The sequence below is a fragment of the Marinobacterium rhizophilum DSM 18822 genome (assembly GCF_000378045.1).
GTDB classification, from domain to species: Bacteria; Pseudomonadota; Gammaproteobacteria; order Pseudomonadales; family Balneatricaceae; genus Marinobacterium_A; species Marinobacterium_A rhizophilum.
The window spans coordinates 344,614-400,643 of sequence record NZ_KB899089.1 but is presented as its reverse complement, the minus strand read 5'-3'; the positions used below and the strand labels follow the sequence as shown (position 1 = coordinate 400,643).

Annotated in this window: 56 protein-coding genes (2 of these 56 only partly in view); 21 read left to right on the top strand and 35 right to left on the bottom strand. The window is 59.7% G+C overall.

Annotated features, from left to right (window positions below):
* The 8 genes from tatB to F451_RS0101820 form a co-directional block, all read right to left on the bottom strand.
* Positions 1-328, bottom strand: partial view of a Sec-independent protein translocase protein TatB gene (gene tatB, locus F451_RS24480; protein WP_020679648.1) — the 5' portion only. 35 nt of this gene lie to the left of the window's left edge; the window shows 328 of its 363 coding nt (coding positions 1-328); its start codon is at positions 326-328; the stop codon falls past the left edge of the window.
* A 17-nt stretch (positions 329-345) separates the two neighbouring features.
* Complete coding sequence (tatA, locus tag F451_RS0101850) at positions 346-606, bottom strand: twin-arginine translocase TatA/TatE family subunit (protein ID WP_020679647.1); 261 nt, start codon at positions 604-606, stop codon at positions 346-348.
* A gap of 15 nt (positions 607-621) precedes the next feature.
* Positions 622-957, bottom strand: a complete 336-nt coding sequence (locus F451_RS0101845; RefSeq protein WP_020679646.1) for a histidine triad nucleotide-binding protein — start codon at positions 955-957, stop codon at positions 622-624.
* Positions 958-960: 3 nt separating this feature from the next.
* A complete protein-coding gene (locus F451_RS0101840; RefSeq protein ID WP_020679645.1) occupies positions 961-1,293 on the bottom strand; it encodes a phosphoribosyl-ATP diphosphatase in 333 nt (110 codons plus the stop codon).
* Entirely contained in the window at positions 1,286-1,696 is a 411-nt protein-coding gene (gene hisI / locus F451_RS0101835) for a phosphoribosyl-AMP cyclohydrolase (protein ID WP_020679644.1), read from the bottom strand. The genes F451_RS0101840 and hisI overlap by 8 nt, the downstream gene beginning before the upstream one ends.
* A gap of 84 nt (positions 1,697-1,780) precedes the next feature.
* Positions 1,781-3,412, bottom strand: a complete 1,632-nt coding sequence (ubiB, locus tag F451_RS0101830; protein WP_026291433.1) for a ubiquinone biosynthesis regulatory protein kinase UbiB — start codon at positions 3,410-3,412, stop codon at positions 1,781-1,783.
* A gap of 181 nt (positions 3,413-3,593) precedes the next feature.
* Positions 3,594-4,226, bottom strand: a complete 633-nt coding sequence (locus F451_RS0101825; protein ID WP_020679642.1) for a thiol:disulfide interchange protein DsbA/DsbL — start codon at positions 4,224-4,226, stop codon at positions 3,594-3,596.
* Between the two features lie 149 nt (positions 4,227-4,375).
* Positions 4,376-4,978 (bottom strand): c-type cytochrome, encoded by a 603-nt coding sequence (locus F451_RS0101820; RefSeq protein ID WP_020679641.1) that lies wholly within the window; start codon positions 4,976-4,978, stop codon positions 4,376-4,378.
* Between the two features lie 198 nt (positions 4,979-5,176).
* On the opposite strand from F451_RS0101820, the gene yihA reads away from it, so the two are divergent.
* On the top strand, positions 5,177-5,854 hold the full coding sequence (yihA, locus tag F451_RS0101815) for a ribosome biogenesis GTP-binding protein YihA/YsxC (protein ID WP_020679640.1): 678 nt from the start codon (positions 5,177-5,179) through the stop codon (positions 5,852-5,854).
* 248 nt (positions 5,855-6,102) lie between these two features.
* Here the strand turns inward: yihA and polA are convergent, their stop codons facing one another.
* Positions 6,103-8,862, bottom strand: coding sequence for a DNA polymerase I (gene polA / locus F451_RS0101805; protein ID WP_026291432.1), 2,760 nt, complete (start codon positions 8,860-8,862; stop codon positions 6,103-6,105).
* 90 nt (positions 8,863-8,952) lie between these two features.
* Between polA and F451_RS0101800 the strand changes: the two genes are divergently transcribed.
* The 3 genes from F451_RS0101800 (at position 8,953) to uvrD (ending at position 12,569) form a co-directional block, all read left to right on the top strand.
* Entirely contained in the window at positions 8,953-9,234 is a 282-nt protein-coding gene (locus tag F451_RS0101800) for a DUF2782 domain-containing protein (RefSeq protein ID WP_240476423.1), read from the top strand.
* Between the two features lie 4 nt (positions 9,235-9,238).
* Positions 9,239-10,216 (top strand): homoserine kinase, encoded by a 978-nt coding sequence (locus F451_RS0101795; protein ID WP_020679636.1) that lies wholly within the window; start codon positions 9,239-9,241, stop codon positions 10,214-10,216.
* Between the two features lie 133 nt (positions 10,217-10,349).
* Entirely contained in the window at positions 10,350-12,569 is a 2,220-nt protein-coding gene (gene uvrD, locus F451_RS0101790; protein ID WP_020679635.1) for a DNA helicase II, read from the top strand.
* Between the two features lie 43 nt (positions 12,570-12,612).
* On the opposite strand, the gene F451_RS0101785 is transcribed toward uvrD, so the two are convergent.
* Both F451_RS0101785 and F451_RS0101780 read right to left on the bottom strand, forming a co-directional pair.
* The gene (locus tag F451_RS0101785) at positions 12,613-13,461 is read right to left on the bottom strand and encodes a class I SAM-dependent methyltransferase (RefSeq protein ID WP_026291430.1); all 849 of its coding nucleotides are present in this window, start codon (positions 13,459-13,461) and stop codon (positions 12,613-12,615) included.
* Between the two features lie 109 nt (positions 13,462-13,570).
* Positions 13,571-13,969 carry an acyl-CoA thioesterase gene (locus F451_RS0101780; protein WP_020679633.1) on the bottom strand — a complete coding sequence of 133 codons (399 nt, stop codon included), beginning with the start codon at positions 13,967-13,969 and terminating at the stop codon, positions 13,571-13,573.
* A 212-nt stretch (positions 13,970-14,181) separates the two neighbouring features.
* Between F451_RS0101780 and F451_RS0101775 the strand changes: the two genes are divergently transcribed.
* From F451_RS0101775 to phoU, 5 genes are all read left to right on the top strand, one after another.
* Complete coding sequence (locus tag F451_RS0101775; RefSeq protein WP_020679632.1) at positions 14,182-15,153, top strand: PstS family phosphate ABC transporter substrate-binding protein; 972 nt, start codon at positions 14,182-14,184, stop codon at positions 15,151-15,153.
* Positions 15,154-15,335: 182 nt separating this feature from the next.
* Positions 15,336-17,612 (top strand): ABC transporter permease subunit, encoded by a 2,277-nt coding sequence (locus F451_RS0101770; RefSeq protein WP_020679631.1) that lies wholly within the window; start codon positions 15,336-15,338, stop codon positions 17,610-17,612.
* 23 nt (positions 17,613-17,635) lie between these two features.
* Complete coding sequence (gene pstA / locus F451_RS0101765) at positions 17,636-19,324, top strand: phosphate ABC transporter permease PstA (protein WP_020679630.1); 1,689 nt, start codon at positions 17,636-17,638, stop codon at positions 19,322-19,324.
* A 38-nt stretch (positions 19,325-19,362) separates the two neighbouring features.
* On the top strand, positions 19,363-20,196 hold the full coding sequence (gene pstB, locus F451_RS0101760) for a phosphate ABC transporter ATP-binding protein PstB (protein WP_026291429.1): 834 nt from the start codon (positions 19,363-19,365) through the stop codon (positions 20,194-20,196).
* Between the two features lie 57 nt (positions 20,197-20,253).
* Positions 20,254-21,006: a phosphate signaling complex protein PhoU gene (gene phoU, locus F451_RS0101755; RefSeq protein ID WP_020679628.1), complete on the top strand. Its 753-nt coding sequence runs from the start codon at positions 20,254-20,256 to the stop codon at positions 21,004-21,006.
* A 73-nt stretch (positions 21,007-21,079) separates the two neighbouring features.
* Here phoU and F451_RS0101750 read toward each other — a convergent pair whose 3' ends face one another.
* Positions 21,080-21,658: a DUF1415 domain-containing protein gene (locus F451_RS0101750; RefSeq protein WP_040879331.1), complete on the bottom strand. Its 579-nt coding sequence runs from the start codon at positions 21,656-21,658 to the stop codon at positions 21,080-21,082.
* A 127-nt stretch (positions 21,659-21,785) separates the two neighbouring features.
* On the opposite strand from F451_RS0101750, the gene F451_RS0101745 reads away from it, so the two are divergent.
* The 4 genes from F451_RS0101745 (at position 21,786) to phoR (ending at position 25,437) form a co-directional block, all read left to right on the top strand.
* Positions 21,786-22,349: a chorismate--pyruvate lyase family protein gene (locus tag F451_RS0101745; RefSeq protein ID WP_020679626.1), complete on the top strand. Its 564-nt coding sequence runs from the start codon at positions 21,786-21,788 to the stop codon at positions 22,347-22,349.
* Between the two features lie 6 nt (positions 22,350-22,355).
* Positions 22,356-23,249 (top strand): 4-hydroxybenzoate octaprenyltransferase, encoded by an 894-nt coding sequence (ubiA, locus tag F451_RS0101740; protein ID WP_020679625.1) that lies wholly within the window; start codon positions 22,356-22,358, stop codon positions 23,247-23,249.
* Positions 23,250-23,370: 121 nt separating this feature from the next.
* Entirely contained in the window at positions 23,371-24,066 is a 696-nt protein-coding gene (phoB, locus tag F451_RS0101735) for a phosphate regulon transcriptional regulator PhoB (RefSeq protein ID WP_020679624.1), read from the top strand.
* A 54-nt stretch (positions 24,067-24,120) separates the two neighbouring features.
* Positions 24,121-25,437 carry a phosphate regulon sensor histidine kinase PhoR gene (phoR, locus tag F451_RS0101730; protein WP_020679623.1) on the top strand — a complete coding sequence of 439 codons (1,317 nt, stop codon included), beginning with the start codon at positions 24,121-24,123 and terminating at the stop codon, positions 25,435-25,437.
* 9 nt (positions 25,438-25,446) lie between these two features.
* Here the strand turns inward: phoR and cysZ are convergent, their stop codons facing one another.
* On the bottom strand, positions 25,447-26,220 hold the full coding sequence (cysZ, locus tag F451_RS0101725; RefSeq protein WP_020679622.1) for a sulfate transporter CysZ: 774 nt from the start codon (positions 26,218-26,220) through the stop codon (positions 25,447-25,449).
* Between the two features lie 117 nt (positions 26,221-26,337).
* On the bottom strand, positions 26,338-26,565 hold the full coding sequence (locus F451_RS0101720; RefSeq protein ID WP_020679621.1) for a hypothetical protein: 228 nt from the start codon (positions 26,563-26,565) through the stop codon (positions 26,338-26,340).
* Between the two features lie 145 nt (positions 26,566-26,710).
* Here F451_RS0101720 and F451_RS0101715 point away from each other — a divergent pair, with 145 nt between their 5' ends.
* Positions 26,711-27,649 carry an NADP-dependent oxidoreductase gene (locus F451_RS0101715; RefSeq protein WP_020679620.1) on the top strand — a complete coding sequence of 313 codons (939 nt, stop codon included), beginning with the start codon at positions 26,711-26,713 and terminating at the stop codon, positions 27,647-27,649.
* Between the two features lie 26 nt (positions 27,650-27,675).
* On the opposite strand, the gene F451_RS0101710 is transcribed toward F451_RS0101715, so the two are convergent.
* The 3 genes from F451_RS0101710 to F451_RS0101700 are packed head-to-tail and all read right to left on the bottom strand — an operon-like array spanning position 27,676 to position 29,048.
* Positions 27,676-28,134, bottom strand: coding sequence for a hypothetical protein (locus tag F451_RS0101710; protein WP_020679619.1), 459 nt, complete (start codon positions 28,132-28,134; stop codon positions 27,676-27,678).
* Positions 28,135-28,182: 48 nt separating this feature from the next.
* Entirely contained in the window at positions 28,183-28,443 is a 261-nt protein-coding gene (locus F451_RS0101705) for a hypothetical protein (RefSeq protein ID WP_020679618.1), read from the bottom strand.
* A complete protein-coding gene (locus tag F451_RS0101700; protein ID WP_020679617.1) occupies positions 28,443-29,048 on the bottom strand; it encodes a YjaG family protein in 606 nt (201 codons plus the stop codon). The genes F451_RS0101705 and F451_RS0101700 overlap by 1 nt, the downstream gene beginning before the upstream one ends.
* Positions 29,049-29,189: 141 nt before the next feature.
* Between F451_RS0101700 and F451_RS0101695 the strand changes: the two genes are divergently transcribed.
* Complete coding sequence (locus F451_RS0101695) at positions 29,190-29,741, top strand: TRAP transporter small permease subunit (protein ID WP_026291427.1); 552 nt, start codon at positions 29,190-29,192, stop codon at positions 29,739-29,741.
* A complete protein-coding gene (locus tag F451_RS0101690) occupies positions 29,738-31,117 on the top strand; it encodes a TRAP transporter large permease (protein WP_020679614.1) in 1,380 nt (459 codons plus the stop codon). The genes F451_RS0101695 and F451_RS0101690 overlap by 4 nt, the downstream gene beginning before the upstream one ends.
* Before the next feature lie 111 nt (positions 31,118-31,228).
* On the opposite strand, the gene F451_RS0101685 is transcribed toward F451_RS0101690, so the two are convergent.
* Positions 31,229-32,305 carry a TRAP transporter substrate-binding protein gene (locus F451_RS0101685; protein ID WP_026291426.1) on the bottom strand — a complete coding sequence of 359 codons (1,077 nt, stop codon included), beginning with the start codon at positions 32,303-32,305 and terminating at the stop codon, positions 31,229-31,231.
* 203 nt (positions 32,306-32,508) lie between these two features.
* Between F451_RS0101685 and F451_RS0101680 the strand changes: the two genes are divergently transcribed.
* Positions 32,509-33,390, top strand: coding sequence for a MurR/RpiR family transcriptional regulator (locus tag F451_RS0101680; protein WP_205623947.1), 882 nt, complete (start codon positions 32,509-32,511; stop codon positions 33,388-33,390).
* A 212-nt stretch (positions 33,391-33,602) separates the two neighbouring features.
* Positions 33,603-33,809, top strand: a complete 207-nt coding sequence (locus F451_RS0101675; protein WP_020679611.1) for a PA3496 family putative envelope integrity protein — start codon at positions 33,603-33,605, stop codon at positions 33,807-33,809.
* Between the two features lie 86 nt (positions 33,810-33,895).
* On the opposite strand, the gene F451_RS0101670 is transcribed toward F451_RS0101675, so the two are convergent.
* From F451_RS0101670 to hppD, 4 genes are all read right to left on the bottom strand, one after another.
* A complete protein-coding gene (locus F451_RS0101670; protein ID WP_020679610.1) occupies positions 33,896-35,386 on the bottom strand; it encodes an FMN-binding glutamate synthase family protein in 1,491 nt (496 codons plus the stop codon).
* 300 nt (positions 35,387-35,686) lie between these two features.
* Complete coding sequence (locus F451_RS0101665) at positions 35,687-36,913, bottom strand: Glu/Leu/Phe/Val dehydrogenase dimerization domain-containing protein (protein ID WP_020679609.1); 1,227 nt, start codon at positions 36,911-36,913, stop codon at positions 35,687-35,689.
* A gap of 84 nt (positions 36,914-36,997) precedes the next feature.
* On the bottom strand, positions 36,998-38,410 hold the full coding sequence (locus F451_RS0101660; protein ID WP_020679608.1) for a sodium-dependent transporter: 1,413 nt from the start codon (positions 38,408-38,410) through the stop codon (positions 36,998-37,000).
* Positions 38,411-38,646: 236 nt separating this feature from the next.
* Positions 38,647-39,741, bottom strand: a complete 1,095-nt coding sequence (gene hppD / locus F451_RS0101655; RefSeq protein ID WP_020679607.1) for a 4-hydroxyphenylpyruvate dioxygenase — start codon at positions 39,739-39,741, stop codon at positions 38,647-38,649.
* A gap of 167 nt (positions 39,742-39,908) precedes the next feature.
* Here hppD and F451_RS0101650 point away from each other — a divergent pair, with 167 nt between their 5' ends.
* Positions 39,909-40,397 carry an Lrp/AsnC family transcriptional regulator gene (locus F451_RS0101650; RefSeq protein WP_205623946.1) on the top strand — a complete coding sequence of 163 codons (489 nt, stop codon included), beginning with the start codon at positions 39,909-39,911 and terminating at the stop codon, positions 40,395-40,397.
* Between the two features lie 73 nt (positions 40,398-40,470).
* Here F451_RS0101650 and F451_RS0101645 read toward each other — a convergent pair whose 3' ends face one another.
* The 8 genes from F451_RS0101645 to F451_RS0101605 form a co-directional block, all read right to left on the bottom strand.
* A complete protein-coding gene (locus tag F451_RS0101645) occupies positions 40,471-42,567 on the bottom strand; it encodes a TonB-dependent receptor family protein (protein ID WP_026291423.1) in 2,097 nt (698 codons plus the stop codon).
* 183 nt (positions 42,568-42,750) lie between these two features.
* On the bottom strand, positions 42,751-43,542 hold the full coding sequence (locus tag F451_RS0101640; RefSeq protein WP_020679604.1) for an ABC transporter ATP-binding protein: 792 nt from the start codon (positions 43,540-43,542) through the stop codon (positions 42,751-42,753).
* 157 nt (positions 43,543-43,699) lie between these two features.
* Positions 43,700-43,900, bottom strand: coding sequence for a hypothetical protein (locus tag F451_RS0101635; protein WP_020679603.1), 201 nt, complete (start codon positions 43,898-43,900; stop codon positions 43,700-43,702).
* 204 nt (positions 43,901-44,104) lie between these two features.
* Complete coding sequence (locus F451_RS27560; RefSeq protein ID WP_020679601.1) at positions 44,105-44,257, bottom strand: hypothetical protein; 153 nt, start codon at positions 44,255-44,257, stop codon at positions 44,105-44,107.
* A gap of 16 nt (positions 44,258-44,273) precedes the next feature.
* On the bottom strand, positions 44,274-45,341 hold the full coding sequence (locus F451_RS0101620) for a FecCD family ABC transporter permease (RefSeq protein WP_020679600.1): 1,068 nt from the start codon (positions 45,339-45,341) through the stop codon (positions 44,274-44,276).
* Entirely contained in the window at positions 45,341-46,366 is a 1,026-nt protein-coding gene (locus F451_RS0101615) for a FecCD family ABC transporter permease (RefSeq protein WP_020679599.1), read from the bottom strand. Before F451_RS0101615 ends, F451_RS0101620 begins: the two co-directional genes overlap by 1 nt.
* 15 nt (positions 46,367-46,381) lie before the next feature.
* Entirely contained in the window at positions 46,382-47,317 is a 936-nt protein-coding gene (locus F451_RS0101610; RefSeq protein WP_026291420.1) for an ABC transporter substrate-binding protein, read from the bottom strand.
* A 105-nt stretch (positions 47,318-47,422) separates the two neighbouring features.
* A complete protein-coding gene (locus tag F451_RS0101605; RefSeq protein ID WP_020679597.1) occupies positions 47,423-48,766 on the bottom strand; it encodes a glutamine synthetase family protein in 1,344 nt (447 codons plus the stop codon).
* A gap of 153 nt (positions 48,767-48,919) precedes the next feature.
* Here F451_RS0101605 and F451_RS0101600 point away from each other — a divergent pair, with 153 nt between their 5' ends.
* Positions 48,920-50,227, top strand: a complete 1,308-nt coding sequence (locus F451_RS0101600) for an NAD(P)/FAD-dependent oxidoreductase (protein WP_020679596.1) — start codon at positions 48,920-48,922, stop codon at positions 50,225-50,227.
* 75 nt (positions 50,228-50,302) lie between these two features.
* Here F451_RS0101600 and F451_RS0101595 read toward each other — a convergent pair whose 3' ends face one another.
* From F451_RS0101595 to glmU, 3 genes are all read right to left on the bottom strand, one after another.
* Positions 50,303-50,761, bottom strand: a complete 459-nt coding sequence (locus tag F451_RS0101595; protein WP_020679595.1) for a tellurite resistance TerB family protein — start codon at positions 50,759-50,761, stop codon at positions 50,303-50,305.
* A gap of 223 nt (positions 50,762-50,984) precedes the next feature.
* Positions 50,985-52,811: a glutamine--fructose-6-phosphate transaminase (isomerizing) gene (gene glmS / locus F451_RS0101590; protein ID WP_020679594.1), complete on the bottom strand. Its 1,827-nt coding sequence runs from the start codon at positions 52,809-52,811 to the stop codon at positions 50,985-50,987.
* Between the two features lie 4 nt (positions 52,812-52,815).
* Positions 52,816-54,183, bottom strand: a complete 1,368-nt coding sequence (gene glmU, locus F451_RS0101585) for a bifunctional UDP-N-acetylglucosamine diphosphorylase/glucosamine-1-phosphate N-acetyltransferase GlmU (protein WP_020679593.1) — start codon at positions 54,181-54,183, stop codon at positions 52,816-52,818.
* Between the two features lie 124 nt (positions 54,184-54,307).
* On the opposite strand from glmU, the gene F451_RS0101580 reads away from it, so the two are divergent.
* Positions 54,308-55,048, top strand: a complete 741-nt coding sequence (locus F451_RS0101580) for a TrmB family transcriptional regulator (protein WP_020679592.1) — start codon at positions 54,308-54,310, stop codon at positions 55,046-55,048.
* Positions 55,049-55,146: 98 nt separating this feature from the next.
* Here F451_RS0101580 and F451_RS0101575 read toward each other — a convergent pair whose 3' ends face one another.
* Complete coding sequence (locus F451_RS0101575) at positions 55,147-55,575, bottom strand: F0F1 ATP synthase subunit epsilon (protein WP_026291419.1); 429 nt, start codon at positions 55,573-55,575, stop codon at positions 55,147-55,149.
* A gap of 34 nt (positions 55,576-55,609) precedes the next feature.
* A protein-coding gene (gene atpD, locus F451_RS0101570; RefSeq protein WP_020679590.1) for a F0F1 ATP synthase subunit beta crosses the window boundary here: on the bottom strand, positions 55,610-56,030 show its 3' portion. Its footprint extends 956 nt past the window's final position; only the last 421 of its 1,377 coding nucleotides appear in the window; its start codon lies beyond the right edge, outside the window; it ends in the stop codon at positions 55,610-55,612.

Genomic DNA, 56,030 nt, shown 5'->3' with positions numbered 1-56,030 from the left:
TGCCTGGTGTCGCGTCCGGCTCAGCGCGAGCGGCCTGGCTATCATCAAGGGGCGCCGCACTGCTCGCCTTTGGCTGGACAGACTTAAAGGGGGTTTTCATTTCGGTGAGTTCTTCATCTAGCCGCTCTTTCTCGATGGCGGCGTTGCGGCGCAACTCATCCAGCCGTAATTCTTCCGAGATCTCGGACTGGATGCCACTCACCGTACGGCGGAATTTCCCTACCCACAACCCGAGGGTACGCACGGCAGTCGGGAGCTTCTCCGGCCCCAGCACCAGTAACGCAACCACAGCAACAATGAGCAGCTCAGCAAAGCCTATATCGAACATTCAGGGGCCCGTATGGCTTATTGATCAGCCTTTTTGTCGTCTTTGACAGCTTCTTTCTGCGCCGCATCAACCTTGCTGGAGAACTGGGCGTCTTCCTCCTTGTCGAGCTTCTTCGGATCCTTAGCGTCTTCGCTATCATCCGACATCGCTTTCTTGAAACCTTTCAGGGCCCCACCAAGGTCACCACCGATGTTGCGCAGCTTCTTGGTGCCAAACAGCAACAGGAGAATCGCGAGTACGATAAGCAACTGCCAAACGCTAATACCACCAAAACCCATAACATCTCTCCCGAATCACATGGCAGGCAACTTGCCGCCACCAAGAATATGAAAATGCAGGTGGTAGACCTCCTGACGCCCGCCAGGACCTGTATTGGTCACCGTGCGAAAGCCATCATCAAGGCCACTCAGCCGCGCTATCTGCGGTAATTTCATCATTATGTGGGCAATCAAACTTTGATCCTGTGACTCCAGGCCAGCCAAGTTGCAAATATGCTTCTTGGGCACCACCAGAAGATGCACAGGCGCCTTGGGTGCCCGGTCCCTGAACGCTATGATCTGTTCGTCTTCATACAACACATTGGCTGGTGCTTCATGCCGCGCAATACGGCAAAAAATACAGCCTGTCACCGGTCAGTCCTTGCTGCGGGCGGCTTTTTCGTCCAACCCGGACAGACCGAAGCGACGGGACAATTCATCCAGTACCGCCTGAGGAGATTCTCCCAGGTGGGACAGCATGACCAGGCTGTGAAACCACAGGTCCGCCGTTTCATATACCAGATCAGTGTTATCACCACTGACACTGGCGTCCTTGGCGGCCAGCAGTGTTTCAGTAGCCTCCTCTCCAACCTTTTCCAGAATCTTGTTCAGACCCTTGGCATGCAGACTCGCTACATAGGAGCTATCGGCCGCAGCAGATTTTCGTTCTTCCAGTAAAACACCGAGTTGTTGCAAAACGTCATTCATCTATCGAATTCTCGGTTTTTGTATAAATGGCGCCCGGCTCTTTGAGCACGGGATCTACCGGAACCCAGTGACCGCCTTCCAGCACGCTGTAAAAGCAGCTTTCACGCCCTGTATGACAGGCAATTCCACCCAACTGTTCAACCTTGAGCAGAATCACATCGCCGTCGCAATCAAGACGAATCTCATGCAGCTGCTGAATATGGCCGGACTCTTCGCCCTTGCGCCACAGTTTTTGCCGCGAGCGTGACCAGTAGATGCCCCGTTGCTCCTCAACCGTTAACTGAAGCGCCTCACGATTCATCCAGGCCACCATCAATATATGACCGCTCTGGTAGTCCTGAGCGATGGCGGGAACCAGGCCATCGTTATTCCATTTCACCTGATCGAGCCAGAGTTCTGACATAACTTATATTTGAACCTAAATCCGACTGGAGCAGGCAAGAATAACCGAAGCCCCTGTTTACGCCAAGCCACAACGGCTGCACGACTAGTGCATTAGTAGCAGATAAAAGCCACCGGCAGCCATCAGCCACCCCGGGGCCGAAAGATGCTGCAGCCAGGGATCCAGATCACCCGCCCCCAGCACGACGGCCAGCACCAACAGCAGCACACCACCGGCGCGGGCCCGCCGGCGACGCCGTGCGGCGACCTCTTGCGCTTGCAGGACGAGCTGTTGCTGCACACGCTGATTGGTATCCATACGCTTGATCTGCTGCAGCGCATCGAAGACCAGCTGCGGCATGTGGGGCAGCTTGTCCAGCCACTCCGGTGCCTGCTCTTTCACCGTACGTAACAGCGCCTTGGGGCCCACACGGTTCTTCATCCAGGTTTCGAGATAGGGCTTGCCGGTTTTCCACAGATCAAGCTCCGGGTACAGCTGCCGCCCCAGCCCCTCGACATTGAGCAGCGTCTTCTGCAACAGCACCAGCTGGGGCTGTACTTCCATATTGAAGCGGCGCGCGGTCTGGAACAGCCCCAGTAGCACCTGACCAAAGGAAATATCTTTTAAGGGCTTTTCGAATATAGGTTCGCAGACACTGCGAATGGCTGTTTCAAATGCGTACAGATTGGTGTCCGGTGGTACCCAGCCGGAATCAATGTGTAGCTGCGCCACCTGCCGGTAATCGCGCTTGAAGAACGCCAGGAAGTTACGGGCCAGGTAGTTTTGATCCTCCGGGGTCAACGAACCAACGATCCCGAAATCAACTGCCAGGTACTGGGGCTGTGACGGGGTCTCGCGCGACACAAAGATATTGCCGGGGTGCATGTCCGCATGGAAGAAGCTGTCCCGAAACACCTGAGTGAAGAAGATCTCGACACCACGCTCGGCGAGGGCCTTCATATCGGTGTTCTGAGCCTGCAGCTGCACAACATCCGCCACCGGAATTCCCTCGATCCGCTCCATGACCAGCACGCTTTGGCGCGTCAGATCCCAGAAGATTTCGGGGATATAGAGAATCTCGGACTGTTCGAAGTTACGTCGCAGCTGCGAGCCATTGGCCGCTTCCTTGCGCAAATCAAGCTCGTCAAAAATCGTCTGCTCATACTCGCGAACCACCTCGACCGGACGCAGCCTGCGCCCCTCCGGCCAGGCCCACTGCAACAACTGGGCGAAGGTGTAAAGCAGATCAACGTCCTTGCGAATCGTGCGCTCAATACCGGGGCGAACAACCTTCACGACCACATCACGGCCACTGTGCAGGCGGGCGACATGCACCTGAGCCACCGAAGCCGAGGCCAGCGGCTGGGAGTCAAAACGTGTAAATAGCTCGTTCACACTCTGACCCAGCGCCTTTTCCACGATCAGGCGCGCCGCCTCACCGGGAAAGGGCGGCACCTGATCCTGCAGCCGTTGCAACTCAAGTGCGATCTCATCGGGCAGCAGGTCTCGCCTGGTCGAGAGCATCTGGCCAAACTTTATGAACACCGGCCCCAGTGCTTCGAGCGCCAGGCGCAGGCGCTCTCCCTGGGGCCGCTTCACAGCAATAAAATAACGCCAGGGCAGCAGACGCAGACACAGCCGCATATACCAGGGCAGCGGCACCTGATCAAAAACGGTATCCAGCCGATAGCGGGCCAACACTCGAGCAATCTTAACTATGCGCAGAAGTCGTCGCACCTGTAGGGAATCCTGTCTGACTGACTAAAACTAAAAGGCGAGGGTCAAACCTCGCCGCGCCCAAGTGTGCCTGCTGGTCGCGAACAGGTAAAGAAACGCGCATCAATAACCGCATTGCCAGGGGCCAGAAACACAAAAGCCGCCGGACGATGCCGACGGCTTTTGTAATTCAAGCCAGGTGTCACATTGACTTGCGCTCTTTCTCGACAAGGTAATCAACCACTTCCAGCATCTGCTTGTGGCCGCCAGCCGAGCCCGCCGTGACGCGGTACTTGCCATTGACCACCATGGTCGGCACGCCGGTGATCTCGTAACTGCGCGCCTTGGACTCACCCTGGTTCAGCTTGGTATTGACGGCAAAAGAGTTCATCAGCTTGCCGAACTTATCGCGATCGACACCCAGTTTGCCATAAAACTCAACCAGATCCTCCTGCTTGGAAAAACGCTGCTTGTTCAGGTGGATCGCATCGAACATCTGCTGATGGCTCTTGTCGACCACATCCATCAGCTCGGCGGTGTAATAGGCGCGGGCAAACGGCTCCCAGCTGCGCCCAAAGACCACGGGAATGCGCACGAACTGCACATCGGCATCCTGGCGCTTGTGCCAGCCCGCCACCAGCGGTTCAAAACTGTTGCAGTGCGGACACAGGTAACCAAACATCTCGGTCACTTCGACCCGTGTCGGATCGGCCGTTTTCACGGCAAAGGGCAGCGTTTCGTACTGCACGCCATCCTGGAAAGGTTCAGCCTCGGCCGCCCAGACCGTCAGTGACATCATCATCGCCAGCAGGCCAACACAGAGTTTTCTAATCATCTTCCCTTCTCCGAAAAACTGTAGATATACGGGGACTACCGGAAACGACCAAAGTTCATTCAGGCGAAGTCGGTCACCCGGCGACCACTGCCCAATGACAACAAAGGCAGCCTAAGCTGCCTTATCCAAACCTGCGCTGAACGCCGGGCTCAGTGCAGGCCCTGAACGTAGTCAGCCACAGCCTTGATTTCAGTGTCGCTCAGTTTTGCAGCGATATCACGCATCATGCCGTTCGGGTCATTGTCGCGCGCACCGTTACGGAATGCCATCAGCTGTTTTTCAACATAGGCCGCATGCTGACCGCTCAGCGCCGGGAAACCGGCTGAGGAGTTACCGGTACCATTGGGGGAGTGGCAGGCCGTGCAGGCAGCAACACCCTTATCCATCACGCCGGCACGGTAGATCTGCTGGCCGGCTTCAACCAGTTCCTGCGACGTCTGACCGATCTGTACCTTCTGACTGGCAAAGAATGCCGCAATGTTAGCCAGATCCTGATCACTGAAACCATTCAGCATTCCGGTCATTTCAACCACCTGGCGCGATCCTGCCTTGATTTCCTTGAGCTGCTTCAGCAGGTAGGCTTCATTCTGCCCTGCCAGCTTGGGAAAGTTCGGTACCGCGCTGTTACCATCGGCGCTATGGCAAGCGGCGCATACAGCCGTGTTCGCTTTCCCAGCGGCGGCATCACCTTCGGCCTGTGCCACGCCCGAGATCCCAAAGGTCACCAGTAAGCTGATCAGTAGTTTATTCATCGACTAACCCAGACTCTTGCTTGATAAAGTGTGAATCCACCCCGGCGCACCGGCGTAAACTTGTATTCAGTGTATTGCCTTGACTGGCAGTTATACGCAGCCACAGGTAAAATTTGGCGGCATTATAACCAATACCCACATAAACTGGAACGGATTCGATCTGTTCTGCCGCCGTCCAAGGCACCAAAGCGAGCTCCTATGCCCACCTCTGACACGCCCATCCAGTACAACAGCGCCGTTTTCAACACCAGTGCGGCTCGTCTGAGCCAGTGCCCGGAAGACGAAGGCGCCGAGGTTGCCTTTGCCGGTCGCTCCAATGCTGGCAAGTCCAGTGCGATCAACACCCTGACCAACAATTCCAAGCTGGCCCGCACCTCGAAAACACCAGGGCGCACACAGCTGATCAACTTCTTCGATCTGAATATTCCGGGGCTGCGCATCGTCGACCTGCCCGGTTATGGCTATGCCAAAGTCCCGATTGCCATGAAAGAGCACTGGCAGAAGCACCTGGATGCCTATCTGCAAAAACGTGGCTGCCTGCGCGGCGTGGTACTGGTGATGGACATTCGCCACCCCATGAAAGAGTTCGACGAAATGATGATCGGCTGGTGTGAATCGACCGGCATGCCACTGCACGTTCTGCTGACCAAGGCCGACAAACTCAAGCGCGGCCCCGCCCAGAGTACACTGCTGAGCCTGCGCAAGGAACTCAAGGCACGACTGGGGGACAATGTCAGTGTTCAGACCTTCTCGGCGCTGAAGAAAAGCGGCGTTGAGGAACTGCAAAGCCGCCTCGATAGCTGGCTGCAGCTCGATTCCATCGACGCCGAAGCAGACGATATCGACGATGACGCCATGGGTGATGACGAGGCCTGACACCTGGCAGCGGAAATGCAAAAAGAAGCCCTGCAACTGGCTGGAAGGGGAATTACAGACAGGTGTAGGGCTTCAACGCATGCTTCTTATGACAGAGATCACTACCATGACCATGGCACAGATAAATGTGAAAATGTGACTCTGCTATCGGTTGAGTCTGCCCAGCAGCAAAAGTTCCGGCGCTGTCAAAAGTTATTCTCTTAGCAGCGCCTGAACCGGCAGCCTCATCCCGCTACGCAGTTAAGTGATTAATGCGCCTCGTCCCAGTGCGCACCCACGCCCGCTTCAACCAGTAGAGGCACAGCCATCTCGGCCGCCGCGGCCATGCGCGACTTGATCTCTGGCACAAAGGCCTCCACGAGGTCTTCACGCACCTCAAATACCAGCTCATCGTGTACCTGCATGATGACTTTGACATCCAGCCCCGTCTCATCAAGCCACTGTGCTACCTGCACCATAGCGCGCTTGATGATATCGGCCGCCGTACCCTGCATGGGCGCGTTAATGGCCGTACGCTCAGCACCCTGGCGGCGCATGCCGTTACTGGCATTGATTTCCGGCAGGTACAGCCGTCGCCCGAACAGGGTCTCGACATAGCCCTGGGCCCGCGCCTTTTCACGGATATCGTCCATGTACTGCTGCACACCGGGATAGGTCGCGAAATAGTGATCGATGTACTGTTGCGCCTCGTTACGGCCAATTCCCAACTGTTTGCCCAGCCCGAACGCTGACATGCCGTAGATCAGGCCGAAGTTGATCGCCTTGGCGCTGCGCCGCTGTTCAGTGGTGACCTGCTCCAGCGCGACCTTGAACACTTCCGCCGCCGTGGCGCGATGAATGTCTTCACCCTTTGAGAACGCACTCAGCAGGCCCTTGTCCTGTGACAGGTGCGCCATGATGCGCAGTTCAATCTGGGAGTAGTCGGCCGCCACCAGGCGGTAACCCTGGGGCGCTATGAAGGCCTGGCGGATACGGCGCCCCTCGGCACTGCGAATAGGAATGTTCTGCAGGTTGGGATCCGTCGACGACAGGCGCCCAGTCGCGGTTATGGCCTGGTGATACGAGGTGTGAATGCGGCCGGTATTCGGATTGATCATCTGCGGCAGCTTGTCGGTATAGGTCGACTTGAGCTTGCTCAGGCCGCGGTGCTCCAGAATTAGCTTGGGCAGAGGGTAGTCGAGCGCCAGCTCCTGCAGCACCTCTTCAGCAGTGGACGGCGCCCCCTTGGGGGTCTTTTTCAGCACCGGCAGCTTCTGCTCCTCATAGAAGATCTGCTGCAGCTGCTTGGGGGAACCCAGATTAAACGGCCGTCCGGCCAGCTCAAACGCCTCGCGCTCCAGCGAGACCAGGCGCTCGCCCAGTTCGATGCTCTGCTTGCCCAGCAGGTTGGCATCCACCAGGGCGCCATTGCGTTCGATCTGTGACAGCACCGGAATCAGCGGCCGTTCGATTTCCTCGAAGACCTGCAACAGCCTGCCCTCCTCGCGCAGCCGGGCATACAGCACCTGGTGCAGGCGCAGCGTAATATCGGCATCTTCGGCGGCATAGGGTGCGGCCTGCTCCAGCGCTATCTGATTAAACGTCAGCTGCTTCTTGCCCTTGCCGGCAATATCCTCGAAGTGCACCGTCTGCACACCCAGATAGACGTCGGCCAGACTGTCCATGTCATGACGTGTCGCCACGGAGTTAAGCACATAGGACTCCAGCATGGTGTCAAAGGCCACCCCCCGCAGGCTGATCCCATAGCGCGCCAGAACATTCATGTCGTACTTGATGTGCTGACCGACCTTGGCCAGGTCGGCATCTTCCAGCAGCGGCTTGAGCTGTACCAGCACCGCGGCCCGGTCCAGCTGATCCGGCGCATCCACATAGTCGTGGGCAAGGGGCACATAGGCCGCACGACCGGGCTCAATGCAAAACGAAACACCGACCAGCTCAGCCTGCATGGAATCAAGGCTGGTGGTTTCGGTGTCAAAGGCAAACAGGCTCGAGCCTCGCAGTGCCTCGATCCAGCGGTCCAGATCAGCCTGCTCCAGCACGGTTTCATACTCGATCTGTGCAGGCACCGCAGCGGCACCGTCTTCTGCATCCTTGGCGCTCGAAGCATTCATCTGGGACGCAGACCCGGCGCCCAGTTCCTGAATCCAGCTGCGAAACGAAAACCGCTTAAACAGCTCCAGCAGCTTGTCATTATCGGGCGTCGGCAGTCCAAAATCGGTTACGCTCTGATCCAGCTCGACATCGGTCTTGATGGTGGCCAACAGATAGGACAGTTCGGCCGCTTCGCGGTTTTCTTCCAGTTTCTTGGCCATCGTCTTGGCGCCGCGAAACCCCAGAGTGGCAATTTTATCCAGGTTCTCGTACAGATCCGCGATACCGCCAATGCCCTGCAGCAGCCCCAGCGCCGTTTTCTCACCCACCCCCGGCACGCCCGGGATGTTATCGACCTTGTCACCCATCAGCGCCAGCAGGTCGATCACCAGCTCCGGCGGGATACCGTACTTTTCCTTCACCCCGGCAGCATCCATGCGGACATCATTCATGGTATTGATCAGGGTCACATGCTCATCAACCAGCTGCGCCATATCCTTGTCCCCGGTGGATATGAGCGTGCTCATGGATTTGGCGCTGGCCTGACGTGCCAGGGTACCGATCACATCATCCGCCTCGACCCCGTCAACCATCAGCAATGGCAGCCCCATGGCCCGAACAATGTCGTGAATCGGCTCAATCTGCAGTCGCAGGTCGTCAGGCATGGGCGGGCGCTGGGACTTGTACTCGACAAACAGTTCGTCCCTGAAAGTTTTGCCCTTGGCGTCGAAAACCACCACCACCGGGCTTTTCGGGTACTGCTTGATCAGACTGCGCAGCATCGAGGTCACCACCCGCACCGCGCCGGTCGGAAAGCCATCCTTGGTGCGCATGTCCGCCTGCTGGGATGCAAAGAATGCGCGGTATAAATAGGAAGAGCCGTCGACTAGAATGAGGGATGGGTGTTGCTCGCTCATAGCGGTATCCATGATTGTTAGTGCCGGGGGATAGTGTCAGGGCTGACAATCATATTAAATATGCCGCAGCCAACCAACGAAATTGGAAATATGATGAAAAAACTGCTGTTGCTCGCCAGCCTGTTGCTGGTGCCGCCGGCGCAGGCGGAGACGCTGCCGGAATTCGAACCGGACGCCCCGCAAATCACTATTCGCCATAAAGACGAAAGCGCCTTTTATGAATACCGTGTCAATGGTGTGCTGAAAGAGGTCAAGGTTGTTCCCAAAATCGGGAAACCCTATTATCTGGTGCCGGTCGAGGGTAGCGGTGAATTCAGCCGCTTCGAAGAATCCTCCCTGCTAATCCCCAAATGGGTCATTTTCAGCTGGTAATATTGTGGCGGTATATACAGAAGTAACTGCACAGGACCTCAACCGCCTCTTGGCCGACTTTGATCTCGGCACACTGGTCGCCCACAAGGGTATCGAAGGCGGTATAGAAAACACCAACTATTTCGTCACGCTTAGCGACCCTGACGGCCTCGAACAGGAATATGTCCTCACCCTGTTCGAAGAATTTACACTGGAGGAAATGCCCTTTTTCGTTGAGCTGACCAGCTGGCTGGCTGAGCGCGCCGTTCCCGTTCCTGCGCCGTTCAAGGATCGTGACGGCATCGCCCTGAAACAGCTGCACGGTCGGCCAGCCTTGCTGCTGCCGCGTTTTGCTGGCACGCATGTGCACCCCGAGGAACTCAGCCCGGCGCACTGCACCTCTATCGGCACAGCGCTTGCGAAGCTGCATCTGGCGGGTAGCGATTTCTATCTGCAGCGCCAGGCCCACCGCGGTGTGTTCTGGTGGCGCCGCGAGAGCCAGCAGATTACCAGCCGACTGCCGGAAGACGAAGCACTGCTGCTCAGTACCGAAGTGCGCAACTTCGATACCCTGCGTGCCGCCGGTCTGGACCTGCCAATGGGCGTGATCCACGGCGACCTGTTCCACGACAATGCCCTGTTCAGCGGCACCGACGTGAGCGCGATTCTGGACGTCTACAACGCCGCCACCGCCTACCTGCTCTACGACCTGGCGATCGTGGCCAACGACTGGTGCGTCAACGCCGATGGCACCATAGACCCCGAGCGCGAGCGCGCACTGCTGCGTGCCTACAACGCGGTGCGTCCCTTCACGGACGACGAGCGCCAGGTCTGGCCGCAGCTGACCCGCACCGCGGCCATGCGCTTCTGGCTGTCGCGCCTGATTCCCTGGCTCGGCATCGCACAGGCCACACGCCAGGGCGGTGAAATGAAGCTCAAGGACCCCGCCGAGCTCAAGCGCATCCTGCTGCACCGGATCGAGCAGCCCTCGCAGCTGCCCTGACTCGAGGCCGCAAGCCAAGCGCAGGCGTTCGGGTTATACTGGACGCCCATACAGCCATTTACCTTCCCGGAACAGCCGGCCTCTACTGGCCTGCCGTCCCCGGGACCAACCGCAGAGCCCGATTGTTGCCGCCATGGATGTAACCCCGATTCTCGACTCCCTCAATGATGCCCAGCGTGAAGCGGTCTCTGCACCGGTGCAGAACCTGCTGGTACTGGCCGGTGCCGGCTCCGGCAAAACCCGCGTGCTGGTGCACCGTATTGCCTGGCTGATTCAGGTCGAGGACATCTCGCCCTACTCGATCATGGCAGTGACCTTTACCAACAAGGCGGCGCGGGAGATGCGCGGGCGTATCGAGGAACTGCTGGGGCTCAACCCGCACGGCATGTGGGTTGGCACCTTCCATGGTCTGGCGCACCGCCTGCTGCGCGCGCACTGGCGCGATGCCGGGCTGCCCGACAATTTTCAGATCATGGACAGCGACGACCAGCTGCGGCTGCTCAAGCGCCTGGCCAAGGAAATGAACCTGGACGAACAGCGCTGGCCGGCGCGGCAGTTCCAGTGGTTCATCAACGCCCAGAAGGACGAAGGTCTGCGCGCCCGTCACATAGAGCCGTCGAACGATCCCTTTCAGCGCACCATGCTGAACGTCTACGTCGCCTACGAGCAGGCCTGCGAACGTGGCGGCATGATCGACTTCGGTGAACTGCTGCTGCGCAGCCTGGAGCTGCTGCGCGACCGTTCACCGGCGTTGCTCAAGCATTACCAGGAGCGTTTCCGCTACCTGCTGGTGGACGAATTCCAGGACACCAACGCGATCCAGTATGCCTGGCTGCGGCTGCTGTGCGGCAGCGAGCGCAAACTGATGGCCGTGGGCGACGATGACCAGTCAATTTATGGCTGGCGCGGCGCCCGCATCGAAAACATCCAGAACCTGCCGGAACATTTCCCCGGCACCACCACCATCAAGCTGGAACAGAACTACCGCTCCACCAACAGTATCCTGCAGGCGGCCAATGCCGTGATCGGCAACAACCAGGGCCGTCTGGGCAAGCAGCTCTGGACCGAGGGCAGCGATGGCGAACCCCTGTCAGTCTATTCCGCGTTCAACGAGCAGGACGAAGCCACCTTTATTGTCGGTCGCATTCAGCAGTGGGTCCAGGACGGCAACCTGCGGGCAGACTCCGCCGTGCTGTACCGCTCCAACGCCCAGTCTCGCATTATCGAGGAAATGCTCATCCGTGCCGGTATGCCCTACCGCATCTACGGCGGACAGCGCTTCTACGACCGGCTGGAGATCAAGAACGCCCTGGCCTATCTGCGCCTGATGTCGAGCCGCCACAATGACACCGCCATGGAGCGCGTGATCAACGTGCCAACCCGCGGCATCGGCACCCGCACCATCGAGTTGCTGCGCCAGCACGCCCGGGAGCAGGAGCTCAGCATGTGGCAGGCCGCCTGCGAAATCATCGAGCAGGGCCTGCTGCCGGCCCGTGCCGGCAACGCGCTGCGGGCCTTTCTCGAGCTGATCGACCGGCTCGACGCCGACACGCGGGATACCCAGCTGCACGAACAGACCGAGCACATGATCAAGCACAGCGGCCTGATTCAGCACCATGAAAAGGAAAAGGGCGAAAAGGCGCAGTCCCGCCTCGAAAACCTGGACGAACTGATCACCGCTGCGCGGCAGTTCGCCGGCAGCTGGCAGGAAGATGTCGAGACCGAAGAAGACGAGGCGCGTACTCCGCTGATCGCCTTTCTCGACCAGGCTGCGCTGGATGCCGGCGATGCCCAGGCCGACGAACACCAGGACAGCGTACAGATGATGACCCTGCACTCGGCCAAGGGCCTGGAGTTTCCGCTGGTGTTCCTGGCGGGCATGGAGGAAGGCCTGTTCCCGCACAAGATGTCGATCGAGGAACCCGGCCGGCTCGAGGAAGAACGCCGCCTGTGTTACGTCGGCATTACCCGCGCCATGCAGAAGCTGTACCTTACCTACGCCGAATCGCGCCGACTGCACGGCCAGGAAAACTTCAACCGGGCCTCGCGCTTTATTCAGGAAGTACCACCCGGACTGATCGAGGAAGTGCGCCTCAACGCCCAGGTGCGCCGCCCGCTGACGGCGCGGACACCGAGCGAGCCGCTGTTCCAGGGCACGGGGGCATCCCTGGCCAATGCCGAAGTCCCCGCGACCAGCATTTCCCTGGGCCAGCGCGTCGGTCATGCCAAGTTCGGCGAAGGTACCGTGATCAATTACGAAGGATCGGGGCCCAAGGCCCGGGTGCAGGTAAACTTTGACGACGAAGGGGCCAAGTGGCTGATGCTCGGTTTTGCCAACCTGCAGCCGCTGTAGACTGGGCACAGCCTGCAGGGCGCATTCGGCACCGGCACAACAATTATCCGATGGCCGGTGTAAGCTTGCGCAGCCAGAGGCTGGTTTCCAGCGCTTCGTCCGGTATTGGCAGGCGTGCCACAACGCTGCCCTGCAGCTGTGACTGCATGCGACTCGCCACATAGTGGCTGGCCCAAAGCGGTTCGGCGGCGCCGCTGCCCAGCAGAACCGCCACTCCCTGCTGCTCGTTGTAACCACGCCAGCGCCAGTGGGCGGGATAGTCATCGGGCAGCAGGACATCATGAAAATGCACCAGCACGCCTGCGGCCAGCCGCGGCCAGACCCGGTTCAGCAGCCAGTCGACATCACTGCCGGGCAACAGCAGGTGACTGGAATCTATGAACAGCATGTCCCCCGCCTGCAAGCGCTCAAACAGTGCCATATCCGCCTGCTGCACCGGCGTACGCACCAGCGTCACATCCAGCCGGGACAGGTCCGCGCGCGGCACGGGGTCAATGCAGACCAACTCAGTATCCAGACCCTCATCCCGACAGGCCTGGGCAAAAAAGCGCGTGGAGTGGCCGGAGCCCACCTCGACAATCCGGTGCGGACGGATCTGGCGGGTCAGGCCATAGGCCATGGCGCCGTCCAGGCGTGGAAACCAGCTCTGCTGCCAGCGCGGCAGCGGCGGTTGCGTATCGTTGAAACTCTGCAACTGCGGCGCAAAAGCCTCCAGCGCGGCAAGCCGCTGGCCGAACTGCACTTCATGCTGCGCCAGCCACTGTTCGATCGCGCCATAGGACGGCGTTGCCTCCGGCAGCTGATCGGCATAACGGTAAGGCAGGAAGTAACCCTGACGGCGCCATCCGAGCAACGTCGACAGCGCCATCCTGAGTAGTTTTATACGCCGCATCTGTGTGCCATCTCCATAGCGCAGGCCAAGCCGGGCCCTGTTAGTCCATTAAAGTCCGACACCGTTCAACTGGAAGGCCCAGCTGGAATGACTCACCCGCCGGGTGCGATTACTGCACCGGCAACGGGCGAATGTGTCCGTGCTGGTCAATGGCAACCTGCACACACTCGAATTCGGTCACCTTGCGCGGCTCCCGGCCGTCCGGGCAGCGTCCCCAGACCTCAACCGAGATACGCGCTGAGCTGTTGCCCAGTTCAACCACCTGGGTATAAAAGCTGAGGATGGTTCCCACCAGCACCGGCGAGAGAAAATCCATGCTCCCCACTGACACTGTGGCGATGCGGCCCTCGGCAATCTTGGCCGCTCGAATTTCCGCCGCTTCAACCGCCCGCGCCGCAACCCAGCCGCCGTAGACGTCACCAAACATGTTGGTTGCCTGGCTGCTGGCCGGCAATTTAAGGCTCAGCTCACCGCTGGGCAGCGGATTTTGCTCATCTATACTGGACATGATCGACCTTCCAACCTGAAAATTTTGAATGCACTGAGTTTAATCTTCGCAGCTGCACAAATCACTACCTCTAGAGTACCGGTATTCCGGTTCCGCCCGCGGAAAGACGCAACTCGCAGACCCCAAGGCAGTGTCATATTAGTGTCACAGTTCGACCCTATAGTGGCGTCCAACACAGCGCAATGAACCTTATCACTCTTCAGGAGCTAACCATGACACCGATGAAAAAGCTGCTCTCAGCCGTTGCCATCTCGGCAACCTGCCTGACCGCCAACGCCTCCGACCTGCTGGACGCGAACCTGCCGGCCTACGAAAAGGCATCTGGCGTTTCCGGCAACCTGTCCAGCGTCGGTTCCGATACCCTGGCCAACCTGATGACCCTCTGGGCGGAAGAGTTCAAGCGCCTGTACCCTAACGTCAACATCCAGATTCAGGCCGCTGGTTCTTCCACTGCGCCGCCTGCACTGACCGAAGGCACGTCCAACATCGGTCCGATGTCCCGCAAGATGAAAGACAAGGAACTGGAAGCTTTCGAACAGAGGTACGGCTACAAGCCGACTCCCGTTGCCGTGGCCATCGATGCCCTGGCCGTGTTCGCCCACAAGGACAACCCCATCGCTGGCATGACCATCGATCAGGTTGATGCTGTATTCTCGTCCACCCGCAAGTGCGGCGCTGCCGAAGACGTAGCCAACTGGAGCCAGCTCGGCCTGGACGGCGCTCTGGCCGACAAGAGCATTCAGCTGTTCGGTCGCAACTCGGTTTCCGGCACCTACGGCTACTTCAAGGAAAAAGCACTGTGCAAGGGCGACTTCCGCAACAATGTTAACGAACAGCCGGGTTCTGCGTCTGTTGTCCAGTCCGTCTCCACCTCTCTGAACAGCCTGGGCTACTCCGGTATCGGCTACAAGACCGCCTCCGTACGCGCCCTGCCACTGGCCAAGAAAGCCGGCGAAGCGTTCGTTGAAGCCTCACCGGAAAACGCCATCACCGGCAAGTACCCGCTGGCCCGCTCACTGTATGTTTACGTCAACAAGAAGCCAGGTGTCGAGCTGCAGCCGCTTGAGCGTGAATTCCTCAAGCTGGTCATGTCCAAGGCCGGTCAGGAAGTGGTCGTGAAAGACGGCTACATCCCGCTGCCTGCCAAGGTCGTTGAAAAGCAGATGGCTGATCTAGGCCTGTAACACTTCAGCCAACCGGTTAATGGCCCAGCGCCGCTAACCGGGTCGGCATGAGAGTGCGACACAGTGCAGGGATGCTGGCAACAGCATCCCTGCACTTCATTGTGTGCGGCCTGTAACAAAACCGTCATAGAACTGCATTATTGTAGCCGCCGCATATTAAAGACTTCCGGGGACCGAGTGCCATGAGCAACGAAGCCACAGTTAGCGTACCCGAGCTCGATTTCAACACCCCCTCCGCCCGGCGCAAACGCTCGATGCGTGCGCTGAAGGATAGGGCTGCGACCTTGGGCATCGGTATCGGCGGCATCAGTGTCATCGTCGCTATTCTGCTGATTTTTTTCTATCTGCTATACGAAGTGATGCCACTGTTTCGTTCTGCCACCGTTGAGCCCTGGCAGCAGAACGGCCAGGTGGTTAGCCCTTACCCGCTGCCGGGTCAGGGCAAGACGCTGTACCTGGCCATGGAAGAGCAGGCAGAGATCGGCCTGCGCCTGACCGACGCTGCCGAGGCAATCTTTTTTGATACCCGTACAGGTGATATCGTCAAGCAGCAGTCGCTGAGCCTGCCCGAGGGCGTGTCCATCAGCAGCTTCGCGCTGATCTCGGAGGCCCGTCGCCTGTTCGCGCTGGGACTGAGCAATGGCACGGCCCTGGTACTGCGTCACGATTACAAGGCATCCTACCCCGACGGAGTGCGGGTACTGACGCCGGTACTCGCCTATCCGCTGGGTACCGACGCCATCCCCATGGGGGATAGTCCGCTGGAACTGCTCACCGTCAATGGCGACGGTGACAACTGGCGTCTGATCGGCGGCAACGCCCAGAGCCTGACCCAGACCGATATCGAGCTGAGCGAAAACTTTCTCAGCGGTGAAGTCGAAACCAGCATTGAAACAACCCGCCTGGCCCCACCGAACGTCAAGGCCAGCAAGCTGTTGCTGATGCCGGACCGTCGCTGGTTGCTGATTGCCGCCCAGGGCGGAAAGCTGGCAGTGGCCGATCTGCAGGCTCCCGATGATGCCAGCATCACCCAGATCATCAACGCCACCACCGGCGATATCAAGGCATTCGAGCTGCTACTGGGCGGCAACTCGCTGATGCTGGCAGACAGCAAGGGCGTGGTGTCCCAGTGGTTCCTGGTGCGCGACGAACAGGGCTCTTGGCAGCTGACGCCCATTCGCAGTTTCGACACCGGCGGTACCGCACTGTCCGGCTTTACCACCGAGCACCGTCGCAAGGGTTTCGCTACCCTGGACAACGAAGGCACCCTGAAACTGTTCAATACCACCGCACAACGCAATGTACTGAGCGAAAAGCTGATCGAGGGTCCTGTAGATCAGATGGCCTATGCTCCTCGTTCTAACGCCATGCTGCTGGAACAACAGGGCACGCTGAGCTTCTGGGACATACACAATGAGCACCCGGACATTTCCTGGAGCGCGCTCTGGGACAAGGTGTGGTACGAAGGCTATGAGGAACCGGCCTACGTGTGGCAGTCATCGGCCGCCAACAACGACTTCGAGCCCAAGTACAGCCTCATGCCGCTGGCGTTCGGTACCCTCAAGGCGGCCTTCTATGCCATGCTGCTGGCCACGCCATTGGCCATTTGCGGCGCTATCTACACCGCCTATTTCATGGCACCGGGTCTGCGACGCAAGGTGAAGCCCGTCATCGAACTGATGGAAGCCCTGCCAACCGTCATTCTGGGCTTCCTGGCCGGCCTCTGGCTTGCCCCCTTTATGGAGCTCAACCTGGCCGCGGTGTTCCTGATACTGCTGGTCATACCGGCTTCCATCCTGGCCTTTGCCTTTGGCTGGGCACAACTGCCCAACCGGCTGCGCTTCCTGCTGCCCGAAGGCTGGGATGCCGCCTTGCTGATTCCGGTGGTCATACTGGCGACCTGGCTCAGCTTTGCCCTGGCCGGTCCCATCGAGCAGATGCTGTTCGACGGCGACATGCGCCTGTGGGTCAGCCAGACCCTGGGGATCAGCTACGATCAGCGCAACGCGCTGGTGGTCGGTATCGCCATGGGCTTCGCCGTCATTCCGACCATCTTCTCGATCACCGAGGATGCCATCTTCGCGGTACCGAAAAGCCTCAGCTACGGCTCGCTGGCACTCGGCGCCACGCCCTGGCAGACACTGGTGCGCGTGGTCATGCCGACCGCCAGCCCCGGTATTTTCTCGGCAGTGATGATTGGCATGGGCCGCGCAGTGGGTGAAACCATGATCGTGCTGATGGCAACCGGCAACACCCCGATCATGGATGTGAACATCTTTGAGGGCATGCGGACGCTGGCCGCCAATATCGCGGTGGAAATGCCGGAGTCGGAAGTCGGCAGCACGCATTTCCGTATCCTGTTCCTGGCCGCCTTCGTACTGTTCATGTTCACCTTCGTGGTGAACACCCTGGCAGAGAGTATTCGCCAGCATCTGCGCCAGAAATATGGCTCTCTGTAATCGGGTGACTGAGGATTAATGTGATGAGAATTTCCGTTTCCGACTGGACCCGTTCCGGCTCCCCCTGGGTCTGGCTCAACGCCGGCGCCGTGGCCATCTGTATCATCATGGTACTGGGTCTGCTGGCGCTGATCGCGGTGCGCGGCCTGGGTCACTTCTGGCCCGCCGACGTGCTCAGCGCCAGCTACGACCAGAACGGCAAGCGCTCCCAGCTGGTGGGCGAGCTGGTGGAGTCAGAATTTGTCCCTGCTGCCCAGCTGCGCGATTCCGGTGTCGATGTACCTGCCGGGGTCGAGCACATGAAACGCGACCTGTTCAAGGTCGGTAACCGCGATGTTACCGGCGCCGATTTCGTCTGGGCACTGGACGACAGCGTCACCGAGCGCAGCTACCCGCCCATGATGTTTGTCGCCGAACGGCGCGAATGGGGTAACCTCTATGGCTATCTGCAGGCGATCAAGCAGGACGGCGAACTGGTCGCCCAGCATGACGGCTATGCGCCGGGGCCCGAATATGATGCGCTGTGGCAGGACTTTCAGCGTCGCATCAACCGTGCCCAGGAGCTGCACGCCCAGATCGAGGACATCCAGAAAGGTGTCATCGGCTCCATCAACTACGAGCTGGAACGTCTGCGCCTGAAACAGCGTGCGCTGGAACTGAAAAACAGCACCGATGCGCTGGCCTATGCCGAGATCGAAGACCGCCGCACCGAGCTCAACGCCGAATACGAGGTGTTGCAGGGCCAGCTGCTGGAACTGAGCAATGCCCTCAACCGTGACAGCTTCGTGGTCGAGGTGGCCAACGGGCGCAGTATCGAAGTGCAGATGTCCAAGGTCGTGCGCGCTTTTCTGCCCAACAGCATGCATGTCGGCGACAAGATCATGCACTACCTGTCCAAGATCTGGGAATTCATCGCCGATGACCCTCGAGAGGCCAACACCGAGGGCGGCATCTTTCCGGCGATCTACGGTACCGTCATGATGGTGCTGCTGATGTCCGTCATGGTGACGCCGTTCGGGGTTATCGCAGCCGTTTACCTGCGCGAGTATGCCCGCCAGGGCTTCACCACCCGCGTTCTGCGCATCGCGGTCAACAACCTGGCCGGCGTCCCCTCCATCGTTTACGGTGTATTCGGGCTGGGCTTTTTCGTCTACTTCCTGGGCGGGAACATCGATGACCTGTTCTTCCCCGAAGCCAAGCCGTCGCCGACCTTTGGCACCGGCGGCCTGATGTGGGCCTCGCTGACCCTGGCGCTGCTCACGGTGCCGGTGGTAATTGTAGCCACCGAGGAAGGCCTCAGCCGCATTCCCCGCGCCGTGCGTGAAGGCTCCCTGGCACTGGGCGCCACCAAGGCGGAAACCCTGTGGAAGGTGGTACTGCCCATGGCCAGCCCCGCCATCATGACCGGTGTTATTCTGGCGATTGCCCGGGCCGCGGGTGAAGTGGCACCACTGATGCTGGTGGGCGTGGTCAAGCTGGCACCCAGTTTGCCGCTGGACATGAACTACCCGTACCTGCATCTTGATCAGAAATTCATGCACCTGGGCTTTCACATCTATGATGTGGGCTTCCAGAGTCCGAACGTGGAAGCGGCACGTCCGCTGGTGTATGCCACTGCGCTGCTGCTGGTGGTGGTGATTGCACTGCTGAACTTCTCGGCCATTGCGATCCGCAACCATCTGCGCGAAAAATACAAAGCGCTTGAAATGTAACGCTGGCCGGACGTGCTGACTTAACAAAGGTTTGAGACATGACTAGCAATATGAAAACCCATGCGATCGACATTTCCTCACTCAAGCGCGATACCCGTGTGCTGAACATGGACGATGAGGAAATCACCCTCAAGGTGAATGACCTGCGCCTGTGTTACGGCGACAAGGAAGCGCTGCACGGCATCAACATGCAGATTCCGAGGAACCGGGTCACGGCCTTTATCGGCCCGTCCGGCTGCGGCAAGTCAACGCTGCTGCGCTGTTTCAACCGCATGAACGACCTGGTGGACGGTTGCAATATCCAAGGCGAGATTCTGCTGGACGACAGCAACATCTATGGCCGTGGCGTCGATGTGGCCGAACTGCGCCGTCGTGTCGGCATGGTGTTCCAGAAGCCCAACCCCTTCCCCAAGTCCATCTACGAAAACGTGGCGTACGGCCTGCGCATTCAGGGCGTGAAGAAGAAGCGCCTGATCGATGATACCGTCGAGTGGGCGCTGCGCTCCGCGGCTCTATGGGACGAGGTCAAGGATCGCCTGCACGAAAGTGCCCTGGGCATGTCCGGCGGTCAGCAGCAGCGTCTGGTTATCGCCCGCACCATCGCGGTGAAGCCCGAAGTCCTGCTGCTCGATGAGCCGGCGTCGGCACTGGACCCGATCTCGACCCTGAAGATCGAAGAACTGATCCACGCGCTGAAAAAGGATTTCACCATCGCCATCGTCACCCATAACATGCAGCAGGCGGCACGCGTATCGGACTACACCGCCTTCATGTACATGGGCGACCTGATCGAGTTCGGCGTCACCGACACCCTCTTTACAAATCCGGTACAGAAGCAGACCGAAGACTACATCACCGGCCGGTACGGCTGATGCAGTCGCTCCTGTACTGCTGCGATAACCCGAACAACTGCTACGGAGAAAAACACCGTGGAATATGAAAAAGACGGCTACAGCACGCACATTTCCCAGCAGTTCAACAAAGATCTCGAGCAGATCCGTACTGAACTGCTTACCATGGGCGGTCTGGTGGAACGCCAGGTGCAGGACAGCATCGAAGCCCTGCTCAACGGCGACAGCGATCTGGCCGAACGCTCACTGCGCGGCGATAAGCAGACCAACGATATGGAACTGATGATCGATGAGCACTGCACGCGCATCATCGCCCGCCGTCAGCCCGCCGCCAGCGACCTGCGCATGATCATGTCGATCTCCCGCGCCGTGGTGGACCTGGAGCGCATGGGCGACGAAGCGACGCGCATCTCGCGTCAGGCCATCGAGCTGGTCAAGGGAGGGGAATCGCCCCGTGGCTACCAGGAAATTCGCCATATCGGCAACCTGGTGCGGGTCATGATACGCGATGTCCTGACCGCCTTTGCCCGCAGCGATATCAACCTGGCCTACCAGGTGGCCAAGCAGGACAAGGCGGTGGATCAGGAATACCGCTCCGCCATGCGTTCGCTGGCCACCTACATGATGGAAGACCCGCGCTCTATCAGCAGCGTGCTGAACGTAATCTGGGTGCTGCGCTCGCTCGAGCGTATCGGCGATCACGTCTGCAACCTGGCCGAGCATCTGGTCTACCTGGTCAGCGGCACAGACGTGCGTCATCAAAGCCTGCAGGAAATGCGCCGCACGGTACGCGAAGAAACTGAGACGCAGGACGACGCTGACGACGCCTGAGCCGCACGCCTGCTAACCCGCCACCCGCTGGCGTAACGGACAACCAGGCAGAAACGCCTGCTTGTCCGGCGGATTAATCGCAGTAGTCGGCGAAAGGCGGAAACAGCTGTATCAGCCCCTCGCGGCCCAGCGCCCGCAAGTGCTCGATATTACGCTCAGGGATCGAGTCGGGATCGGGATAGTGAGCCAGCACACGGCTCATCTGGCCTTCCCGTATGAGGTGAAACATCGGGAATGGCGAACGATTGGTCCAGTGACTGATATCACTGGCCGGCACACCGCCAAAACGGTAGTTGGGGTGAAAACTGGCCAGCTGGAAGACACCGTCCAGGCCCGCCTCGGTGATCAGTGTCTCGCAATGCGCCAGCGCGTCCAGGTAGTCGTAAAAATCCCCCAGGGCTGCCGGCACGATCAGCAGACTCGTGGCGATATCCTCTTCCGGTGCCTGCTGGATCAGCGCCAGCTCCTGCAAAAAGTCGCGCGCGACCTCTGCATGGCTGTGTGCCTGTGAGACCGCGAAACGAATCTGTTCACGCTTGAGTACGGCGGCGGCAAAGGGACACAGATTCTCGCCTACCACCATGACCTCGACCCAGCGCCGGGTAAGGTCGCGCACCTGTTCGGTATTAATCCCTGTTGTTTTTTCGTTCATCGCGGTCGTCTTTTCGTTCATCGCGCGATGCTATCACAGCACGGGCAAAAACTTGTACTCCCGCCCCGGCTTGAGCCCTGTCGCCCGAGTGCTAAGATAGGCCCCTTTCCTGGCCCGGATCCCTGCCGTGACACCTGCTCAAGCCCTGACTCGCAACCATTTTCAGACCCGCTGGCGCACGTTCAGGCGACCTTCCCGGCTGGCTGCACCGCAGCCATGGCGCAACTGGCTGCAGGATCGGGGCAGTCTGACCAAGCGCCTGATACGGGCCAGCCACGGCCATTTCAGTGTGCGGCTGCTGCGTCTGGGCTATGCCTGCCCGACCCGGTCCGAAGCCCGCGCCCTGGGACTGCCACCACGACGCAAGGCCCTGATCCGCGAGGTACAGCTGCTGGGACAGGGCCAGCCCTGGGTCTACGCCCGTTCGGTCTTTCCGATCGATACCCTGTCGGGCCCCCAGCGCCAGCTCAAAGGCGTTGGAAGTCGCTCACTCGGCTCGCTGCTGTTCAGCGACCCTTCGATGCAGCGCGAACCACTGCAAATCAGCCGACTGCGCCTGCAAGGCCGAGAGCCGCTCTGGGCGCGCCGCTCGGTGTTTCGGCTGGCCAACAAGCCACTGCTTGTGTGTGAGGTTTTTTTGCCGGCGCTCGAGCACGTAGAATACCCCCTTTACCGGGGCAACAACGGATAATCGCGTATGCACCTACAACCTTCTGCCACTCGCCTGCACGACCGTCTGGACGCCTATATCCAGCTGTCCCGGGTGAACAAGCCCATTGGCATCTACCTGCTGCTGTGGCCGACCTTCTGGGCACTCTGGATCGCGGCAGACGGGGTTCCGCCACTGGATATCCTGCTGATTTTCACAGCAGGCGTTGTGCTGACCCGCGCCGGCGGATGTGTCATCAACGACTTCGCCGACCGCAAGGTCGATGGTCATGTCAAGCGTACCGCTGCCCGCCCGCTTACCTCGGGCCGGGTCAGTAGCCGAGAAGCCCTCGTCCTGTTTGCGGTGCTGATGTCGCTGGCATTTGTGCTGGTGCTGTTTACCAACAGCACCACGGTGAAGATGTCTTTCGGCGGCCTGCTGCTGGCCTTCTGCTATCCGTTCATGAAACGCTACACCCACCTGCCCCAGGTCGTGCTCGGTGCCGCGTTCTCCTGGGCCATCCCCATGGCCTTTACCGCGCTTGAAGCCGATCTGGTGCCCAATGCGTGGCTGCTGTTTCTGGCCAATCTGCTCTGGACCGTGGCCTATGACACTTACTATGCCATGGTGGACCGCGATGACGACCTGCGCATCGGCGTCAAATCCACCGCCATTCTGTTCGGCGATGCGGACCTGCTGATCATCGGCCTGCTGCAGGGGCTGTCACTGCTGTGCTTGGTTATGGTGGGTAACAACCTCGGCCTGGGCCCCTATTACTATGCAGGCCTTGCCGCTGCCGCCGGCTTCTTCATCTATCAGTCCTGGATGGCCCGAGGACGCGATCGCGACGCCTGCTTTCGCGCCTTCCTGAACAACCACTATGCCGGGCTGGTGATCTTTGTGGGCCTGGCAGCCGACTACAGTCTCGTTACGGGCGCCTGATCTGTACTTTTTTGCCCTAAAAACCAATGGATTAGCAATGATTACGGCTCGCGTCACATCTTTGTCATAATTTACGTTTGTAATGTTATCGTCTTAATTGCTACGTACAGAGGCAGGACCCATGTCTGCAGCAAAACGTGTACTGATTGTCGACGATGAAGCGCCGATCCGTGAAATGATCGCGGTGGCGCTGGAAATGGCCGGCTACGAGTGCCTGGAAGCTGATAACGCCCGCGATGCCCACGAACTGGTCGTGGACAGCCCACCTGATCTGGTGTTGCTGGACTGGATGATGCCCGGCATGACCGGTATCGAATTCGCTCGCAGGCTGCGCAAGGATGCACTCACCGCAGAGATTCCCATCATCATGCTGACCGCCAAGGGCGAAGAAGACAGCAAGGTGAAGGGACTGGAATCCGGCGTGGATGACTACATCACCAAGCCCTTCTCCCCGCGAGAGCTGGTCGCCCGGCTGAAAACGGTACTGCGCCGCACGACGCCCAAGGGCGTTGAAGAACCGGTCAGCGTGGACGGCCTGATGCTGGATCCCGTGTCACACCGCGTGACCTCCGACGACAAGCCCATCGAGCTGGGGCCAACCGAGTTCCGCCTGTTGCAGTTTTTCATGACGCACCAGGACCGGGCCTATTCCCGCAGCCAGCTGCTGGATATGGTCTGGGGCGGTAACGTCTATGTAGAGGAGCGCACCGTAGACGTGCATATCCGGCGCCTGAGAAAAGCCCTGGGAGAACGCCACGACTACCTGGTACAAACCGTTCGCGGCACCGGTTACCGGTTCTCTTCCCAAGTGGCGTAACCTGCCATCTGACAATCTGGGGCGCAAACACCTATGCAGAAGACGCGGCACTCAATGTTCGTTAGCCTGGGCACGAGCGCACTTGCCGGGGCCGGGGTCGGATTGTTGTTTGGTGTCCCTGCCTGGGGCGCCGCAGCGGGCCTGCTGGGCTGGGGGGCTTACCAGATTCGCCAGTTTCAGAAACTGGAGACCTGGCTGCGTAACAATGACGGTACCGCGCCGCCCGAGGCCAACGGTCACTGGGGCGAGCTGCTAGACGAACTGGCCCGTATGCAAAAAGCCGACCGCAAACGCGAACAGGCTTTGCAGGCGGTCATCCGCCGCTTCCAGCAGTCATCCGCCGCACTGCAGGATGCCATTGTCATTATTGACCGCAGCAACAACCTGGAATGGTGGAACCGCTCAGCGGACAAACTGCTGGGACTCAAGGCCACCTCGGACCGGGGCAAGCCGGTCATGAACCTGCTGCGAGACCCCCGCTTCATCCGCTATTTTCGCAAGGGCCGATATAACGAGCCGCTGGAACTGCCAAGCCCGGTCAACAATGACCTCCACCTGCAATACCAGATCACCGTCTTCGGCGAAGGCGACCGGCTGCTGGTCGCCCGCGATATCACCCGGCTGATGCGTCTTGAGCAGACCCGCCAGGACTTTGTTGCCAACGCCTCCCACGAACTGCGCACGCCGCTTACGGTGATTCGCGGCTACCTCGAAACTTTTCTGGATCAGGACCTGCCGCGCCCACTGGCCCGCGCTATGGGGCAAATGCAGGCCCAGGCCCGGCGCATGGAAAACCTGGTCAATGACCTGCTATTGCTATCCCGGCTGGACGCCAGCAACCATATCGCCGATGAACACCGAATACAGCTCAAGCAGATGCTCAACCAGATTTATCAGGATGCGCTGGCGCTGAACCAGACGCTGGAAAAAGACCATTCCATCAACCTGCAGCTGGATAGCGGTGCAGACGTCACAGGGCAGGAGCTGGAGCTGCACAGCGCCTTCTCCAACCTGGTTTTCAATGCCGTACGCTACACACCGGCGCAGGGCAATATACAGCTACGCTGGTGGACAGACGCCCGTGGCGGACACTTCTCGGTCAGTGACGATGGCATCGGTATCGAATCGGTCCATATTCCACGCCTGACCGAACGCTTTTACCGCGTCGATGAAAGCCGCTCATCTTCCAGCGGGGGGACCGGACTCGGGCTTGCTATCGTCAAGCATGTGCTGGTGCGCCACGGCGCCCATCTCACTATCGACAGCCGGCCCGGCGAAGGCAGTACCTTCAGCTGCCACTTCCCGACGGAGATGCTGGTCGGGGCCAGCGGCACCCACCCGGCTGAAACCCCCGACGCACAACCCCATTAAGCACGCAAATTAACGCAGGCGCAGTTCGGGAGCATCGCCCTCCACCACCGGCGCATGCTCCTCGACCCAATACAGGGTGGCCCCGACGACGGCCGCCGGCATCAGAATCAGGTTCAGCAGCGGTACCATCATGCCCAGCTGAATCAAGCCGCCAAAGCCGACCGACGTCAGACGCTTTTCTTTGAGCAGCAACTTCATCTGCGCGAAGCTGACCTTGTTGTTGTCCATGGGATAGTCGCAATACTGGATCGACATCATCCAGGCCCCGAACAGGAACCACAGCAGCGGCGAGATCAAACCCAGCACCGGTACAAAGGTCAGCACCAGCAACAGCAGCACCCGCGGCAGGTAATAGGCGATCTTGGCCAGTTCCCGTGCCAGTGTGCGCGGCACCAGTGCCAGCACTGCCTGCCAGCCCTCATCCGCATTGCGTACGCCACGCAGATTGTTCTCGACCTTCTCGGCCAGCAGGCCGTTAAAGGGCGCAGCAATCAGGTTGGCCACCAGCGTAAAGCTGTAATAGACCAGCACCAGCACCACCAGCGCCAGTAACGGCCATAACACATAACGCAGAAACGACAGCCATTCCCAGTCCGGCAGCAACTGCGTCAGCAGGTAATCGACCCAGCCGTCAAACTGGCTCATCAGCAACCAGATGGCACCGCTGAACAGCAGGATATTGACCAGCAACGGAATCAGTACGAAATTACGGATGGAGGGATGGGGCAACATTTGCAGGCCACGCAGCAGATAGCCTGCGCCTTTTACAGGATTTCCTTTCATGACAAACCTTGAGTTTATGCACTTGGAGCAAGGCCCGCAGCGCTGTGCCCGGGCCATCTATGTAACATCGCAGGCAAACAGGTTTGTTACCTGTCTGCCCGTTCCATACGGATTGAATCAGCTGATATAGAACAGATACGCCTTCAACAGCACCGCCATAATCATCATCAGCAAGCCAATGCGGTTGATGCGGTTCTCCCCGACATTGAAGGCAATAGTCGGCTGCCAGAACATCAGCAACGACTTGTAATCCCCGGTGCGAAGACCGTAGAGCCCCAGCGAAACCAGAAACAGAATCACTCCGCCCCAGAACAGCAGTTGTTCCAAAATTCCCAAATACACCATACTCTTGCTACCTGATAGCTACGACGCGTGTTTAGGCCAGCCCAGGCGGCCTCCAAAGAGACCAAGCCTAACAAATTCAAACCGCAAGAGCTGCAGTTCCGGCTACCACTTTCGCCGCAGCCCTACCTTCCCAGCAGGAGACTCCATGAAAGCGATCCGCATTCACGCCTTTGGCGGCCCCGATGCCCTCAGCTACGAGGAAGTGCCAACCCCCACCATTCAGGCCAATGAAGTACTGGTACGCAACAAGGCGGCCGGCATCAATCCGATTGACTGGAAAACCTGCAGTGGCGGCGGTGCAGCGTCCTTTATCGGCAAGCTGCCATTCGTGCCGGGCTGGGAGTTTTCCGGCGTAGTGGAACTTGCAGGCGCCGCCGTGGAAGACTTCAAGCCCGGTGACGAAGTATTCGGCTTTATCCGCTTTCCGGAAGCCGCAGGCTGCTACGCCGAATATGTGGCAGCCCCCGTCAGCCAGATCGCCCACAAACCTGCAAACATGTTGTTCAGCACCGCCGCAGGGCTCGGCCTTGCCGGCCTGACCGCCTGGCAGGCACTGTTTGACAAGGGACAGCTCAGCAGCGGGCAGCGCGTGCTGGTGCTCGCTGCGGCCGGCGGTGTTGGACATCTGGCGGTGCAACTGGCCAAGGCAGCCGGCGCCCACGTAACAGGCTCCGCCTCGGCGGCCAATCATGCCTACCTGCAAAGCCTGGGGTGCGACGAGGTGATTGATTACCAGACGCAGGAGGTGGGCAAGAGTGCGCAGAACATGGATCTGGTGATCGACGGCATGGGCGGCGACACCGGTATCGAAGCACTGGCGTGCCTCAAACCCGGCGGGCGAATAGTCACCTTGCCTTCAGTCACCGCCGATGCTGTCATCCGTGCCGCTGAAGCGGACGGCAAGCAGGCGCTGGGGATTCGTGTCGAGCCCAATGGCGAACAGCTGGCCGAACTCGCGAAACGCTATACCGAGGGTAGCCTGCAGCTAACCCTGGCGGCCGAAGTACCGCTGGCCGAAGCCCGCAGTGCCCACCAGCAAAGCGCCAGCGGACATGTGCGCGGCAAGCTGGTACTGACCATCTGATGGCGCTTCACGCCTGACCGCCAGTTTTACTGCGCCGGCGCATCCGCGGCAACGCCGCCACTGCACTCATACTGCTGCTGGCGCATTAGCATACGGCATCCCTCGCCACGAATATTGCCGTCCCAGCAGGCGTACTTGGCCCAGGACTTGTCGTCTTCGGTGGGCGTGACCCGGTACGCCGGCACGCCATCACAGAAACCCGGCGAAGGCGCCGCCTCGGCCAGGCAGGCCTTGAGGAAATAGTCATGCTGCAGGGTACAGTCAAACCCTGAGCAGCCATCGAAAGCCTTCAGGGTCTGGGCCAGGCAGGCCTGCTGATCATTGTGCTGACCAAACAGCCGTCCCTGGGCCTGGAAAGTCGCCCGTGCTTCGCTCTGGCGCTCGTTGAACTGCTCCAGCCACAGCGGGGAGCGCAACCAGACCCAGAGGCCAAGCCCGAGCGCGAGAAGGGCCAGTCCGATGAGGACTTTCCAGCGTGATTTCATAGCAAATCCGGTGTTTCAGAAAGAATGGAGAATCAATACCGCCTGAGTTCAGACGCGCCGGCGGTACAAACCGCCAAGGCAGAGCAGCAGGCCCACCGAGGACAGCAACATGCCACCGTTCACCAGCAGCGGATTACGCCTGCTAAACGGCACAAATGCATGATTACCCACCGGGTCGCAGGCTTCTGCGACATAGTCATAAGACCCACCGGCATCGAGACAGGCGTCGATCAGCGACCGTTCCATCATGTATCCGGTCATCATGCCGATAGCCGGCAATAGCAGCAGTACAAGGCCAAGTCTTAACATCAGTCCTGATCACTAATCCCGATGTTGCTGAAACCTTCATTACGGCCCAGCTCACGCAACTGCTTCACCAGCGCGGGTTTAAGGGCGCCCTCGGTTTCCAGCAGCTCCAGAACCGTGTCCACAAAGGCCTCTTCCTGCAACATCATGTCGTGGGTATTGATAAAGCGCACCAGCTCCTCATCGGACATCTGGTCATCGCCTTCGGTAACTTCGATATAGGATGCCACACACTCACGGGAGAGGTTCAGCACCGCCACGGCTTCAGCCGCATCGTTATCCAGGATAACGCTCAGGGTCGAGAACAGTGCCAGCACCGAATCCAGCGCCGGCGATGCGCCATACATATCGAAGGCATCCAGGTCCGGCATGTTGCTTTCGACCTTGTCGAGCTGCACCTCGAAGTTCATCTTGGCGCCACTGTTGGACAGCTGATCCCAGACCCCATTCAGAATCTGGCGCAGCTGCTGCGCATCACCAAATTCAACCAGCCGTGAAAACAGCGCAAAGTTGGGAAACATGCGCTCGGACAGCGTGGCGCAAAACGCCGTCAACCGGACCTGCTCCAGTTCTGACAGGCGTGCTTCTATATCCAATTGATCACTCATTGATCTCTCCGCAGGTCGAGACAGTTTCGTAGGCCCTATTGTAAGGGTTTTACAACAATTTGCAGTACGCGAAGCCATGACGACCCCATCCGATCCGGTTATATTAGTAACTCCTCGAATTGAATCGCGGTTATAACAAAAATGTCCTCATTCTCGTCGATCAATCGACTGGTCCAATGGCTGGATTGCTTCAGCGAATGGAGCGGCCGCATTATTTCCTGGCTAACGCTGTTGATGGTGCTCACGACCTTTGTGGTGGTGGTAATGCGCTATCTGTTCAACGTCGGCAATATCGCCGTGCAGGAGTCGGTTATCTACATGCACAGCTTTGTTTTCCTGCTGGGCGCCGCCTACACCCTGAAGCACGACGGTCACGTGCGGGTAGATATTTTCTACCGCCCGTTATCCGAGCGCGGTAAGGCCTGGATCAACCTGTTTGGCACCCTGTTGCTGTTACTGCCGGTATCCATTTTCATACTGGTCATCTCATGGGAGTACGTCGCCACGTCCTGGTCTCAGATGGAAGGCTCCCAGGAAGCCGGCGGTATCCCCTATCGCTACATACTCAAATCCACCCTGATTGTGATGCCCTGCATGATGATCCTGCAGGGTATCGCCGACTTTGGCCGCTGCCTGCTGGTTCTGTGCGGACATGGCCACCTGCTGCCGACTGACGAGGAGCACGGACTATGATCGAACTGCTGCCGCTGCTCCTTTTCGCTGGCGCTATCATCGTGCTGCTGCTCGGTTACTCCGTCGCTTTTTCCCTCGCTGGCACCGGCCTGTTATTTGCCGCCATTGGCACCTGGACCGGTCACTTCGATGCGGTCTTCCTGGAGGCCGTCCCCAATCGCCTGTTCGGCATCATGAACAATGAAGTGCTGATTGCCGTACCGCTGTTTGTATTCATGGGTGTGATGCTGGAAAAATCCCGTATCGCCGAAGAACTGCTGGATGCCATGGCGCTGATGTTTGGCCCCATGCGCGCGGGGCTGGGCATCTCCGTCACACTGGTGGGCATGCTGCTGGCCGCCAGTACCGGCATTGTCGGCGCCACCGTGGTCACCATGGGCCTGCTTTCTTTGCCCACGATGCTGCGCCGTGGCTATGACCCCAAGGTTGCGACCGGCATTATTTGCGCCTCCGGCACACTGGGGCAAATCATTCCGCCGTCCATCGTGCTGGTGCTGCTGGGCGACGTCATTTCATCGGCCTACCAGCAGGCGCAGATTGACCAGGGCATATTCTCGCCGGAAACCGTCACCGTGGGCGACCTGTTCCTCGGTGCCCTGATTCCCGGTCTGATCCTGGTCGCGGCCTACGTCGCGTACCTGCTGTTCAAGGCCGTGGCCGACCCCAAAAGCGTGCCGGCCATTCCCAAGTCCGAGCGCGATGCGGTGGATGACCTCGCCGCACGCGTGCTCAAGGCACTGGTGCCACCGATTCTGCTGATCGGCCTGGTGCTGGGTTCAATACTGGGTGGCTTTGCGACCCCCACGGAAGCCGCTTCGGTCGGTGCCGTTGGTGCCATCCTGTTAAGCATGATGCGCCGTACCTTCAGCTATGCCGTACTCAAGCAGGTCATGAAATCCACCACCGAAGTCAGCTCCATGGTGTTTATCATCCTGGTGGGCGCATCCATTTTCTCGCTGGTATTCCGCGGTTACGGCGGCGACGACCTGGTACGCGATTTCCTCACAGACCTGCCCGGCGGTGTATTCGGCGCCATGGCAATCGTCATGCTGGTGATTTTCCTGCTCGGCTTCTTTCTCGACTTTATCGAGATTACCTTTGTGGTCGTGCCCATCGTCGCGCCCATTCTGCTAACCATGGGGCTGGACCCGGTGTGGCTTGGCATCATGATCGCGATCAACCTGCAGACATCCTTCCTGACACCCCCCTTTGGCTTTGCACTGTTCTATCTGCGCGGCGTGGCGCCGGCGTCAGTCTCGACCATGCAGATCTACCGCGGTGTCATACCGTTCATTGCGATACAGCTGGTGATACTCAGCCTGCTGGCCTACTGGCCGGCATTGGCCACCTGGCTGCCGGAAGCGGTGTACGGCTAAGCAACGACCGGGTGGGTGTAGCTACGCTTCACCCATTCCACCACGAAAAAGGGGCCGGCAAATGCCGGCCCCTTTTTATATGACTTATATGACTTATATGACAGTGGTTGATCAGAGCGTACGGGCGTTCAGATAGGCCTGCTCGGAAACGGCGTGCCATTTCTTCGCCTGATCGCGGAACTTGATGAAGGAATCAAATACCTTTTTGGTAATCTCATCCTGCGCGGCTTCCTCGGCAATCACTTCGTCGGACAGATCACGCAGTTTCTTCAGCACATCCTCCGGGAAGGGGCGCAATTCCACGTTCTGCTCGTTGACCAGTTGCTCCAGGGCACTGTTGTTCTTGGCGGTAAAGTCCGCCAGCATGTCCTGGTTGGCAATGCGGATGGCACTGCGCACGATAAGCTGAAGCTCTTCGGGCAAACCTTCCAGCGCTTCCTTGTTAATCATGCACTCCAGCGTGGTACCTGGCTCGTGCCAGCCCGGGTAATAGTAGAACTTGGCTGCCTTGTGCAATCCAAACGCCATGTCGTTATACGGACCAACCCATTCAGTGGCGTCGATGGCGCCAGACTGCAGTGACGGGAAGATTTCGCCTCCGGGCAACAGTACCGGCGTACCACCGGCGCGCTTAAGCACTTCACCACCGAGACCCGGAATGCGCATTTTCAGGCCTTCAAGATCAGAGACGCTGTTGATTTCCTTGTTGAACCAGCCCCCCATCTGCACACCGGTGTTACCGGCAGCACCGGGCACCAGGCCAAAGGGCGCGTACACTTCTTCCCACAGCTCCATACCGCCGCCATGATAGAGCCAGGAGTTCATTTCCTGCGCAGTCAGGCCAAAAGGCACCGCCGCGAAGAACTGGGCTGCACTGCTTTTGCCTTTCCAGTAATAGGAAGCGCCGTGCCCCAGCTGCGCCGTACCGCGGGATACCGCATCAAATACTTCCAGTGCACCGACCAGTTCGCCGGCACCATAAACCTTTACCTCGATTCGACCATTACTGAGCTTGCCGATCAGCTCTGCCAGGTAGTTGGCACCGACCCCCAGGCCCGGAAAATTCTTTGGCCAGGTGGTAACCATTTTCCATTTGTGTTCCGGTGCTGCCTGCGCAACCCCGGCGACTAGAGTGCCCGCTGCCAGAGTAGCTGCACCGGCACCTTGTAGGAATTGACGACGTTTCACTAAGCCTTCCCCGCTGTTTGCATTATTCGGATTTTTATTTGCAATTCAAAAAGGTAGCACGCACCTAGAGAAGCTGCAACGCGGCATTTGGCGCCACCGCGACGCTATTGATATCGCTGTCACACGCAGTTAGATAGGCTCACCGTCATATTCATTGCTATAATTGCCGCCTTGCCAAGTACTTGTTCGAAAAGAGAAAAGCCTTGCATCCCCTCAATCTTCTGAAAATGATCGCAGATGCACGCCCCAAGCTGCGCAAGTCCGAGCAGAAGGTGGCCGACTTCGTACTGGCGAAGCCCAGTGATGTCATTCACATGCGCATTGTCGACCTGGCCGCCGAGGCGAGTGTCAGTGAACCGACCGTGGTGCGTTTTTGCCGTGCGCTCAACTACGATGGTTTTCAGGACTTCAAGCTGACACTGGCCCAGGGCCTGGCCAGCAACCCCAGCTTTGAACAGTTTGCACTGAATTCGACCGACACCGTGCACGAGTTCAAGCAGAAGATCTTCGACTCCATGATCGGCAATCTGATCAATATCCGCGAAGACCTGGACTCCGAAACCCTGGAAAGTGCCATAGATGCGCTGGTGAATGCTCCCCGGGTGGAGATATATGGTTTCGGCGCTTCGGCACCGGTCTGCATGGATGCGCAGCACAAACTGCACCGTCTGAAGATTCTGGCGGCCGCCTATTCCGACCCGCACATGCAGACCATTTCAGCCGTGACACTCAGCAAGGGCGATGTCGTCATCGCCGTGTCGCAGACCGGCCGCACCAAGGACCTGCTGCACAGCGTGCGCCTGGTGCGTGAAACCGGTGCGACGGTCATTACCCTGTGCCCAAGCAACACCCCCCTTTCCGCGCTGGCCTGCATTGCCATTCACACCGATCTGGAGGAAGACAAGGATCTCAGCGCATTGATGTCATCCCGCGTCATGCACCTGGTGGTGATTGATGTCCTCGCCGTCGGCGTGGCCATGAAGCTTGGCCCGGCCCTGATCGACCACCTCAAGACCATCAAACGCAGCCTGCGCAGCCTGCGTCTGAACGACAAACGCACCCCGTCTCCTGCCCCCGAAGACTGACATACGCCTGTAACAGCCTCCTATTACTCTGCCTTCACTGTTTGAAAAACAGTCAAAGTTGCGATAAAAGAGAAGAACCCGTAGCGATTTCCATTATGGAGTGCGGCATCGCATCTAGGTGGGGATCGTGTTTGAGGCAGTCTCTGAGCCAGTGACCGGCACCAGACGTGTCGTGGCAAATACAGAGACTCGAGTGACGAGGAGCTGTCATTATGCAGATACGCAAAGCGCAGGATCTAAACGCCATTCCAACCGAAGTATTCGATATTCTGATCGGATATGAAGACGAAGAAAAACGGGCACTTAAGAAACGCGCCTCACGCAGGGCACTGGAGGCCAGACGCGCCATAGAACGACATATGGAGGAACGCAACCTGACGCGTCACATCGACACCGACGCCTGGCTCGATGAAGCCTGAGCCAGTCTGACCCTCTATCCACTCAAACAGCCGAGCCCTGCACGTGCAGGGCTCGGAGCATCCAGCCCTTCACTCACCGGCGGCCATCAAGGCTCCGGATAGATAATATTCAGCGGTACCGAGCGCCCCCCTTCAACAACCATCGCTGCATGTTCGCGCCGCAGCAACCTGGGCTCTGAAACGCCGCAGCTATGGGCAATCAGCTCAACTTCATGCACCAGGTTGTCATGGTAGTGACGCACCCGCTCAGCCTTGTCGGCGGGAACCAGGCCGCGCTGCAGCTCGGGATTATGGGTCGTCACGCCGGTGGGACAGGTATTGCGGTTGCATTGCATAGCCTGGATACAGCCCAGCGAGAACATGAAGCCGCGGGCACTGACAACAAAGTCCGCGCCCATGCAAATTGCCGCCGCCACATCCGTGGGGTTGATCAGTTTGCCGGATGCCACCAGCCTTACCCGCTCGCGCAAGCCATGCTCAGCCAGCTTGTTGACCATAATCGGCAGGCTTTCGCGCAACGGCAGGCCGACACTGTCCATAAGTGGCATGGGGGCGGCACCGGTGCCGCCATCGGAGCTGTCCAGCGTAATGAAATCAGGCGCAGACTCGATACCCCGGGTATGAATTGCCTGGCAAAAATCCTCCAGCCAGTGCGATGAGCCCAGTACCAGCTTGATGCCACAGGGTTTGCCGGTCACGCTGCGAACATGTTCAATCATGTCCAGCAGATCATCGATGGAATCGATCTCCGGGTGTCGATTGGGGCTGATGGATGCATGCCCTTGCGCAATGCCGCGAATGCTGGCCACCTCTGCGCTGACTTTCGCCGCCGGCAAAATACCGCCTTTGCCGGGTTTGGCGCCCTGGGACAGCTTGATCTCGAACATCCGCACCTGGCGAATCTCGGCCTTCTCGCGCAGCTTTTCATCGGACAGCCGGCCATGGGCATCGCGCACGCCATATTTAGCCGTCCCGATCTGCACCACCAGATCGCAGCCGCCTTCCAGATGATAGGGGGCGAGACCGCCTTCACCCGTATTCATCCAGCACCCGGCCAGCTGTGCCCCGCGGGAGAGTGCCTGCACAGCAGGCCGGGACAGCGCGCCGAAACTCATGCCTGACACATTAAAGAAAGAAGCGGCGTCGTAAGGCTCCTGGCAGTAGGGACCGATGCGCATCGCCAGCGTGCGAGTGCTTTCCTCAGACAGCTTGGGAAAAGGGCAATTCAGGAAGTAATAAGTACCGGGTGTACGCAGATCACGGGTCGACCCGAACGCGACGGTGTTATCGATGTTTTTCGCGGCACGATATACCCAGGAACGCTGGGCGCGGTTGAAAGGCAGTTCCTCCCTGTCCATGGCGAAGAAGTACTGCCGGAAGAACTCGCCCAAATGCTCGAACATGTAGCGAAAACGTCCCACCAGTGGATAGTTGCGACGCAGGCTGTGTTTGGTCTGATGCTTGTCGATCTGATAGAAGGCCAGCGCCAATACGGCAACCGCGGCCAACGCAATCAACAATAAAACACCGATTACAGCGATGAAGCTTATCGCAAAACTCGTCACCGCATCATTCATGCACTATCTCCCTGACAGATTAGGCCCCTATCCTACCCCTGCCATGACAAACCTCAATGGGTCTGCAGATCAGACGGGCTTGCCCCCTTGGCGAGCCGCCCGCAACCATAACAATTCGGATAACTATCCAGCCAAAAAGATCAAAAAACTTATGCGAATGGCAGCAGAGCACCGGCTCAGCGACTGCCAGTACCCGTCGTTGCCCTAACAGGTTGTCGAAAAGCTACCTGCTAAAACGCAAACAGCCCGTCGCATTCGCATGCAACGGGCTCTGGCAACACACTCACTCGATGTCGGCGATCAGACCAGCTGCTTGAGCGCGATTTCAAATGCCGTACTGGCAATCTGCGTGCGTTCGCGGGACTGGGCGTAGGTCAGTGCCAGTGCCGTGCGTATGGTAGCTGTCACGTCGCTGAAAATGGCTTCATCGCTGATTTCGACGTTGTTGTTCATCAGGAAAGCGAACACCCGCGCCATGCCGCAATTGGCGATAAAGTCCGGCAGCACACTGACCCTGGAGTCCACGTACTCGTACACCGGGCCGTAGAAAATCTCGGGATCGTTAAAGGGAACATTAGCACCACAGGACACCACTTCCAGCCCCTTGTCGATCAAACGATCCAGCTGCTCGCGGGTCACCAGCCGGGACGCGGCACAGGGCAGGAAGATGTCCGCTTCCATGTCCCAGATACGCGCCTGGACGTCCTCGAACGACAGCAGCCCCTCGGCCGCCAGCTGATTGCCCTGTTTGTTATGGAACAGTTCGCGCACCTGCTCGAACGACAGGCCCTCAGGTGCCAGCAGGCCACCGGCACGATCGATGATGCCGACAATGCGCGCGCCCTGCTGCGCCAGGTAGTACGCCGCCGCGGATCCGACATTGCCCCAGCCCTGCACGATAACGCGCTTGTTGCGCACGTCGCCGCCGTAGATGTTGTAGTAGTGGTGCACCGCCTCGGCGACACCCCAGCCGGTAATCATGTCGGCCACGGTGTACTTGCGGCTGTAATCCGGCGTGTAGCGGCTGTCTTCGATAATCTTGGCCACACCCAGGCGCAACTGACCAACCTTCTGAATCTGCTCGCTGACAGTGGGCTGGAAGTGGCCGTTGACCACGCCTTCCTGCGGGTGCCACAGACCGTAGCTTTCGGTGATGGGGATGACTTCGTGCACCTCGTCCACGTTGAGGTCACCGCCGGTGCCGTAGTAGTGCTTGAGCAGCGGTGCCACGGCCTTGTACCAGCGCTTGAGCACATCGAGCTTGCGCGGATCGGCCGGATCGAAGTCGATACCCGACTTGGCGCCACCGATGGCCGGGCCCGAAACCGAAAACTTCACTTCCATGGTCTTGGCCAGGGATTCCACCTCGTGACGGTCCAGTCCCTTGCGCATGCGGGTGCCACCACCGGCGGCACCGCCACGCAGCGAGTTGATCACCACCCAGCCCCTGGCTTCGGTTTCGGCGTCGTGCCATTCAAAGACGATTTCCGGCGCCTTGCTTTCAAATGCCTGCAGTAATTCTTTCATCGTTATCTACCTGTGTTACCGGCACCGGCAGTGCCCGTACCTGGCCAGGCTCGCAGCCTGGCCTTGTTAGCGTTAATAAGGGAATCAGAGGTTGTAGATAAACAGCACCACCAGCGCGACCGGCGTCAGGTAACGCACGATAAAGAGCCAGATTCGATGCACAGATCCATCCCCCAGTTCCTCTTTGCTGGACGACTTCTGCATCACCCAGCCGACAAATATGGCGGTCAGCAGCGCCACCAGCGGCATCATCACGTTGGCGGTGAGGAAGTCGTACAGATCAAACAGCGTCTTGCCTTCAAAGCGCGCGAAGCCATCGAGCGGCGTGAAGCCGGACCAGACATTCAGCGACAGCACCGTGGTCAAGCCGACGGTCCATGCCGCCAGCCCCCCGGAAATGGCGGCCTTGCGCCGCGTCATGCCCTGCTCCTCCAGCCACTTCACCACCGCCTCCAGCATTGACAGCGCCGAGGTCCAGGCCGCGAACAGCAACAGTACGAAGAACAGGGTCGCGAAGAAGCTGCCCCCCGGCATCTGGCCAAAGGCCACCGGCAGGGTATTGAAGATCAGGCCGGGGCCGGCACCGGGCTCGAGGCCGTTGGCGAACACGATGGGAAAGATCGCCAGACCCGCCATCAGTGCCACCATGGTATCCATTACCGCCACCAGCAAGGAGGTCCGCACAATGGACACGCCCTTGGGCAGGTAAGCGCCATAGGCCATCATCGAGCCGCTGGCCAGGCTCAGGGTAAAGAACGCATGACCCAGTGCCACCAGCACCGCCGCCGCACTCAGGCTGGAAAAATCCGGCTCAAACAGAAAACTCACTGCAGTACCGAAGTGTTCGGTGCTCATGCCATAACCCACCAGCATGACCAGTAACAGGAGCAGCGCCGGCATCAGCCAGGTCACGGCCCGTTCCAGGCCATGACGCACACCGCCCACCGAAACGATCACCGCCAGTACCATGAACAGACTGTGCCAGAGTGTCAGTTCAAGCGGGGACGACAACAGCTGGCCAAACATTTCACCGGCGACGGCCCCGTCCACACCGACAAAATCACCCTGCAGCGCATGGAAGATATAGGGGATGGTCCAGCCGGCGATCACACTGTAGAACGACAGGATCAGGAAGGCCGCCAGGGTGGCGAGCCAGCCTATCGCTTTCCAGTGCCGCGATACGCCTTCCTGGCGGGCAATTTCGCGCATGCTGTTAATCGGGCTGTGGCGGCCACGCCGGCCCAGCATGACTTCGGCAATCATCACCGGAATACCGATCACCGCGATACAGGCCAGGTACACCAGCACAAAGGCGCCGCCGCCGTTCTCACCGGTGATGTAGGGAAATTTCCAGATATTGCCCAGGCCTACGGCGGAACCCGCCGCCGCCAGAATAAAGGCCAGTCGCGACGACCAGAGGGCCGGCGCAGGCGTAGCGGTACCGCTCGCCGTGGATACGATAGTGCTTGAAGACACGGAGTGCTCCTTGAAAACCATTTATTAGCTTTTTTATAGGTACGCGCCAGCCCCGCTAAGGGGCCGGGTCAGAGTGAGCAAACGGGACAGATCAGCCGTTATCAGCCGGCTAGCAGCCTGTCGGGCTTGGCCGGTCGTAACGAGGGAAAGTCCGTTTTAAGGCAGTTTTTGGGCTCTTTTGAGGCGAATAGTGGGTCTATTTAACGAGAAAGAGTACAAAAAATGGCCAAAATCGGATATTCCGCAGCAGATCAGTGTTAAGTCCGACTGGCTGCTAGTACGCCGCGGCGAATCTGGTCTTCCTCGATGGATTCGAACAGGGCCTGGAAGTTGCCCTCGCCAAAACCCTCATTTCCCTTGCGCTGAATGATCTCGAAAAAGATCGGACCAATGACCGTATCGGTAAAGATCTGCAGCAGCAGACCCTGGCCCTGGGTGGGCGCGCCGTCGATCAGGATATGGTCCTTGTGCAGCCGCGCCACATCTTCGCCGTGCCCCGGCAGACGCTGATCCACCCGTGCATAGTAGCTATCCGGCGTGGTCAGGAAGCTGACACCGGCATCGCGCAGGGTTTCCACGGTCCGGTAAATGTCGCCGGTCCCCAGCGCGATGTGCTGGATGCCTTCGCCGTTGTAGTCGTGCAGGAATTCCTCGATCTGGCTCTTGTCGTCGGTGGACTCGTTGATCGGAATGCGAATCTTGCCGCAGGGGCTGGTCAGGGCGCGGGACTTGAGCCCGGTCAGCTTGCCTTCGATATCGAAGTAGCGCACTTCGCGGAAGTTGAAATGCTGCTCGTAGAAGCCGGCCCACAGGTCCATATTGCCACGCGCCACATTGTGCGTCAGGTGATCAATGTAAGTCAGGCCGACACCTGCCGGATGCTGATCGACACCGACGATGGGACGAAAATCCACATCATAGATGCTCTTGTCGCCGTAGCGGTCCACCAGGTAGATCAGGGAGCCGCCAATACCCTCGATGGCCGGAATCTGCAGCTCCATGGGGCCGGCACCGGACTCAACCGCGGTGGCGCCACCGGCTACCAGCGCCTTGAGCGCGGCAGCGGCATCGGCCACCCGGAACGCCATGGCATTGGCACTGGGGCCATGCGCTTGGGAAAAACTCTGGGCGCGGCTGTTGGGCTCGGCGTTCAGAATGAAGTTGATATCACCCTGACGGAACAGAGTCACGTTCTTGCTGCGATGGCGGGCGATGGCGACAAAACCCAGACTTTCGAACAGCCGGGCCAGGGTTTCAGGCGTGTCCGAGCAGTACTCGACGAACTCAAAGCCATCGGTGCCCAGGGGGTTTTCCCACAGGTCGGTGGTTGCAACAGTTTGTATCTGGGCCATTGTTATTATCTCCATCAGTACCGTTGTGCTGGCAAGTGATCCGGCGAGACCAGAGTCACGCCGGGGGATTGAGAAATAGCTTAAGGCAAACGCCATGCGTTTATTTTGCATATAACGCCCGTATGACTTAACTTTCACATGATTCCCGCACCCAAGAGTTAAAAAACGTGAGAAACGTGCATAGCGTCGAGCTGGACCGTCAGGACATCAAAATTCTCGAGGCGCTGCAGCAGAACGGGCGGCTCAGTAACGTGGAATTATCGGAGCTGGTGCACCTGTCCGCGTCCCAGTGTCAGCGGCGGCGGCAAAAGCTGGAAGAGACCGGCGTGGTGCAAAAATACATCGCCCAGCTGGACCCGGAAAAGATCGGGCTTGGCGTCATGGCGCTGGTCAGCGTGTCGCTGGACAAGCACAGCGAACAGATTGCCGAAGCCTTTCGCACGGCCATTATCGAATACCCGGAAGTGCTCGAGTGCTGGGGAGTTGCGGGGGATGCCGACTACATGCTCAAGATCATCGCGCCGGACCTGAAGGCCTTTGCCGATGTCACCCTGCACCGGCTGCTGAACCTGCCCATGGTCTCCAACGTCAAGTCCAACCTGCTGCTGCAGACACTGAAGTCGACGACGGAGTTGCCGGTGCGCTGGTCGCTGTGACGCCGCCAGTAAAAAGGCCGGCAACGGCCTTTATCAGGTGCGACTGGCCAGGATAGCCAGCATGGGAACCGGATCAGAAATCCAGCCGCCCTTCCAGGATAAACGCGCGACCAGCCCCCGGTACCCGCCCAACGGGGCTGACATCGGCGCCGCGGAAGTAATAGTCTTCGTCCAGCAGGTTGGTCGCCGCCAGACCAAGGTTCAGGTTGTTGCCACTGCCCACCGCAATATCACGACCGATGCGTGCATTGACCAGCGTATAGCTCGGCAGCTTGCCGGCATCGCCGTTGGGAGTTTCCCGTTTAGTGTTGTCGGCATCGCTGAAACTGTCGCTGACATAATGGGCATTCAGGTTGGCCGTCCACTGCTGGACGCGGTAGCGCGCCTCGGCACTGAAGTGGTGGTGCGGCGCATTGGGCAGTTCGTTGCCTTCGTACTTGCCATCCCGCTGTTCGGTATCAAGATAGGTATATCCCAAGCCCAGGTTCAGCTGTTCGGTCGCTTGCCAGTCGGCTTCCAGCTCGACTCCCTCATGGCGCGGCTTGCCCAAAATTTCATAGAAATCGCCGGCCTTGTTGTACTGGACCAGTTTGTCGAAATCAATCTGGAACAATGTTAATGAGGTTGCCAGCGCCGGCGTCGCCTGCCAGCGGCCACCCAGTTCGTAGTTCCAGGCGGTTTCATTGCCGATGTCGCCTCCCCGGGCAACCTGGGAAATCTGTACGGGTGCCAGGGACTTCTGCGCGTTGGCAAAGAGAAAGAGGTCGGGGGTAGCTTGCAGTCCAGCCGTGAGGCCAGGCAACCACTTGTCTGGGCTGTTGGTAATGCGGTCATCACCGCTCTTGAAGTTCATTTCGACATCTTCGTAGCGCACACCCGGTGTAATTTCCAGACGGCCATCGAGCAGACTCAGGGTATCGCTGGCGTACAGCGCTACCGCATCGGTTTCCAGGTGCCAGTCCCGGACATTGGCAGAGCTGCCAGTCGCCAGCTCTTCCCGGTTGACGTCATAATCAACCTTTTCACTGACGTAGCGTGACCCCAGCGTAAGCGTATGGATGCCTTCGCGAACAGTTAGCCGTGGTTCGGTACCCCAAACCCGGAAAATACGCGGCGTGTCGGCCACGTGGCTGGCATCAGCTTCGGGGTCGGCCCAGTGTCCACCGCTGGTCAAGTCCTGGCCAAAGAAGAAGGTACGATCGGCCCGGTGGGCGAAGTTGCGCCACTGGAATTCAACCGCATCGCTGGGACGCGCCGTCCAGGTCAGGGTGCCGCGCAGCATATCGGCGGCATAAGCATCATGCGGGCGCTGTGACTGGGTGGAGTCCTGGGCGTAGGCACTTGGGCTGAGGGCACCGGGCAATTCGGCATCGACGTCGTAGTACTGCAGCTGTGCGGCCACTTCATTGACATCATCCACGAAGTACTCGGCGTCCAGAATAAAGTTGCTGACCTCGGTATCGGAGTGATCGCGGAAACCGTCACCGCGCTGAACATTGGCCTGGAACTGCAGCGCCAGGTCATCGGTCGCGAAGCCGCCGATACGGTAATAGGTGTCGCTGAAGACATTGCCGGTTTCTTCGGCAATCACCAGACGCTGCTGCAACGTCTGTTCGGTGTCGACCGGAATGGGCCGAGTGCGGAAGTTCATCACGCCGCCGACGTTGTTGGGACCGTAGTGTACCGCCGCACCACCGCGCACCACGTCGATCGCATCAATGCTGGGCAAGGTAACCGGGAACAGCGAGACACCGACATTGCTGTAGGGGCCGATGGCAATGGGATAGCCATCCACCAGCATCTGCAGACGTTCGCTGCGCAACGGATTCAGGCCACGCATGCCAATATTCGGCAGGATGCCGGTACCGGTCTCGTCCAGTATCTGAATGCTCGGCACCGAACGCAGCGCATCCTCCAGATGCAGGGCACCACTCTCCTGCAATGCCTCCTGATCCAGCAGCGTCCGCGAACCGGGATAGATCTTGATTTCTTCCTCGCTGGCAGCGCCTATCCAGTCTCCCTGTACCGTCAGCGCATCCAGCTCAACGGTACCCTCATCAGCCCAGCCTGCCTGGCAGGCTGCAATACCGACCAGACTGACCGCCAATGCCAGCGGCTTTCGCATAAGCCGGGGACGAAAAGGCTGCTGTCCGCAAGACGACCGGGGCATAACATTCTCCAATTGCGTAATTCTTTTAAATCTAAATGATAAGTGTTCGCAATTGTATATAGATTATCATTACCGATCAACATTGAATCGAGGCTGAATATCCCCCTGCCTCGCGACGTGCCATTACTAATCCAGTGAAATAAAAGCGACTCTCGGCACGTACAGCCACTGCGGTGAGCGCGCCTACAGAATTGGCCTAGCCAGTGATGACACCGGCACAAACTGCGGCTTGCCGGTCAGTACATCGGGGGCGACCCGGGCATGCACCCGGAACACATCGGCGAGCAGCGCCTGCGTCAATACCTCGGCGGGAGTGCCCTCCTGCTCCAGCTTGCCTGAACGCATGGCCACCAGGCGATGACCAAACTGCGCCGCCTGGTTCAGGTCGTGCAGTGACATGATGACGGTCAGGCCCTGCTGACGGTTCAGTTCGCTCAGCAGCTCCAGCACCTCGAGCTGATGACCCAGATCGAGATAGGTCGTCGGTTCATCGAGAATCAGAATCCCTGCCTGCTGCGCCAGCGACAGTGCAATCCAGGCCCTTTGTCGCTCGCCTCCGGACAAAGCCGACAATGGCCGCGCCTCGAAGCCAGAAAGGCCCGTGACCCGAATCGCCCAGCGCACCATCTTGAAATCCTGTTCCGTCTGCTGCCCCAGCAACCGCTGATACGGAAATCGGCCATAGCGCACCAGCTGTTCCACGGTCAGGCCCTCCGGCGCGACCGGGTGCTGCGGCAGCATCGCCAGACGCTGCGCCAGTTCACGCCGCTTCCAGCGGGAAATGACACAACCATCGAGCAACACCTGGCCCTGCTGCGGCTTCAGCAGGCCGGCCAGTGCCCGCAGCAGCGTACTTTTGCCGCAGCCATTCGGGCCGATCAGGCAGTGAATCCGGCCGGTATCCACCTCCAGACTCAGCTGCGGCACAATGACCTTGTCGTCATAACCCAGCTTCAGTTCCTGTGCCGATAACATCCGGCTTCCCTCCTATGCCCGTGTTTCAACAAGCCGGCCAGGGCCGCAGCAGCACACACAAGCCGCAGCCGTTGGGACTTGATGAGGCAGTGAATCCGGCCGGTATCCACCTCCAGACTCAGCTGCGGCACGATGACCTTATCGTCATAACCCAGCTTCAGTTCCTGTGCCGATAACATCCGGCTTCCCTCCTATACCCGTGTTTCAACACGCCGGCCAGGGCCGCAGCAGCACACTCAAGCCGCAGCCGTTGGGACTTGATGAGGCAGTGAATCCGGTCGGTATCCACCTCCAGACTCAGCTGCGGTACGATGACCTTGTCGTCATAACCCAGCTTCAATTCCTGTGCCGATAACATCCGGCGTCCCTCCTATGCCCGTGTTTCAACACGCCGGCCAGGGCCGCAGCAGCACACTCAAGCCGCAGCCGTTGGGACTTGATGAGGCAATGAATCCGACCGGTATCCACCTCCAGACTCAGCTGCGGCACGATGACCTTGTCGTCATAACCCAGCTTCAGTTGCTGTGCCGATAACATCCGGCGTCCCTCCTATGCCCGTGTTTCAACAAGCCGACCAGGGCCGCAGCAGCACACTCAAGCCGCAGCCATTTGGGCCGATCAGGCAGTGAATCCGGCCGGTATCCACCTCCAGACTCAGCTGCGGCACGATGACCTTGTCGTCATAACCCAGCTTCAGTTCCTGTGCCGATAACATCCGCGATTCCTCCCTTCTAGGCCCGTTTGCGCGCCAGCAGATAGATAAAAAACGGCACCCCAAGCAGGGATGTAATCACACCGATGGGAATCTCGGCCGGCACCATCAGCAGACGCCCCAGCAGGTCAGACAACATCACCAGCAGGGCGCCGTACAAGGGCCCCAGTACCAGCTGGCGGCGCAGGTCCGGACCACAGCTCAGGCGCGCAATCTGCGCCACGATCAGGCCGATAAAGCCGATCGGCCCCACTACCCCCACTGCACTGGCGGCAAAGAGCACCGCCACCAGTAACAGCGCAAAACGCCACAGCTCCACCCGCAAGCCGAGGCTGCTGGCGACATCGTCCCCCAGCTGCAGCAGATTGGCACCGCTGAGCAGCACCGGCAGCAGGCTTAGCGCCAACAGGCTCCAGGGCAACAGGGCCCAAAGATGTTCCCAGCCACGGCCAAACAGGCTGCCGGCCAGCCAGATGAGTACCGTTTCGGTATTCATCGATCCCCAGCCCGCCAGTACGCCGGTGGCCAGTGCATTCAGCACACTGGCCACGGCAATGCCACTGAGCACCAGGCGCACCGGTGTCACACCGCGATTCCAGCCCAGTCGGTAAACGGCGGCGGCCGCCAGAATGCCGCCAGCGCAACTGAGCAGCGGCAGCCAGTCGAGGCTCAGTGCCAGGCCCGAATAAGCGCCGCTGTCGCCCCAGATGCGCTCCGCCATGACAAAGGCCAGCACTGCGGCGAGGCTGGCACCGGCATTGATGCCCAGCACACCGGCATCCGCCAGGGGGTTGCGCATCACGGCCTGCAGCAGCGAACCGGCAATGGCAAAGTGCACGCCCACCAGCAGCCCCACCAGTACCCGCGGCAGGCGCAGGTTCCAGATAATATCGGTCGCCACCGCGTCGCCCTCGCCGTTGAGGGCCTGCCAGACCTGCAGCGGCGTCAGTGTCACGGCGCCCAGTAGCAGGTTCAGCAGCAGCGCCGCCAGCACAAGCGCCAGCAACAGCAGTGCTAGCCAGCCCAGGCGCGGGCAAGCGAGGCGCCACCGTCGGATGGCGGGCGTCGCCTGCGTCAGTACCGGCATTACAGAACCCTCGTGCGAATCAGCCAGATAAACAGCGGCCCGCCAAGCAGCGCGGTAAACATACCCAGCGGCAGTTCGGCCGGTGCAGCCAGGGTGCGGGCGAGTAAATCACTCAGTGTCACCAGCAGCGCCCCTAGCAGCATGACCGCCGGCAGCGCCAGCCGCTGATCAGGGCCCAGCAGCAGGCGTACCAGGTGCGGCGCCACCAGCCCGACAAAGCCCACCGGACCTGCCACCGCCACGGTTGCCGCGGTCAGCGCCACGGCAATGGCCACAAATCCCAGCCGCCAGAAAAGGACACGGGCCCCCAGGCCACGGGCGACCTCATCGTCCAGTCGTAGCAGGTTCAGATAGCGGGAAAAGCACAGTACCAGCACAAGACCGCCACAGGTCCAGGGGAGAATCAGCTGTACATGGCTCCAGCCCCGTCCCAGCAGCCCGCCGGCCAGCCAGAAGTAGAGCTGCTGCGCCTGGGCGCCGGAAAAGAGCAGAAAAGCCGTGGCCAGTGCCGTGGCCAGCGCCGTGACCGCGATACCGGCCAGCGCCAGGCGCAACGGCGTAAAGCCCCCCTGCCCGGCCAGCACAAAGGTAATCGTCGCAGCCATCGTGCCCCCCAGCATGCCAAGCCAGGGCAGCCAGCTGGCGCTCACCACAAAACAGACCTGGGCGATGACCACCAGCATGGATGCGCCAGCAACCACCCCGGTAATACTCGGGGATGCCAGCGGATTGCGCGTCACCGTCTGCATCACCCAGCCAGCGACGCCAAGGCTGGCGCCCACCAGCAGGCCGGCCAGAAAACGCGGCAGGCGCAACTCCCAAACCAGAATCGCGGGCAGCCCACCCTCCAGGCCATTCAGCACGCGCCAGAGCGCCTGCAGTGACACCGGCACCGCCCCGGCCGCCAGGGCCAGCGCGGCGGTGACGAACAGCGCCAGGGCGAGGCCGGCCAGCAGCCCGGGGCCCTTCACATCCGCGCCCGGTAACAACGCAGACAGCCGCGCCGGCAAGGTTCCGTTCAGCATGCGCAGGCACCTGGTCTATTGCACGGGCCTGCTGGCCAGTGATGCGGGCAGCTTGGGCTGGGCAAATGTATCGGGATACAGGCGCCAGGCCATTTCCCGCAGAATGTACTCCCGGGCAATGGGGCCGCCGCCTTCCTTCCAGTGCAGGCCCACCTCATACACCCGCCCCTGCTGAACCGCCTTCAGATAGGGCCAGATCGGGTTGGCTGCATAGGCATGCCGGGTACCGGAGTCAAACATGAAGATCACATCCGGGTTCAGCGCCAGCAGCTGTTCCAGGCTGAGCTGGTAGCCAAACGGAATCGGCTGACTGGGCGTTGGCGACGGACCGATGCTGTTGGTAGCCTTCAAGCGCTGCAGCAGATCGGTGGTCAGAAAATGGTCGTAATAGGCAAAGGGAGCCTCACCGCTGCCCGCCAGCAGCACGGCACTGACCCCACCCGGTGCGCGGCGGCCATAGTCGGCCACCAGTGTCTCGAAAGCGGCATTCAGCGCCTGCCCCTCGGCGGCCTTGCCCACGGCCGTGGCAATGCCCGCTACCGCCCGCAGGCTATCGTCATGGCTGATCACATCAAAAGCATAGTAAGGTGCCAGGGCACTGAACTTCTGTGCATTGGGTTCGGTATAGCGCCGAATGGCCAGAATAAGATCGGGCTGCAGCGCGGACAGCTGTTCCAGGTTGGTGCTGGCGCGCTGTCCCAGGCTCGGCACGCCCTGCATCAGCGGCCCCAGGAAATCAGCCACCGGACGATCACCGAACGTCGACGCTCCGGCCGGCGCAACGCCCAGTGCGACCAGGGTATCGGCGGCAAAAGTTGAAATCGCCACCACGCGCTGTGCGCCCTGTTGCGGCACAATCACGGTGCCCCGGTCATCTGTGTCAGCCAATGCCATCGCGGTCCAGAGCACGGCCAACCCAAACAGCGAGGCCCACCATCCTTTAGTATGCATCCTTTACCTCTCCCCCCGTATTGAGAAGCGGGAGCATACATTAAACAATAATGATTTGCATTAAGATTAAGATCCTGGATTTTCCTGACGTGTCCCCCCGTACAGTCAGACGCTCAGCAGCAGATACTCGCGCTCCCAGGAACTGATGACCTTGTTGAAGGCCTCGTATTCCGCGAGCTTCACCGCCACATACGCCTGCACGAAGCGCTCGCCTAATATTACCTGCAGCGGTTCACAGTCCGACAACAGCCGCAGCCCCTCTTCCAGGGTACGGGCAATCTCGACCCGGCTGTTGGCGCCGTAGGCACTGCCCTGGGTGGGGGCCGAGGGTTTCAGCTGCTCCTTGAGACCCAGGTAACCGCAGGCCAGCGACAGGGCGATGGCCAGATAGGGATTGGCATCGGCGCCGGCAAAGCGGTTTTCTATTCGGGTCGATGCCGGGCTGCCGCTGGGCACCCTGATCCCGGTGGTGCGGTTGTCCAGCCCCCACTGCAGATTGATGGGCGCGGCAATATCGGGCACGAAGCGGCGGTATGAATTCACATTGGGCGCAAAAAAGCTGATCGCCGCAGGAACATACTTCTGCAGCCCGCCGATATAGTGGTACAGCGGGTCACCGAAGCTGCCGTCGGCCTTGGCAAAGATATTTGCGCCCGTGCGGCTGTCCAGCAGGCTCTGGTGAATATGCAGTGCGCTGCCGGGCTCGTGCTTCATGGGCTTGGCCATGAAGGTGGCGTAGATGTCATGCTGCAGCGCCGTTTCGCGCAGCGTGCGCTTGAAGGTGAACACCTGATCCGCCAGTGCCAGTGCATCGCCGTGCTTGAAGTTGATCTCCATCTGGCCGGCGCCGGACTCGTGGATCAGGGTATCGACATCCAGCTGCTGCAGTTCGCAGTAGCGGTACAGGGTATCGATGATGGGATCGAATTCGTTTACCGCATCGATGCTGTAGGACTGGCGCGCCACCTCGGCACGCCCGGAACGGCCGACCGGTGCCTTGAGCTCATAATCCGGGTCCAGGTTCCTCTGCACCAGATAGAACTCGACTTCCGGTGCCACCACCGGCGTCAGGCCTTCGGCCTCGTAGAGACTCAGCACCCGGCGCAGTACGCTGCGGGTGGAAAGCGGGTGCAGGTTGCCATCGATGTCGTAACAGTCGTGAATCAGCTGGGCCGTGGGCTCCTTGGCCCAGGGCGCCAGGCGCAGGGTCGACGGGTCCGGCTGCAGCACCATGTCGCGATCCGCAGGGTCCACCAGCAAATCGTGTTCCTGGGACCAGTCACCGGTCACCGTCTGGATCAGGATGCTTTCGGGCAGGCGGGAATACTGTTCGGCAATGAACTTGCGCGTGGGCAGAAACTTGCCGCGTGCGTTGCCGGTCATGTCCGGCACCAGACACTCGATTTCGCTGATCGTATGTTGCTGCAGAAAGCGTTCAATCGTATCCATTGCATGCCACCCCGAAGGACTCCTGTCGACAGCGGGTACCGTATCGGCCCCAAGCACAGTGTATGACAAGTTTTAGCGTCTGCAGGTGTCAAAACGACTATTTATAGCCATAGTATGCTGATAAGAAAGACTTTTTAGCCGGATGGAGGCTGTATGCCCGCGAGTGGATTCGATGCGTCCTATTACGCCGCCAGCGCCCATTCGCAGCCCAGGTTCCCGCCCCTGCAGGGCGCAATCCAGGCCGATGTCTGCATTATCGGCGCGGGTTATACCGGCCTGTCGGCAGCTCTGCACCTGGCCGAAAAAGGTCACCAGGTGGTGGTGCTGGAGGCAGCGAAGGTGGCCCAGGGCGCCTCGGGGCGCAATGGCGGCCAGGTCTGCGTGGGTCTGAACCTGAGCCAGAGCGAGCTGGAACAGCAGCTCGGGAGCGAACATGCCCGCCAGCTGTGGAACCTGTCACTCGAGGCCGTGCAGCTGGTGAAGGACCTGATCGCCCGCCAGCACATCGACTGCGACCTGAAACAGGGAATACTGCATACAGCATTCAAGCCGTCCCATGTCGGCCGAATGCAGCGCGAAACCGAGCATCTGCAGCAGGCGTACGGCTACGACGGCGTTCGCTTCGTGCCGGGTGACGAGCTGCACTCGATGCTGGGCACAGACCGCTATCACGGCGCCCAGCTGTTTGGCGAAGCCGTTCACCTGCATCCGCTGAACTATGCCCTGGGGCTTTGCGCAGCAGCGGTGCAGCGGGGCGTGCGGATTTTTGAAGACAGTCGCGTACTTGAATACAGCAACGGCTACAGCCCCGGCTCCCAGACCGCCGACGGCATTCGGGTGCAGACGCCGCAGGGCTCGGTACGGGCAGGTGCGCTGGTGCTGGCCTGTAACGGTTATCTCGGCAAGCTGGAACCGCGCATTGCCGGCAAGATCATGCCCATCAACAATTTCATCGTGGCCACCGAGCCGCTGGATGCGGGCCTGGCCCACAGCCTGATCCGGGACGATGTGGCGGTGGCCGACTCAAAGTTCGTGGTGAATTATTTCCGCCTCACCGGGGACCGGCGCCTGCTGTTCGGCGGCGGCGAGAACTACAGCAGTCGCTTTCCGGCGGATATCCCAGGTTTCGTACGCCGGCACCTGTTGCAGGTGTACCCGCAGCTCGCAAACACCCGCATCGACTATGCCTGGGGCGGCACCCTGGCCATTACCCGCAACCGCATGCCGTTCTTCCGCCGCCTGGACAACAACCTCTATGTCGCCCAGGGCTACTCGGGGCACGGCATCGCCCTGGCAACGCTCGGCGGCAAGCTGATCAGCGACGCCATCAGTGGGTCGCCACAAGGCTTTGATACCTTTGCCCGTATTCCCACGGCAGGTTTCCCCGGCGGCACCCTGCTGCGCTGGCCGGCCCTGGTCGCGGGCATGCTGTATTACCAGCTGCGTGATCGCTTGAGCTAGATGGTTTCAATGATCGCCGGATCGGCGTTTGTGGACTGGTGTTGCTGGACGGTCCGTCGGTGAACCGCTAAGCGATCAGCACGACGCTGCGGCACGGTGTTTCGCAGAAATAAAGTCCGTATGGGATACGTGAATCAGGTCGGCGATGCGGCGAATGACATGCTCTTCGTAGTGATGCAGCTCACCGTCGGCGAAGGCGATGCGCCACAGATTTTCGATCAGCGCCACCTTCTCCTGCGGCGTGCAGCTCTCGTTGAGTTGCGAGGTAAAGCGAAAATAGTCAGTGGATTGCCGGTGCGCTTCCTCAGCTCGCTGCAGCAGCTGCGCGGCATCCGCGGCAGTGAGCCCGAAACTGCGCTGCACAATCGCCAGCAGCGTTTCCTGCTCCTGCGGCCTTTGTTCGTAGTCGGATGCGATCACCTCCACCATCAACGCCGCCGATGCCAGGGAAACACCGTCTTGCGACATCACACCCGCGTTTTCGTCACCCAGCTGAAATACCTCGGCCAACGCCGCTTTAAGCCTGTTCAGCATCACTGTTCCTCCTCAGTAGCGCAGTGGACTCGAGCGGAGCCGGATAAGTTCATTGCGACGCCGCCAAGACCAATTCCTTGGCCGAGCTCGGCACAGCCAAACAGCTATCCACCAGGTTGGTCGCCCGGCCATTACGGCGCCCTGATTCGCGCGCCGACGCCCATGCAAAGCGTTCGCTCAAGGATGGGCGTCGGGCAGCGCATGAAAACGTTCAGATGTCGTGCTACTCCACCGTCACTGACTTCGCCAGGTTGCGTGGCTGGTCGACATCGGTGCCCTTGAGCACGGCGACATGGTAGGACAGCAGCTGCAGCGGCAGGGTGTAGACGATCGGCTCGAGGATACCCGGAACCGGTGGTAATTCCAGCACCTGCACACCTTCTTCGGGCTGCACTTCCTGCCGGCTGCCGGCAAATACGAACAGTTCGCCACCGCGGGCACGCACTTCCTGCAGGTTGGCCTTGAGCTTGTCGAGCATCTCGTTGCGCGGTGCCACCGTGACCACCGGCATGTCCTTGTCGACCAGGGCCAGCGGGCCGTGCTTGAGCTCGCCGGCGGCGTAGGCCTCGGCGTGAATGTAGGAAATTTCCTTGAGCTTGAGGGCCCCTTCCATCGCCACCGGATTCAAGGTACCGCGACCCAGGAACAGGGCGTGGTGTTTCTCGGCAAAGGCCTCGGCCATTTTTTCGATGGCGGGATCCAGCCCCAGTACCTGATCCAGCAACGCCGGCAGCTTTTTCAGATCCGCCACGATAGCGGCTTCTGCTGCATCGGTCAGCTCATGCCGGCGGCCCAGCACCAGGGTGGTCAACAGCAGTGCAACCAGCTGGGTGGTAAAGGCCTTGGTCGATGCCACACCGATTTCGGGGCCGGCATTGGTCATCAGGCACAGGTCGGATTCGCGCACCAGGGAGCTGCCCGGCACGTTACAGATAGTCAGGCTGGCGAGAATGCGATCACGCACTTCGCGCAGCGCCGCCAGGGTATCGGCGGTCTCGCCCGACTGGGAAATGCTGACAAAGAGTGTCCCCTTAGGCAGCACCACCTTGCGGTAACGGAACTCGCTGGCAACCTCGACCATGCAGGGAATACCGGCCAGGTCCTCGATCCAGTACTTGGCGATAAGCCCGGCATGGTAGCTGGTGCCGCAGGCCACGATCTGCACCTGTTTGACCTGATCAAAAATCGCCGGCGCGGTAACGCCAAAGGCCTCCTCCAGTACCCGTTCGGCACCCAGGCGCCCTTCCATGGCGGCATGCACAACACGGGGCTGCTCGTAAATTTCCTTGAGCATGTAGTGCTTGTATTCGCCCTTGTCGACGCTGCCGGAGCCGTGCTGGAACTGCAGCACCGGTCGCTCGACCGACTCACCGGCGGCGTTCCAGATTTCGATTCCGAGGCGACGCAGGCGGGCGACATCGCCCTCTTCCAGGTAGATGAAGCGGTCGGTGACCTGCAGCAGCGCCAGCGGGTCGGAACCGATAAAGTTCTCGCCGATGCCTACCCCGATCACCAGCGGACTGCCCTTGCGCGCCGTGATCAGCTCGCCCGGATAGTCCTCGTGCATCACCCCCAGCGCAAAGGCACCGTTGAGTTGAGCCACGCACTGGCGCACCGCGTCCAGCACGCTGGCACCGGCCGATATGGCGCTGTCCAGCAGGTGGGCGATGACTTCGGTGTCGGTATCTGAAGTGAATTCGTAGCCTTTTTCGATCAGCTCGCGCTTGAGGGTCTCGAAGTTTTCGATAATGCCGTTGTGCACCACCGCCAGGCGCGCGCCCGACATGTGCGGATGGGCATTGTTTTCGGTCGGCTTGCCGTGGGTGGCCCAGCGGGTATGGGCGATGCCCAGCTGACCATCCAGCGGGGTTTCAGCTAGCGCATCGCCCAGCGCCTGTACCTTGCCGGCGCGGCGCAGGCGGTTGATCTGGCTGCCGTCCCAGACCGCCATACCGGCGGAGTCATAGCCCCGGTACTCCAGCCGGCGCAGCCCTTCTAGCAGAATTTCCGATACCGGACGCGCCGCGATGGCACCAACGATTCCACACATATCCTTAATCCTTCTGCTTGACCGGACGCTGCCAGTTTTCGAGGTTGCGCTGCTTGCCACGGGCCACCGACAGCTGATCGTCGGCCACATCCTTGGTGATGGTGGAGCCGGCGCCGACTGTCGCGCCTGCACCCACTTTCACCGGCGCCACCAGGGCGCTGTTGGAACCGATAAAAGCGCCATCGCCGATCTCGGTCTGGAACTTGTTCACGCCGTCATAGTTGCAGGTAATGGTGCCGGCGCCGACATTAACGTCGCTGCCAATCTGGGCGTCACCGATATAGCTCAGGTGACTGACCTTGGAACCTTCACCGATACGGGCCTTCTTGGTTTCGACAAAGTTGCCGACCTTTACCCCGGCGGCAAGTACCGAGCCCGGCCGCAGGCGCGCAAAGGGACCAATATCGCAGTTTTCCTGCAGCTGCGCCTGTTCGATGACGGAATTCGCCTTGATATGGCAGCCATCGCCGATCACCGCATCGCTGATATGGCAGTTGGGACCGATGGTCACGTCATTGCCAAGCTGCACCTGGCCTTCAAACACGCAGTTGATGTCGATCACCACGTCAAAACCTGCGCTCAGGTTACCGCGTACATCGAGACGTAACGGATCCCGCAGGGTGACGCCCTGATTCATCAGGCGCTGCGCTTCACGCAGCTGGTACCAGCGTTCCAGCTCGGCCTGCTGCTGGCGGTTATTCACCCCCTGCACTTCCTGTTCGAATTCCGGCTGGATCGCCTCGATCAGCACGCCCTGGTCCGCCGCCATGGCGATCACATCGGTGAGGTAGTACTCACCCTGGGCATTGTTGCTGGACAGCCGGGGCAGCCAGTCGATCAGCAAGTGCGTCGGCAGCGCCAGGATACCGGTATTGACCTCCGACACCGCACGCTGGGCCTCGCTGGCATCCTTGTGTTCGACAATGGCCGCCACCTGGCCGGCCTCGGTGCGGATGATACGGCCATAGCCACTGGGGTCGCCAAGCTTCACGGTCAGCAGACCCAGTTTATCCTGGCGGGCAATGTCGACCAGCTCGCGAAGCGTCTCACTGCGGGTCAGCGGCACATCGCCATACAGCACCAGGCTGATGCCGTCGGGATCGGTTCCCTCCAGTGCCTGGGCCACCGCATGACCGGTACCCAGCTGCTCGGCCTGGAGTACGAATTTCAGCGCCTGACTGCCCAGGGCGTCACGCACCTGATCGGCGCCATGACCCACCACCACGTGGATACGGGGCGCATCCAGTTCAAGGGCGCAATCGATGACGTGCTGCACCATCGGCTTGCCGCCGATGCCGTGCAGCACCTTGGGTTTTTTCGATTTCATGCGGCTGCCCTGCCCGGCAGCCAGAATAATCACATCCAATGACATCGTTACGCCAATCCTGCGCCACTGCGCGTTTTATCCGGTTAATGGTAGCCTGGGGCTATTCGTTGCAGACTTTAGCTGATACAAAAGCAGATTCAATATCTGTTGTCAGTAAAATTTTGACAAAATGACCGAATCCATCTTTAGCCTGCTGGGCCTGGACGAGCGCGAAGTACGCATTTACCGTGCCTTGCTGAGCCTGGGACCCAGTGCCATCCGCACCATTGCCGACAAGGCCGGCATCAACCGCGGTACCGCTTACGAATGCCTCAAGAGCCTGCAGGGCAAGGGCGTTGTCACCTACCTGCCCAAGGGCAAGCGACGTTACTTCTCACCCCGCGACCCCGAGGTACTGCTGCAGATGGCGCAGGAACGTCAGGCTTCGCTGGACAACGCGATCGGACAGCTGCGTGGCAAGGTGATTCCCGAACTCAATCACCTCAAGCCCGATTTCAGCGCCGCCAATGTGCAGTTCTATGAGGGCGACGACGGTATCGAGTTCGTGCTGCGGGACATTCTCAATACGGTATCCGGCCAGCCGGACGCGGCCTACTCGGTGTTTTCGTCCAAGCCCATCCGCCGCCACCTGTACCGCCCCTTCCCGACCTATACGGTGCAGCGCATTGCCCGCGGCATCCAGGTGCGGGTCATTGCCATTGGCGAAGGCGGCGAGGATGCAGAACTGTCAGAACGCAAATGGATTCGCACCGAAGGCCCAGTGGATGCGGCCTATATCGCCATCTATCCCCCCAAGGTGGCCATCATTTCCCTGGCATCGGAAAACTACCCCACCGCGGTGGTGATCGATTCGCGTGAAGTGTCCGCCGCCCAGAAGATCGTATTCGATACCCTGTGGGGGCTGCTGTAGGAGCGGCGCCTCGCCGCGAACCTCGTCGGCATCTTTTGCGCAGGACAAAAAAAGGCAGCCACTTGGGCTGCCTTTTTTGTCGAGATCACATCGAAGAATCAGTGTTTGCCACTTTTCTTGCGAATGTGCTGCAGAGTACGAAGCTGCGCAGCAGCTTCGGCCAACTGCGTGGCCGCCCGCGAGTATTCAAACTCGGCGGATTTGTCAGCCATCTCCTGTTGCGCATGTGTCTGTGCCTCGAGCGCAGCGGCTTCACTCAGGTCATGGGCTCGTAGCGCAGTGTCTGCGAGTACGATGACCTTGTGTGCCTGCACTTCGAGAAAGCCGCCGGAGACGTAAAACACGTCTTCTTCGCCGCCCTGCTTGCGCACCTCGATAGGGCCTGGTTTCAGTTCCGTCAGAAGCGGAGCGTGACCCGGGTAGATACCCAGGTCACCCAGGCTACCTGTTACCGATACGAACTCGATCAGGCCGGAGAAAACTTCGCCTTCGGCACTCACGATATCGCAATGAACAGTCATAGCCATGCTTGTTACCTCTTAAAGGTTTCCGACCAGAACCTTACAGGTTCTTGGCTTTCTCAACCGCTTCTTCGATACCGCCAACCATGTAGAAGGCCTGTTCCGGCAGGGAGTCGAACTCGCCTTCCAGAATGCCCTTAAAGCCACGGATGGTGTCTTTCAGCGATACGTACTTGCCGGATGCACCGGTGAATACTTCAGCTACGAAGAACGGCTGGGACAGGAAACGCTGGATCTTACGCGCACGGGATACGATCTGCTTGTCTTCTTCAGACAGCTCGTCCATACCCAGAATCGCGATGATGTCCTTCAGTTCCTTGTAACGCTGCAACACGTTCTGCACCTGACGGGCGATGTCGTAGTGTTCCTGACCGATAACCAGCGGATCCAGCTGACGGGACGTGGAGTCCAGCGGGTCCACAGCCGGGTAGATACCCAGCTCGGCGATCTGACGGGACAGT

What these genes read in the sequence shown, in the direction of transcription:
- F451_RS27560 (WP_020679601.1), bottom strand. Translation starts at nt 44,257, where the DNA reads ATGTTATCGGCACAGGAACTGAAGCTGGGTTATGACGACAAGGTCATC.
- hisI (WP_020679644.1), bottom strand. Translation starts at nt 1,696, where the DNA reads ATGTCAGAACTCTGGCTCGATCAGGTGAAATGGAATAACGATGGCCTG.
- F451_RS0101720 (WP_020679621.1), bottom strand. Translation starts at nt 26,565, where the DNA reads ATGGTGTATTTGGGAATTTTGGAACAACTGCTGTTCTGGGGCGGAGTG.
- F451_RS0101605 (WP_020679597.1), bottom strand. Translation starts at nt 48,766, where the DNA reads ATGGATACGATTGAACGCTTTCTGCAGCAACATACGATCAGCGAAATC.
- F451_RS0101800 (WP_240476423.1), top strand. Translation starts at nt 8,953, where the DNA reads ATGATGAAAAAACTGCTGTTGCTCGCCAGCCTGTTGCTGGTGCCGCCG.
- F451_RS0101580 (WP_020679592.1), top strand. Translation starts at nt 54,308, where the DNA reads ATGACCGAATCCATCTTTAGCCTGCTGGGCCTGGACGAGCGCGAAGTA.
- tatA (WP_020679647.1), bottom strand. Translation starts at nt 606, where the DNA reads ATGGGTTTTGGTGGTATTAGCGTTTGGCAGTTGCTTATCGTACTCGCG.
- polA (WP_026291432.1), bottom strand. Translation starts at nt 8,862, where the DNA reads ATGAGCGAGCAACACCCATCCCTCATTCTAGTCGACGGCTCTTCCTAT.
- glmS (WP_020679594.1), bottom strand. Translation starts at nt 52,811, where the DNA reads ATGTGTGGAATCGTTGGTGCCATCGCGGCGCGTCCGGTATCGGAAATT.
- F451_RS0101750 (WP_040879331.1), bottom strand. Translation starts at nt 21,658, where the DNA reads ATGAACGAAAAAACAACAGGGATTAATACCGAACAGGTGCGCGACCTT.
- F451_RS0101820 (WP_020679641.1), bottom strand. Translation starts at nt 4,978, where the DNA reads ATGAATAAACTACTGATCAGCTTACTGGTGACCTTTGGGATCTCGGGC.
- F451_RS0101695 (WP_026291427.1), top strand. Translation starts at nt 29,190, where the DNA reads ATGTCCTCATTCTCGTCGATCAATCGACTGGTCCAATGGCTGGATTGC.
- pstA (WP_020679630.1), top strand. Translation starts at nt 17,636, where the DNA reads ATGAGAATTTCCGTTTCCGACTGGACCCGTTCCGGCTCCCCCTGGGTC.
- F451_RS0101715 (WP_020679620.1), top strand. Translation starts at nt 26,711, where the DNA reads ATGAAAGCGATCCGCATTCACGCCTTTGGCGGCCCCGATGCCCTCAGC.
- F451_RS0101595 (WP_020679595.1), bottom strand. Translation starts at nt 50,761, where the DNA reads ATGCTGAACAGGCTTAAAGCGGCGTTGGCCGAGGTATTTCAGCTGGGT.
- cysZ (WP_020679622.1), bottom strand. Translation starts at nt 26,220, where the DNA reads ATGAAAGGAAATCCTGTAAAAGGCGCAGGCTATCTGCTGCGTGGCCTG.
- F451_RS0101640 (WP_020679604.1), bottom strand. Translation starts at nt 43,542, where the DNA reads ATGTTATCGGCACAGGAACTGAAGCTGGGTTATGACGACAAGGTCATT.
- F451_RS0101635 (WP_020679603.1), bottom strand. Translation starts at nt 43,900, where the DNA reads ATGTTATCGGCACAGGAATTGAAGCTGGGTTATGACGACAAGGTCATC.
- yihA (WP_020679640.1), top strand. Translation starts at nt 5,177, where the DNA reads ATGCCCACCTCTGACACGCCCATCCAGTACAACAGCGCCGTTTTCAAC.
- F451_RS0101670 (WP_020679610.1), bottom strand. Translation starts at nt 35,386, where the DNA reads ATGAATGATGCGGTGACGAGTTTTGCGATAAGCTTCATCGCTGTAATC.
- phoB (WP_020679624.1), top strand. Translation starts at nt 23,371, where the DNA reads ATGTCTGCAGCAAAACGTGTACTGATTGTCGACGATGAAGCGCCGATC.
- F451_RS0101620 (WP_020679600.1), bottom strand. Translation starts at nt 45,341, where the DNA reads ATGCCGGTACTGACGCAGGCGACGCCCGCCATCCGACGGTGGCGCCTC.
- F451_RS0101780 (WP_020679633.1), bottom strand. Translation starts at nt 13,969, where the DNA reads ATGTCCAGTATAGATGAGCAAAATCCGCTGCCCAGCGGTGAGCTGAGC.
- F451_RS0101575 (WP_026291419.1), bottom strand. Translation starts at nt 55,575, where the DNA reads ATGGCTATGACTGTTCATTGCGATATCGTGAGTGCCGAAGGCGAAGTT.
- F451_RS0101645 (WP_026291423.1), bottom strand. Translation starts at nt 42,567, where the DNA reads ATGCCCCGGTCGTCTTGCGGACAGCAGCCTTTTCGTCCCCGGCTTATG.
- F451_RS0101775 (WP_020679632.1), top strand. Translation starts at nt 14,182, where the DNA reads ATGACACCGATGAAAAAGCTGCTCTCAGCCGTTGCCATCTCGGCAACC.
- ubiA (WP_020679625.1), top strand. Translation starts at nt 22,356, where the DNA reads ATGCACCTACAACCTTCTGCCACTCGCCTGCACGACCGTCTGGACGCC.
- pstB (WP_026291429.1), top strand. Translation starts at nt 19,363, where the DNA reads ATGACTAGCAATATGAAAACCCATGCGATCGACATTTCCTCACTCAAG.
- F451_RS0101840 (WP_020679645.1), bottom strand. Translation starts at nt 1,293, where the DNA reads ATGAATGACGTTTTGCAACAACTCGGTGTTTTACTGGAAGAACGAAAA.
- F451_RS0101615 (WP_020679599.1), bottom strand. Translation starts at nt 46,366, where the DNA reads ATGCTGAACGGAACCTTGCCGGCGCGGCTGTCTGCGTTGTTACCGGGC.
- hppD (WP_020679607.1), bottom strand. Translation starts at nt 39,741, where the DNA reads ATGGCCCAGATACAAACTGTTGCAACCACCGACCTGTGGGAAAACCCC.
- glmU (WP_020679593.1), bottom strand. Translation starts at nt 54,183, where the DNA reads ATGTCATTGGATGTGATTATTCTGGCTGCCGGGCAGGGCAGCCGCATG.
- F451_RS0101770 (WP_020679631.1), top strand. Translation starts at nt 15,336, where the DNA reads ATGAGCAACGAAGCCACAGTTAGCGTACCCGAGCTCGATTTCAACACC.
- F451_RS0101690 (WP_020679614.1), top strand. Translation starts at nt 29,738, where the DNA reads ATGATCGAACTGCTGCCGCTGCTCCTTTTCGCTGGCGCTATCATCGTG.
- phoR (WP_020679623.1), top strand. Translation starts at nt 24,121, where the DNA reads ATGTTCGTTAGCCTGGGCACGAGCGCACTTGCCGGGGCCGGGGTCGGA.
- uvrD (WP_020679635.1), top strand. Translation starts at nt 10,350, where the DNA reads ATGGATGTAACCCCGATTCTCGACTCCCTCAATGATGCCCAGCGTGAA.
- F451_RS0101825 (WP_020679642.1), bottom strand. Translation starts at nt 4,226, where the DNA reads ATGATTAGAAAACTCTGTGTTGGCCTGCTGGCGATGATGATGTCACTG.
- F451_RS0101705 (WP_020679618.1), bottom strand. Translation starts at nt 28,443, where the DNA reads ATGTTAAGACTTGGCCTTGTACTGCTGCTATTGCCGGCTATCGGCATG.
- F451_RS0101665 (WP_020679609.1), bottom strand. Translation starts at nt 36,913, where the DNA reads ATGAAAGAATTACTGCAGGCATTTGAAAGCAAGGCGCCGGAAATCGTC.
- F451_RS0101600 (WP_020679596.1), top strand. Translation starts at nt 48,920, where the DNA reads ATGCCCGCGAGTGGATTCGATGCGTCCTATTACGCCGCCAGCGCCCAT.
- F451_RS0101610 (WP_026291420.1), bottom strand. Translation starts at nt 47,317, where the DNA reads ATGCATACTAAAGGATGGTGGGCCTCGCTGTTTGGGTTGGCCGTGCTC.
- F451_RS0101710 (WP_020679619.1), bottom strand. Translation starts at nt 28,134, where the DNA reads ATGAAATCACGCTGGAAAGTCCTCATCGGACTGGCCCTTCTCGCGCTC.
- F451_RS0101700 (WP_020679617.1), bottom strand. Translation starts at nt 29,048, where the DNA reads ATGAGTGATCAATTGGATATAGAAGCACGCCTGTCAGAACTGGAGCAG.
- F451_RS0101660 (WP_020679608.1), bottom strand. Translation starts at nt 38,410, where the DNA reads ATGGTTTTCAAGGAGCACTCCGTGTCTTCAAGCACTATCGTATCCACG.
- F451_RS0101785 (WP_026291430.1), bottom strand. Translation starts at nt 13,461, where the DNA reads ATGCGGCGTATAAAACTACTCAGGATGGCGCTGTCGACGTTGCTCGGA.
- F451_RS0101675 (WP_020679611.1), top strand. Translation starts at nt 33,603, where the DNA reads ATGCAGATACGCAAAGCGCAGGATCTAAACGCCATTCCAACCGAAGTA.